The following is a 57,292-nucleotide window of genomic DNA, read 5'->3' on the forward strand; positions in this document are numbered from 1 at the left end:
TTGGCTTTCGAAAAATCCGAATCCCGGGATTTTTGTCCGCCAAATGAGCCTGCCGGGGGTTCACACGAAGTTCGTCGAGAGCCACCGGCAGACGGTGGATGAAATGGTCGTCGCCTTGCAAGGTCAGGAGCGGATGGTAGATTTCACTCCAACCGCGATGTCGGCGACCGACGATGATGCGCTGACGGTGCCTGATCAACTGGCCTCTGATGAGTTGCTCGGGGCCGTTTTACCGCGTACGCCCGCGGCGCGATTCGCCCGCCGCCATGGATTTACCCATCCGCCGGAACTGGTTCGCTTCCGGCTGCTCGATGGGCTCGATGGACTCGATGGACTCGATGGACTCAGTATTGATGACCAGCGCACAGGCCTCGGGCTGTTGGGTGCCGCCAGCGACATCACAGTGACGTCTGAGGTTTTCAGGACGCTGGCTTTGCCGGTCAGGACGGTCATCGTGACGGAGAATCTGGTGAACTTCCTGTCGCTCCCGGATCGGCCCGGCACCATGGCACTCTTCGGCGCGGGCTACGGCGTTTCGGCTGTGCGGGACGCCCGCTGGCTACAGGATCGCGAGGTCCTCTACTGGGGGGATCTTGATACCCATGGTTTCCGCATCCTGGACCTGCTGCGCGCAGTGCACCCTCATGTCTCCAGCGTCCTCATGGATGAGGCAACCCTATTGGCGCATCGATCTGAATGGGTGAGCGAATCTTCCCAGGCACGCTTTGAACCGAGGCGGTTGACCCCTCCCGAGTCAGACCTGTACTGCGCTCTGCGTGACAACACCTATGGCCCTGGTGTGCGTCTGGAACAGGAGGTGATCCGGTGGGACTGGGTGATGGATCGGCTGCCCTAGGTTGACGCCTGGAGTGCCTACCGCGCGGGCGAGGAACGAATAGGTGCTGGACAGCGAACGCTACCCCTCACGGCGTAGCCCATCGCCGTAAACACTTTCGACCAGGTCCACCAGCCCCTCCACACCCCTCGATGCCTGGATCGAAGCACCGATCCGTTGGCTGGCTTCCCGGTACGAGGTGTCGGAGAGGACGGTGCGGACAGCTGCGGCGACGGCCGCGGGCTTGGCGCGATTCGTGCGCAGGTTGATCCCGGTCCCGGACCAGGCAATGCGGGCCGACGCCTCGGTCTTTTCCTCCGTTTCGCCTGCAACCACCAACGGCACGCCGTGGCGCAACGCAAAATGCACCCCGCCGTATCCGCCGTTGGTAACCAGCACGTTGGTTTTCGGCAGCAGTTCGTCGTAGGGAAGGTAGGAGGAGACTCGAACGTTGGCGGGCAGCGGACCGTCGAGCGAGCCCACCGGGCGTCCGCCGGTGCTGACGACGACGAGGGCGTCGTCGTGCGCAAGGCCATCAATGGTCGGGCGGACCAGGTCGTTGAAATCCTTGTTGGCAACGGTGCCCTGGGTGACATGGACCCCCGGACGGCCGGCGTCGAGGTCGTCCCACCATTCGGGGAGCTCCGCCGTGCCCATAGCCCCCACGGGCCTGCCACTCTGGGACACCGGACCCACGAAATGCACGCTGGCCGGCAGGTCAGAGCGCGGGTACTCGAACTCGGGAACGGTGAACTGGACGAGATGGTCGGCGGCGCGGGGCCAGTCCATGAAGAAGGTCGGGTACTTGGCTCCGGTAGTCTCGCGGGCGACGTCGTCGGCATACTTCTGGACCGGGCCGAAGACCACCTTCTCGCTGACGGTCTGCAAAACGCGGTTCCGGAGCCTTCCCACCGGCCCCGGCATCGGCCGGATGCCCAACCCAAACGGTGCAGTGTCCCTGCTGGCCAGGCTGAGCGGAACTATGCCGCAGGTGATGACGGCGGGGCGGTCTGGCTGGTGCCCTGCCAACAGCAGGGACGCCCCCATAAACAGCGGTTCGGCCAGGACCACGTCCGTCGGGCGGTCGGCGATCACTCGCTGGACCGCCTCATATTGCGCGCGTCCGGGGCGCATGAAAATCTCCTGGAGGTCGTACCTGATCCCTTTGGGGCCTTTGAGACCGGCGCGGCCAGGGAAGGATTGGTCGAGGGTGTTCTCATCGAAGTCGGCCTCCGGCGGCAATCCGATGAACGTGGCGCCGGTTCCGGTCACCCGGTCCCCGAAGTGTCGACCGGTCAGGAACCGAACATCGTTTCCGCGGTCAACAAGGCCCGCTGCGACCCCGAGCATCGGTGTGACGTGGCTGATTAAAGGACTGGAACAGACAACTACTGATGCCATGATGTCTTCCGGGAACTGGGTAAGTGCGACCAGTGTCCCACCCAAGCCGTTACTGCACCATCGGATCTTCGCACTATTTTCAGTGCTACCGGCTGATCCGCGGGGAAACCGGTGATCGGATTGCGCTAGTAAGGTGAACCAGGTCACCACAACCCGCGAAAGGCAGCAATGACGCTTGCGACAGTTCTGAAGAACGGCCACGTGTTCGACGGCGAACACTTCCTCCCCGGCCAAACCGACGTCGTCTTCCGCAACGGGATGATCGAGGCAGTGGGCCGCGACGCCGGCCTTGCCGAGGCGTATGCGGCTGCGACGGTGGTGGATTGTGCTGGGAGCACGGTTCTCCCAGGGCTGATCGACCTGCACGTTCACGTGATGACCTCCACTCCCGGCTCCATCCAGGCGATGGTGGAGCCCTACTCACTGCAGTTCTACGAATCCGTACGGAACCTTGAGGCAACCCTGCGCGCCGGTGTCACCACAGTGCGTGACGCCGGCGGCGCTGACCTGGGCGCGAAAGTGGCGGTCGAGACCGGACTCGTCAAAGGTCCACGGCTCCGGATCGCCGTCAGCATCATGTCCCAGACCGGTGGGCACGGCGATCTGTGGCACCCCTCAGGGCTCGACTCCCCCGACTTCGGCCCTCACCCCGGCCGTCCCAGCGGGATCGCCGACGGCGTCGACGAGGTTCGGAAGGTCACCCGCACGCTGCTGCGGGCCGGCGCGGACCAGATCAAGATCTGCTCCACCGGCGGCGTCCTCTCGCCGACCACCGATCCCCGGCATTCCCAGTTCACCCCTGCGGAGATCGCCGTCGTCGTCGAGGAGGCCGACATGCAGGGCAAATACGTCATGGCCCACGCGCAAGGGACCGCCGGGATTATCAACGCGTTGCGGGCGGGAGTGCGGACCATCGAGCACGGCATTTACCTCACCGACGAGGCAATCCAGCTGTTCCTGGACACCAAGTCTTATCTGGTGCCGACCCTCTCAGCTCCACTGGCGGTAATCCGCAAGGGCGAATCCGGAACCAGCGGCCTGTCGCAACAGGTCATCGATAAGGCTCAGCGGGTAGCGGAAGACCACCGCCAGTCAGTCGCTCGCGCCATCGACGCGGGCGTTAAGGTCGGCATGGGGACCGATGCCGGGGTCGGCGCACACGGCGACAATCTGGACGAACTCGCGCTGATGGCCGATGCCGGCATGACCCTCGAGCAGGTCCTGGCGGCTTCCACCTCGGTGCCGGGTGAACTCATCACGCCGGTCGGGTCGGTGGGCCGGTTGGCAGAGAAGCATCTGGCCGACGTCGTCGTACTTACTGGTCTGCTGGATTCGGCGGAGCAGTTGGCTGGTTTGCGATCCATGATCGGGCAGGTCTACCAGGGCGGTGTGCTGCAGTTTCCCACGGCGTAGGTGTTATCTGCCTGCTAGGCGCTGCCAACCTATCCTATTCGGTTCGAATATTTGTTCGAGAGATTTATCCACATAGGCCTATAAATCTCTGGAATGTCGGAGCGGTTTGGGACAATTGAGGTATGGACGGCAGCACGGCTCCAGCGGTGGTTCGGAAGGGATTCCCCCTCCCGGGGACGGCTCATCGCGGAGCATTTATTGCTGGGTCTAGCACTGTTCCGGGGTCCGGCGCTGTCGCGGGGTCCGGCGCTGCCCAGGATGCCGGGACCCAGGCGTTACTCGAGGCCCTTAGAGCGCTGAAGCTGGCTACGACGTCCGCCGGATTGATTGATCAGCTTCGCGGACTGGAGGACGTGAAGTCCGCTATCGCTGGGATGCAAGCCCGGATTGCTGTGGCTGTTGATCTGGTCGAACGCGCTGCCCAGACCGACGCCGGGATACCCGTGTCGGAACAGGGCAAGGCGGAGCAGGGCAAGGCGGAGCAGGGCAAGGCGGAGCAGGGCAAGAGTATTGGCGCGCAGGTCGCTTTGGCCCGGCGGGAGTCCCCGTCCCTCGGCAGCCGGCTGCTCGGATTAGCCCGGGCCCTGGTCACGGAAATGCCGCACACATTGGCCGCCCTACACAACGGGCAGTTGAATGAGTGGCGGGCGACCCTGCTGGTGAAGGAGACCGCGTGTCTGTCCAGCGCCGACCGGACCGCCGTCGATGAGGAACTCCACCCTGAGACGGGGACGTTCACCGGGTGTGGGGACAAGACGATCATCGCGGCCGCCCGGGCTGCGGCGTACCGCCGGGATCCACGTTCGGTGGTGAACCGGGCAGCCCACGCCGCCAATGAGCGGTACGTGAGTCTCCGGCCGGCACCAGACACCATGGCATACCTGACCGCCCTGTTACCAGTGAAGAACGCCGTCGCCGCCTACGCGGCGTTGACCCGGCACGCCGATACGACCCGGGCGGGCGGAGACTCCCGGTCTAAAGGTCAGCTGATGGCGGACACCCTGGTCGAACGGATCACCGGTGTCGCCGGAGGGATAACCCGGGTTGAGGTGCAGGTCATCATGACCGACCGTGCCCTGTTCCAGGGCGATAGTGAACCAGCCAGGATCCCCGGGTACGGCATCGTCCCGTCCTCCTGGGCCAGGGACCTCCTCCACCCTGATCCCACCCAGCCCAATTACGACGTGTGGGTACGGCGCCTCTACACCGCCCCCGCAACCGGGGACCTCGTGGCGATGGATTCCAGAGCCCGGTTCTTCACGCGGGCGCAACGCCGATTCATTAGCGCCCGGGATGACACCTGCCGCACCCCGTATTGTGATGCACCGATCCGGCACTACGACCACATCGTCCCGTGGAATCGGGGCGGGCGTACCTCGATCGCCAACGGGGCGGGGCTCTGCGAATTATGCAACCACACCAAAGAAACCCCCGGCTGGACAGCCCAACCACGCCCCGGACCAGGACCGGGGTCCCGACATACCTTCCGGATGACCACCCCCACCGGCCACACCTACCACTCCACCGCACCACCCTTCCCCGGAACGGAGCCGCGAGCGCGCATCCCGCGTAGTTGAGACGGATGGTCCCGCTCCGCCGCCCACGACCTGGAATCAGACTCCACCTAGGAATTGCATACCCGGCAGTCCGGCGGCCTTGGCGTCAAAGGTCGCGGTGTGGCTGCAACCCCTTAACTCCCCGTTGAATGCAATCAGTACATCGGCAAAATCGTGGCCTTCGCTTGCGCTGCGGGCGGCTCGGCGGACGATATCTGCATGCTCGACGACCACATCTTCCGACGCTGCGAGGTCCAATATCACGCGTGCGATGTCCCTCTGGTCTAACTTATACGCACGCTTGAGTACCCAGAAGGTCTCGACGAGGACCACCATACTGACGTACCCGGGTTGCCTTGCGGTGAATGATCGAATCAGCGCCGACGCAGCAGCCGATTGCGCTGGATCATCCCGGACCAGATAACGAACCAGAACATTAGTGTCCAAACCAATCATGTCGCCCGACGTGGTCGCTGATCGCCGTTCATCTCCGATGCTTCGGCCGCTATGGACCGGTCCATTTCGTCCAAAGAGACCGGATCCCGACCCGCCTCATGAAAGATCCCTTCAAGCGACCGCACGGATGATTCGACGGGTTCAATCATGAGTTTCCCTTCCGCAGTCAGGACGAAATCAACCCTGCTGCCTGGCTCAAGGGCTAACTTTTGCCGAACCTCGAGCGGAATCGTAACTTGTCCCTTGCTGGTGACTTTTGCCAAAACCATGAACCAATCTTACTTCCACAGGTGCTCCTTACTGAAGAGTAGGGAGTGGTCATACCGTCGTGGGTGTTGCCCCAACGCGGGACCGCGCCACCAGCGACCCCGCCACAACCACCAGCACCAGCACGCTTGCGGCCCAAGCCAGCCCGGCATAGCCAATCAACACCAGAGCAACGCCGGACGCCGCTCCCCCGACCGCGCCGGCAAGGTTCATGATGAGGTCCGTCCTGCCCTGAATCTTCGGACGAGCCGCACCGGTCACCAGATCCGCCACCAGGGCCGATCCCGCGACAGTCGACGCGCTCCAGCCCAGCCCGAGGAACACCAGGCCTACGGTCACCATGACCGGATCGTCCTCGCCCAACGCGACGATCGGTAGCGCCACCGCGAACAGGCCCTGCCCAATCAGGATGGTGGTCACCCGCCCTACCTTGTCACTGAGCCATCCGAATACCGGCGACAGCGCGAACATTCCGGCAATATGCAAACTGATGGTCAAACCAATAATGGTCAGCGTGACACCGTGGTTAATGAGGTGCACCGGCGTCATAGACATCACCGACACCATCACCGCGTGGCTGAGGGCGATGGAGCCAATGGCGAACACCAACGGTCCCCGTCCGTGGATGGCGCCAGGAACTGCCTCATTCTCGTTCTGGGTGGCGTCGGATTTGCTCAACAGATACGGGTCGGGCCGCAACGCCGCCAGGTAGACCGCTGCAGCAGCCAACTGGGCGAACACGGCGATCAGAAATGACCCAGTAAGCGGCGGCATCCGCAGCGTTGAGGCAATCACCTCGCCCGGCCCAATCAGATTGGGACCCAGCACCGCACCAATCGTGGTGAACCAGACCACCAGCGAGAGGTCCCGCCCCCGGCGCTGCGGACTTGCCAGGTCGGTGGCAGCGAATCTTGCCTGAAGATTCACCGCGGTGCCCACACCAAGGAAAGCGAACGCAAGCAACAGCAAAGGGAACGATCCCAGCATCGCGGCAACGATAGCCACCACCGACCCCGTCGCGGCAATGAGCGCACCGGTGGTCAGGGCCCGACGTCGGCCCAGCCGTTGAGCGAGCCTGGCCAGCGGAATGGCACTCGCCGCAGCGCCCAGGGTGCTCAACGTGGTCGCCGTACCGGACAGCGCGTCCGACCCGGAGATGGTGGCTGCCATCACCGCCCCAATCGAGACGGTGCACCCGATACCGATTCCACCCAGGATCTGCCCCACAATCAACACCCAGACGGTGCGCCGCTGGACGGCGACGACGTCGACCGCTGGATTGGTCGACGGGCGATTCTGATGCGCACTGCTGGTCATGGGAAGAGCGTAGCCGGGAACTACGGTTGCGCCGAGGAGCGAGTCAGGCGACTTCCGCGCCATCTGAGTCGGCACACCTAACTGTCCGGCGAGGTGGCGCACCGAGGTACCGTACTCAGATCGATTCCCTCATGCAGGCGGGCACCCGGGCACGGGTCGCGGTAAGCACTCCCGGCTAGGCTAAGGACGTGACAGCCGTCCAGGTACAACATTCAACGCCTACGCGACGCCGACCCGGCCGCCTCGCGACCGCAATGGCCGCGCTCACCACTGTGGTCGGAGTACTCCCGGTGTTCCTGATCGGCGGTTTGGCCGTCCAGTTGGAAGCCGACCTACGGATGACGCCGTCCGCGCTGGGCGTGGTCGTAGGTGTGTTCTGGGGCGTCTCGGCACTCCTGTCGGCGTCGGCCGGCGTCGTCGCCACCACCCTCGGGCTGAGGCGAGGCATGCCGCTAGGAGTGTGCTTGGGCCTGATCTCGTTGGTAGGGATCGCCTTCTTCACCCCCGGCTGGCCCTGGCTCATTCTCTGGCTGACGTTCGCCGGAGCAGCCAACGCGCTGTGCCAGCCGCTCTCCAACGGCCTGATCGTTGACCAGGTGGACACCCGGAACCGGGCGTTCGCGTTTGGGCTTAAGCAAGCGGCCATCCCTGCAGCCACGCTGGCCGCCGGACTATCCGTACCCCTGGTTGCCCTCACCATCGGGTGGCAGTGGACCTTCGCCATCGCCGCGGCACTGGCCATCCTGTTCGTCCCGGCACTGGTGTGGTCGCTGCCGCGCCGCGCGCCAAAAGACAAGCGTGCGCCAGAAGGCAAACTGGCAGACCCTAAAGCCGCAAAAACGCCGCTCCCCCGCGAACTACGGCCTTTCCTCCTCATGACCGCCATCGCCAGCGGACTCGGATCGGCGCAGGCCAACGTGGTGGGCTCCTTCACGGTGGCCTCGGCCGTCGGCGCCGGGTACAACGCCGCGACCGCCGGACTGCTGCTGGGCGCCGCAAGCGTCGCGGGAATCCTGGCCCGGCCGCTGGTCGGCATCGCCGCCGACCGCGGCATCGGCGGCTCTATGGCGACCGTCGCAATCATGATGGGCACCGGCTGCGTGGGCCTCATCGGCATGGCCTCCGGGCACCCGGTGGCCTACGGCATCGGGTGCGTTATCGCGTTCGGCCTGGGCTGGGGCTGGAACGGTCTGGCTCACTTCGTAGTCTCGCGCGCCTCCCACCCGCACACCACCCGCGCCACCGGCATCACCCAGATCGGCACCTACCTCGGGGCTACTCTCGGCCCCCTGGTCTTCGGGCTCATCTTCACCCACTTTCCTGACGGCGTCGGCTGGAGTCTTGCCGCAGTGGTCGCCGCGGCCGGGGCGGCGACGGCGCTCGTCGCGTTCCGGCTGGAAAAGCGGCTCCGAAACTAAGCGACGAGTCGCTGCCACCTACACCGACCGGAGATGGCCGCCTTTACCTCCACCAGCACCGACGGTTGCGAGTGCTGCCACATACCCGGGGAGGTGGACCGCCGAACTGAACGCGGCACCGCCCTGAACCCTACTGGCGTCGATGTGACCAGCAAGCACAGCCTGCAGCCGATCCAGGATCTCCTCACGGTGGAGCCCCTGAGCTTGTAGCCGCTGGGCCGCCTCCCACACCTGTGATGGCGTATCGTTCCAGAGCTGTGAGACCACCAGCTCACGCAGGGCGGCAATCCAGACGGGGCTGCCGTCAGGCTCGGCTCCGTCTGGATACTCCGCCTTCCCCACACCATGGAGTTCCTTCAACTCGCCGAGCAACAGCAACCGCAGCTCCCCTGGCCGGTTAGCGTTGAGGTGCGGATAATCCTCGTCGCCAATCCAGGTGCCGTAATAGGGCATCGCCAATTGCCGACGACTCATGGCACCCTGCACCTCCTCGAGGTTCGCCATGTCGAGTCCTTCGAGGAAGGTCGCCCCCGGGGACCGCTCATCCTCGCCCGAGTCCCTCATTTCATCGGCGTCCTCGAGACCTTCCCCTGCGGCCTCCACCACCAGGTCCAGAGCCGCCTCTGTCAGCCCCATCTGTGCGCCGCACCAGTCGACCCACGCGTCGAGGAACCAGGGAAGAGCCTCCAGCTCGACGTCGTCGAGCATCACCTTGCGCGGAAGGAACCACGAGACAAACGTGTGCACCTTCGGCGGGCTCACGCGCACCAGCCTGCCGTCGTCGTAATTACGACCAAAGCTGATCGCCAGCTCGGCGAGGCGGGTGAACTCCTCTCTGAATGTCCGTGACGACGTAGGAGCTATGTCCTGCTGAATGTCCGCCAAGAAGGTGGCAATCAACAGCTCGGACTCGGCGTCGTCGGCCTCGATCTGCGCCAGTTCCTCGGCTTCGCTCAGCACCCTCCGCGCACCAAGGTCGACGACGCCGCTCTCCGGCAGCGCGAGCAGCCGCTTCAGCGCCAACGCCCGATCGAAATCATAGGTGGGACTCACCTCCGGGTCACTGGTGATGTCTGTGGCGTCGATGGCTGCCACGCCCAGGCGGCGGGCTTCGGTCAGCCCAACCGGCACCACCGCCGCCCCAGGCATCCTCGAGGCCGAGCGTTCAAGGACCTTGAGGAGGGTGCGTGCACTGTCGCTGAACCCCACACTGGTGGCGTACCCGCCCAGGTGGTTGGTGTCGATGCTCAGGTACAGGCCATGTTTACGCCGCCCGGTGCGGAAATCGATGACAAGTTCGATGAAATCCCCGAACACGTCAGTCAGCATCCAGGCTTCGGTGGCCTCCAGCTTGCGCAGCGGGGCAAGCCAGGCGGGAGGTTCGATGCCGGCATCAGCCAGACGCCCAGCGGCAGCAGCAGCGTCGGCGTCACCTGGGGCGTCGACAACCTGTGCCATCGCCCAAAGCACCGCGGCGGATGTCCGGTCTCCCTGACGTTCAGCGTGGCGTACCCAGTCGCTGAGCAGCTCACTATTGATGCCGGCGCCAAGATTGGTGGTCTTGTGCATGCCCGCGTAAAGATTTGAGGCCAGCTGCTCCGATTCCAGCGACGACGTCTGGTCCAGGTCAGCGGCAAACATGGGCGCGACATGCCGGTACATCTCGGCGATGGGATCGGCGGGCGGACCAGGTCTGCGGTTTTTGTCCTTGCCCGCGGATTTCGGTTTGCGTGTGCGGCTCTTTGGGCTCATCAATCGATGATGTCATCCTTGCCTCAGAAAAGCCTTAAACCGAGAATTGTTGAACAATCCGGCAAATTCGTGCATCCTTGAGGAACCAAATCAGGAGAGACGAGGATCACAATGGTGTACATCGACCTCAACAGCGACGTCGGCGAATCGTTCGGTAACTGGACCATGGGTGACGACGCCGCCATCTTCCGCTCGGTCTCCAGCGCCAACGTGGCCTGCGGGTTTCACGCCGGGGATCCCTCCACCATCGCGCAGACCTGCCGGGACGCCGTCGCCGCGAACGTGACTATCGGCGCCCACGTGGGATACCGGGACCTGGCCGGGTTCGGCCGCCGCTTCCTCGACTGCTCCCCCTCCGAACTGGCCGACGACGTCCTCTACCAACTCGGCGCCCTCGACGCCGTTTCCCGGGCGGCCGGCGGCACCATCAAGTACGTCAAACCCCACGGCGCCCTCTACAACACCATCGTCACGCACGAGGTCCAGGCCCAGGCCGTCGTCGACGCGGTCAAGGCGTTCGGCTGCGACCTCCCATTGATGCTTCTCCCCGGGTCCGTAGCGCTAGCCAAAGCCGAGAACGCCGGCCTCCGCGGCGTCCCCGAAGCGTTCGCCGACCGCGCCTACAACCCGGACGGTACCCTGGTCTCCCGCCGCGAACCCGGCGCCGTCCTGCACGATGAGGACCAAGTCGCCGCCAATATGGTCCGTCTCGCCACCGAGGGCACGATCATCGCCCGCGACGGGTCAACCATCAAAACGTCCGCCGAAAGCATCTGCCTCCACGGCGATACCACCGGCGCCGTCTCCATGGCCGCCGCCGTCCGCCGCGACCTTGAAGCCGCCGGCGTCGGGATCCGGAGCTTCGTGTGAACCCTCCCGAAATCCGCTGGGCCGGGCCGCGCGCCCTCCTGATTCAACTCGAATCGTTGGACTCGGTTCTCGCGGTGCACGCCCACCTGCAGCAGCAACCGCTCCGCGGGCAGGTTGACGTCCTCGCCGCCGCGCAGACCGTGCTGGCCGTCTTTGATTCCGGCGCCAACGCGCGCGCGGCCTGGACCGCCGTCGCACGCTTGGACACGTCACCGGTCGCCGACACCGCTGCGTCCGGCGATCCCGTGCGGATCGAGGTGGTGTACGACGGGGAGGACCTCGCCGAAGTGGGCCGCCTCACCGGCCTCGACCCCGACGGCGTCATCACGGCGCACACCGGCCAGGTGTGGACCGCGGCGTTTGGCGGGTTCGCGCCTGGGTTCGCCTATCTGGTCGGGGAGAACGAGGCGCTCACCGTCCCCCGCCGTACCTCGCCGCGTACCGCGGTCCCCGCCGGAGCCGTGGCCCTGGCCGGCAACTTCTCGGCCGTCTACCCCCGGCGCTCCCCCGGCGGCTGGCAGCTGATCGGGCGGACCGCATCACGCCTCTGGGATTTGGGGCGGGATCAGCCGGCCCTCCTCCGCCCCGGCACGGCTGTGCGATACGTTGCCGTGCGGGAAACGGTGACGCTGACGGAGCGGGCGGACGCTGCGGCGCCGAACGTCCATCCGGGTCTGGCGACGGTAAATCTCCCCGGCATATCCCTTGAAGTCCTCGCCCCCGGCCTGCAGTCGCTGATCCAGGACCTGGGCCGGCCAGGGCTCGGTGACGTCGGCGTCTCAAAAGCCGGTGCCGCCGATACCGCGAGCGCCCGCCAGGCCAACCGGCTCGTCGGGAATTCCCCGGGCGATGCGGTGATCGAGACCATCCTCGGCGGGCTCACCGTCCGGGCCCACGGCGAACTCACCCTCGCCCTGGCCGGAGCCATCGCCCCCGCCGTGATTATCGGCGTGAACAACGGTGGCGTAGACGAAAACCTTGTGGACGACAGTCTTCGCACGGCGCCGATGTGCTCACCGTTCGCCCTGCACGACGGCGAAACCCTCCGACTCGACCAGCCCGGCGCCGGGCTGCGCACCTATCTGGCGATCCGCGGTGGCATCGACGTGCCCGAGGTGCTGGGCAGCCGGTCAACTGATGTGATGTCTGGAATCGGACCGGATTCCCTCACGGCAGGAGCGATGCTTCCCATCGGTGCGGTCGATCAGGGCCGTACGGTCGGCGCGCCCGAGCCCTCAACGCTTCCCGAGACCATCTACCCGGGGACGGGCTACCCGGTTGTCCTCCGCATCACCAGCGGTCCTCGCCACGACTGGTTCACCGACGACTCCCAGACGTCGCTCACCGCCCAGATCTGGACCGTGACGGCCGAATCGAACCGGATCGGCGTCCGGCTGGCTACCGGCGAGAATCAAGAGGCCGCAGCGCCGCTCGAACGCACCAGCACCGACGAACTCCCCAGCGAAGGAGTCGTCGCCGGATCGCTGCAGGTGCCACCGTCGGGCCTTCCCGTCCTGTTCCTCGCCGACCATCCGGTGACCGGCGGGTATCCGGTGATCGGCGTCGTCGTTCCTGATGACCTGCCTGTTGCCGCCCAACTGCCACCCGGGACGTCGTTGCGCTTCGAAGCAGTGGACCCCGAAACGCTGCAACCTCTCAAACACACCCCGATCACCACCAGAAGCTCGTGAAAGTAGCACCCATGAAGAAGGTCCTGATCGCCAACCGCGGGGAAATTGCCGTTCGGATCGCCCGCGCCTGCTCAGACGCGGAGCTGACCTCGGTTGCCGTGTACTCCGAGCCCGACGCCGATGCCCTCCACGTCCGCCTCAGCGATGAGGCCTACCCGCTAAACGGCTCGGCCAGCGCCGACACGTACCTCAACATCGGAAAAATCCTGGACATCGCGGCGAAGGCCGGCGCCGACGCCGTTCACCCCGGGTACGGCTTCCTCTCTGAAAATGCCGACTTCGCCGACGCCGTGCAGGACGCGGGGCTCACCTGGATCGGCCCGTCGCCGGCAGCGATCCGCAGCCTCGGCAACAAGGTCACCGCCCGCGAAATCGCTGTGAAGGTCGGCGCCCCCCTGGTCCCCGGATCCGACGGGCCGGTAGCCAGCGCCGAGGAAGTCCGCGTGTTCGCCGAACAATACGGCGTCCCCGTTGCCATCAAGGCGGCCTACGGCGGCGGCGGTCGCGGAATGCGGATCGCCCATCGGATGGAGGACATCGACGACGCGTTCGACTCGGCGGTCCGCGAGGCGACCGTCGCGTTCGGGCGTGGCGAGTGCTTCGTGGAACGGTTCCTGGACAGGCCCCGGCACGTCGAGGCGCAGGTCCTCGCCGACACGCACGGGAACGTCGTCGTCGTCGGCACCCGCGACTGCTCCCTGCAGCGCCGCAACCAGAAGCTCGTGGAGGAAGCCCCCGCCCCGTTCCTCACCGATGACCAGCGCAGCCGCATCCACGAGTCGGCCCGCGCCATCTGCCGCGAGGCCGGGTACACCAGCGCGGGCACCGTTGAGTACCTGGTGGCGCCCGATGGCGTGATCTCCTTCCTGGAGGTCAACACCCGACTGCAGGTGGAACACCCTGTGACCGAGGTGACGTCGGGCATCGATCTGGTCCGCGAACAGTTCCGCATTGCCGCGGGCCTGCCCGTGAGCATCACCGAGGATCCAGCGCCGCAGGGCCACGCGATCGAGTTCCGGCTCAACGCCGAGGACGCCGGCCGCGGGTTCCTGCCCTCCCCGGGCCCGATCGACGTGTTCGAGGCCCCCACCGGCGCCGGCGTCCGCGTCGACACCGGGGTGCGCTCCGGCTCCAGTGTCCCCGCCGAGTATGACTCCCTGATGGCCAAGCTCATCGTCCACGGCGAAGACCGGCCGCAGGCACTCCGCCGCGCACGCGCCGCCCTGGACGAGTTGCGGATCGAGGGCCTCCCCACGGTGATCCCCTTCCACCGCGCCGTCGTTCGGGACCCGGACTTCACCGACCCGGAACGGCTCGGCGTCTACACCACCTGGATCGAGAATGCGTTCGCCGGACGGTTGGACGCTGCGCTGTCGAGCGGGACCGCCGGCCCACTCGCCCGGCGGGAAACCCTGACGGTGGAAATCGACGGTAAAGCGGTCCAGCTGGGTTTGCCCGCCGAAATCTTCGCCGCGTTGATGAACGGTGGCGGCAGCGCAGGCAACGGCTCCACGGGCGGCACCGTCGCGGAGTCACTGGACACGACAGCGAACGACGGCGCCGTCACCGCTTCGATGGGCGGCACCCTGGTGAAGTGGCTGGCCGACGACGGCGCGACGATCACCGCGGGCCAGCCCGTCGCCGTGCTGGAGGCCATGAAAATGGAAACCGAGGTGCTCTCCACGGCAGCCGGGACGTTCAGCCGCGGCCGGCAGGAGCCGGGTACCGCCGTCGTCCGTGGTGAGGTATTGGGCGGAGTCCTGGGCGCGGTCGACTAACATCTGTTGATGACAAGGGGGGAACGAAAATGGCACTAGCAGCTGCAACTGAGCTGGATAACGGGACATCGGGATCGGCATCGGGATCGGGATCGGCCGAACACGCGCACACGGCGGCGTGGATCGCCACCGTACTGCGGGGGCGGATTGCCGCCGGCGAAATGACCCCCGGCTCCAAGCTGTCAGAACAGACGCTGTCGACGGCGCTGGGCGTCTCCCGTAACACTCTCCGGGAGGCGTTCTCCACGCTGGCCGGCGAATCGATGGTCACACGGATCCCCAACCGCGGCGTATTTGTGGCGTCCCCGGGGGTCGAGGAGGTGCGCGAAATCTACCGTGTGCGCCGGATGATCGAACCCGCCGCCGCTTTGTGGGGCGAGGTCACCCCCGAGGTGATCGAGAACATGGAGGCCATCGTGCAGCGGGCCCAGGCAGCGCGCGACGCCGGATCGGTCCCCGACATGGCCAACGCCAACCAGGCGCTCCACAGTGCAGTCGTGGGTCTGGCCGGCAGCGAGTCGCTGCGCACCTTGATGGACCGGGTGCTCGCGGAGATGCGGCTGGTGTTTCATGCGATGGCTTCGGCCCCCGACTTCCACAGCCACTATGTGGACCGCAACGTCCAGTTGGTCGAACGGCTCCGGGCCGGGCAGCGCGAAGAAGCCGCAGCCGTGCTACGCGCCTACCTGGACTCCGCCGAGGCCGAGCTGCTGGCGCACCTCGCTGACGAAGCATCCGCCCCTTGATTGAGCCACCCCAACCCCTTGGATTGAGTCAACACAAATAACCGGTTTCCGCCAGGATTTCGGTGATTCGTGTTGACTCAGTGTGCGTGGTGAGAACGGGGGTGGTGAGGCGACGGGGTGTGTAAACCGACATCAGGGCACCAGATAGTCGCTGTCTCTGGCGTCGGTGATGAGCATGTGCCCCGGCGCGTGACCGATCGCCAGCGGTGGCCGTGACCGCATCACCGCCGCCTGTGGAGTGACCCCGCAGGCCCAGAACACCGGCAGATGCCCGTCAGGGATCTGCACCGAGTCGCCGAAGTCCGGCGAACCCAGGTCAACGCCCAACTCCTCCGGATTCCCCACGTGCACGGGCGCGCCGTGCACGGCCGGATAGCGGGAGGTGATGCGGACGGCGTCGGCCACCTGGGCCGCCGGCACCGGCCGCATCGACACCACGAGAGGCCCGGACATGGCGCCAGCAGGGAGGGCCTCCCGGTTCGTCCGGTACATCGGCACATTCACGCCCTGGTCGATGTGCGCGATCCGAACCCCGCCGTCCTGCAGCGCGGTTTCGAAGGTGAAGGAGCAGCCGAACAGGAACGTCACCAGATCATCGCGCCAGTGGGCGGCGATGTCGGTGGGCTCGTCCACCAGCACGCCGTCGTGATAGACGGTGTACTTGGGGACGTCGGTGCGGATGTCGCCGCCGGCCAGCAGCGGCCCGTTGGTTTCGCCCGGCTCCAGCACCCCGAGGATGGGGCACGGTTTGGGGTTGCGCTGGGCGAAGAGGAGCAGGTCGAAAGCCTGCTCCCGCGGGATCGCCAGCACGTTCACCTGTGCGTAGCCGCGAGACCAGCCCGACGTCGGGCTCACCAGTCCGGCGCGGAAGGCGGCCCGCGCGTCGGCGGGCAGCATCGCCGCCGGGTCAGCGGGGCGAGAAGGAGCTAGCCCCACAGCTTTGCCAGCCCGATGATGGAGGTGTAGCCGAGGAACAGAGTGAGGAACCAGGTGATGATGCCAATGATCAGCAACCACTTGGGGTAGACGTAGCCGTGCAGCAGGTCGCGACGGCGCCAGGCCACGAAGAGGAGTACACCGAAGCCGACCGGCAGGATCAGACCGTTGAACGCACCCGCGAAGATCAGCAGTTCCTGTGGCGCCTGGCCGAGGAAGAGGTACGCCACGGCGCAACCGGCGATGAACGCGACCGTAATGAGGTTCCGTTTGCGTTCGGGGGTTTTCGAGGTGGTGATGAACGAGACCGAGGTAAACGCAGCACCGATCACCGAGGTGATCGCGGCAGCCCAGAGGACAATGCCGAAGACCCGCATGCCGATTTCGCCGGCTGCAATCCCGAAGGCTTCGGCGGCCATGTTGTCGCTCGTCAGCACCGCGCCGCCAGCGACGACGCCGAAGATCGCCAGGAACAACAGCACCCGCATGACACCGGTGACCAGGATGCCGATCACTGAGCTGCGGGTGATTTCCCCGACGTTGTCCGGGCCAGTGACACCGGAGTCGAGCATGCGGTGGGCGCCGGCGTAGGTGATGTAGCCACCGACCGTGCCACCAACCAGGGTGGTGATGATGAGGAAGTCGATCTGTTCGGGGAGGATCGCGTTCTTGAGGGCCTCGCCGACTGGAGGCGCGGCGACAATGGCCACGTAGATCATCAGAAGGATCATGATTGCGCCAAGGAACACCACGATCCGGTCCAGCGCCATGCCGGCTCTCTTGCTGACGAAGATCATGATGGCGATGACGGCGGAGATGGCGCCGCCGATCTTGGGGTCGACGCCGAGCATCGCGTTGGAGCCGAGCCCGGTGCCGGCGATGTTGCCGATATTGAAGACCACGCCGCCGATGAAGACCAGTCCGGCCAGGAACCAGCCGACGCCGGGAAGGACCTTATTGCCGAGTTCGTGTGCGCGGAGCCCGGAGACGCCGATAACGCGCCAGACGTTCATCTGCACGGCGATGTCGATCAGGATCGACGCCAGGATCGCGAACGCAAACGCTGCGCCGATCTGGGCGGTGAACACCGTGGTCTGGGTGATGAAGCCCGGCCCAATAGCGCTGGTCGCCATCAGGAACATGGCTCCCAGCAGCGCAGTGCGCCGAGCGGAGGGGCTCAGCTTCGGTTTGTTCTCGGTTTCTGACATGGGTCCGTCCCTAACCTCAAGGTGACTGGAGTCACATTTTGTATTGCAGATGACCCTACAGGTTGTTGAACAATCGGCGCAAGGTATTGTTCAACAATTTATCGCCGCCTATTCGAAGAGGCTCCGCACGTCGCCGGCGGTGAGTGCCGAGGAGAACATCGCGTCGTCGTCCATGACCGCGGTGAAAAGATTGGCTTTCTTCTCTTTGAGGGCCATCACCTTCTCTTCGATGGTGTCCTTGGCCACCAGTCGGTACACCATGACGTTGCGGGTCTGGCCGATCCGGTGTGCCCGGTCCACCGCCTGGTTCTCACTGGCAGGGTTCCACCAGGGATCCAGCAGGAAGCAGTAGTCGGCTTCAGCGAGGTTGAGCCCAAAACCGCCCGCCTTGAAACTGATCAGGAACACCGGAGCCTTGCCGGACTTGAACTTTTCCACCACCTGCGCGCGGCGGCGGGTTTTCCCATCCAGGTAGGCATACTCCATTCCAGCCGCGTCCAGCCGTTCCGCAGCCTTGGCCAAGAAGCCGGTGAACTGGCTGAAAATCAGCGCGCGGTGCCCCTCGGCAACAATGTCCTCGAGCTGTTCAAACAGGGCATCGAGCTTGCTGGACGGCACCGACGCATACTTCTCGTCAACCAGGGATGCGTCAAGGCTGAGCCTGCGCAGCATCGTCAGCGAACGGAAGATCTCGAACCGGTTCTTGTTCATGTCATCCAGCAGGCCCAGCACCTTCTGTCGTTCGCGCTGCAGGTGCCGCTGGTAAATGGTCCGGTGCCGCGGCGACAGCTCAAGCTCCAGCACCTGTTCCTGTTTTGGCGGCAGGTCCTTCGCGACGAGTTCCTTGGTGCGACGGGTGATCAGCGGACGAATCCGCCGCCGTAGCTGCGCCAGCCGCTCGCCGTCGGCCTCCTTCTCGATGGGCCGCTGATAGTACTCGGCGAATTTTTTGGAACTCGGGAAAAGCCCTGGTGCTGTAATCGCAAACAGCGACCACAGCTCCATCAGGTTGTTTTCCATCGGCGTGCCGGTGATCGCGAGTTTGAAGGGTGCGGGGAAACTCCGTGCGTTCTGGCTGCCCCTGGTCAGTGGATTTTTCACAAACTGCGCCTCATCCAAAATGAGGCCAGCCCACGACTGGGCTGCGTACGCTTCATAGTCCAGCCGGAAGAGGGTGTAGGAAACGATGACGACGTCGTTCTCCGCCGCCAATTCAACCGGATCGGCACCGCTGCGGCGCAGGGTGTCCATCACCGCCGTCGTGCGCAGGTGTGGCGCGAAGCGGTGCGCTTCGGCGGCCCAGTTGGGGACCACAGAGGTGGGAGCGACCACCAGGAATGGACGTGTCTCCTGCGCCGACTCGCGGGCGTGGGAGATCAGCGCCAGGGTCTGGAGCGTCTTCCCCAGGCCCATGTCGTCGGCGAGAACGCCGCCGAGCCCGTGCGTCCAGAGGAACGTCAGCCAGCTGAAGCCCTCCTGCTGGTAGGGGCGCAGCGTCGCGTTGATGCCCGCCGGGACGGCCATCGCGGGCACCTCGGAAAGCTCGAGCAGGGCGGACACCGATTCACGCCACGCGTCGGCCTGCGCCGCGACCGTCGCGAGGTCGGTGAACTCCTCCCAGAGACTCGCCTGGAACCGGCTGATCCGAAGCTCATCGGTGTCCTTATCCTGCAGCGACCGCGCCTCCTCAATGAGCCGCCGCAGTTGCTCGAATTCCGGCTGATCCAACGCAAAGTAGCCGCCGCCGGGCAGCAGCAGGTGCCGTTCGTCGAGGGCCAACGCGCGGAACAGCTCACCGAACGGCACCTCAATGCCGCCCAAAGACACGCTGACGCCGAGGCCGAACCAATCCCGGTCCTCCGTTTCGGTGGTACTCACCGATACCTCCGGCTGATCCGTCAGCTCGGTGTAGTCTGGCACGTCCTCGCCCTGCACCACCCGCACTCCCTGAACTGCTTCCAGTTCAGGCACCAGCTCAGCAACGAAGCGGGCCGCTGCCACACCCTGCAACTGGAGTGGCTCGGACCGGCCCGGGTACCCGTCAGCCAGGCGGGGGAAGGCGTCAAACCAGGCGGCACGGAACCCATCCAGGACGCCGGCGACGGCGGTAAGCGTCACCTTCTCGGCGGCCTGGTCCCGGTGGCGGGCGCCGTCGTCGGGCAGGGGGTGCGTCGTCGTCGAACCGGCCTGGGCGTAGTCCCAGGACCAGCCCAGCCGCACCGAGCCGCGGCTCGCTTCGCCGGCGTCGGCCAGGCGCTTCCGGGACCGGGCGCCCGACGACGGCGGCGCCGGAACGTAGGTAAGCGTGAGGACCAGCGTGGGTGGTGAGATCTCGGGAAGGTCCACCGAGCCGTCCCGGGAGATGACCTGCACCTGTTGCTGCAGCCGGGGTAGTACTCGTCCAGGAACGCCTGACGCCCGGTACCGGGGATCTTCAGCGGGGTATCCGCGGTCACTAGAGACCGGAGAGCCTCGGGGATGGGAGCCCGGGTTCTGGCGAGTGAAATGGTACCTGCCGCTGCCGTGGGTGTGGTGTCCCACCAGAAGAGACCGTGCGCGGGTGAACCTATGAGCCCGAGCGCCGCCGGATCCAGGACCTGTCCGCCGACCTCGAGGTGGGGTGACCCGTGCGCCGCCGATTCCAACGAATTCCACGCCGTTCCCGCGGCCCTGCGCGAGCAGCTCCCAAAGCAGCGGCGACCGAAAGTTGTTGACCTTCATGGACGTGCCGTGGCTGTAGCCGTAGCTCTGGCCCCGCCCGCCCACGGCCGCGAAGGTGCACATCCAGTCCCAGTGAGCTGCCTCCAGCCCGCCCGCAGAGTATCCGCCCTGGAACTTCTCCCACCGCAACTGGCCCGCCACCCAGTTACCGGCGGTACTGCGCTGGACCGCTTTCACCGAGAGAACAGCCGCCGTGGCTGACGACGAGTAGTCCCGCTCCTGGAGCACCTCGAAATGCAGCGCAAGGGGAACCGCAGGTGCCGCAACCCGGGCCCCGTAGCCGCTGGCCGAGTAGTGCGTGACTGGAACCGGCTTCGGCGCTGTCACGAGAGCGTCGAGCTGGCGTTGCCACGGCGACGGCTTCTTCTGCTGGAGTGCGTCCGGTGAGCGTCCGGCCTTCACCGTAGGGGTCGCCGTGGTGGCTTTTGTTGGTTTCTTGGGCGCACGCGGCTGAACCAGATTGTGGGTGAGCAGCAGCGCTGCGACGTGCTTGCAGTTGCTGCGCAGAGGGCACGAGCAGAGACCGTACAACAGTCCGGGGGTGGTAGTAGCAGCGGAGAACTTCACAGTCGCCCTCGGAGGCGACGTCGCCGGTGACCAGGACACGCAGCGGTGACCCGCCACGCTTGAACTGCTCCACGATCTGCTGCTGCTCCACGTCCGAGAGGCCGCCGTGGAGCATGCCGATGTTCTCCGGCTTGAGGCCGAGGGCCTTCGGTAGTTCCGCCTCGAGGTACTTGAGGGTGGCGACGCGTTCGGCGAAGACGACGGCGCGCGTGGGCTGGCCCTTCCCGACGCCGGCCCCGTTGAGGTGCTCGACGAGGGCCGCGAACTTGGCGGACTTCTGTGTCCGGGCCGTTTGGGCGAGGGCCAGGAGCCGCTCCAGCGCATCGGCCTCCTTGGCTGCCAGCGGATTCATGGCGGTCGTGGCGCCTTGCTGTCCGTCGGCGCGGCCGAGCTTGCGGAGGCGCTCGGTGATGGTCGAGATGAGCGCGGCGGGGCTGGACAGGAAGGCCTTGGCGAGCGTCCAGCCGAAGAGCTGGTGGCCGGCCGGACTGTTGCCCAGCGGGTGGATCCACGTGTTGGAGAGCTCGTTGGCGACGGCGTCCTCGGCCGGGCTCGCCGCGACCAGCTTGTTCTGCGGCTCCGGCCGCTCCGCCCAGTCCGCGCCGACCTCCGTGGCGACCTCGTCGCTGTAGCGGTGGCGGCGAATGATCAACTGCTGCACGGCGTCCTGGTCGATCGAGCCGTCCGGGCGGACCGCGGTGGGGTCCAGCAGCCGGACGAGTTCGGCGAAGGACTCCTTCTTGCCGTTGTGGGGGGTTGCGCTGGCCAGGATGAGGGCGTCCGTGCGGGGAGCCAGGATGCGGGCCAGCTCGTTGTTGAGCGTGCCGGCGTTGGTGAGGTTGTGGGACTCGTCGATCACGACGGCGTCCCAGCGGCGCTTCTTCAGGTGCTCGCGGTAGCGCGGGGTCTTGAGCGTATCGATGGATATGATGGCGCGCCTGAAGTAGGTGAAGGGATTGCGCGAGGCGGGGATAGTCTGCCGGACGCGCTGGATGCCGACGGAGTCGAGGCGAACGAACGGAAGCGCGAAGCGGCTCCACATCTCGTGCTGCATCTGCTCCAGCACGTGGCGGGGCGTGACGATCAGAATGTTGTCCCCGCGGCCCCGGGCGACCAGCTCGGAGAGGATCATGCCGATCTCCAGCGTCTTGCCCAGGCCGACGGCGTCGGCGATCAGGATGCGCGGGCGGATGTTGGCCGGGTCCAGCGCCTTGGCGACGGCGATGCGCTGGTAGTTCAACTGCTTGGACAGCATGCGTGTGCTCACCGACAGCGCATTGCTGGTGGCGGGCATCGGCGTCTTGCGCAGCGTGGTCTCCAGGAAGAGGCGCGCCCTACGGTAGTTGGGCGAATCGTCGGCGACGACGCGCGCCAGGCGGGGGTCGACGACTTCGATGTCGTCGAGGTCGGAGTAGAACGCCGCTTCGGTGTCGCGGACGAGCTCGCTGAGGCCCTGGACCTTCACGAGCGTGCCGGACGACGTGAAGCTCGTCGACGTGACGAGCCAATCCTCGTCGCGGACACGGATCACCGAGCCCGGCGCGACGTTGATGTCCTTTGCTTTCACCGGCGCTTCAAGCGACACGGTAAACCCCCCTGAGTTTCATCGGCACTGAGACGTAGCCAATGGCAACCATATGCCATAGTACTCACAGTTTAGGGAGGGTTTCCGGGCTGCCGGATTACAACCTGGGCACGGCTGAACTTGTTTGATGCTCAGCATGGACCTCTTCGCGGATGACCAGCAAATCGCTAATTGTAGAAACTCATAGAATACCCAAAGCAGATTCTTTGCTTAGAATCCCCTCCGGAAGAGCCGCTAATGCGACAAATCCTTTACGATCAGTGAGGCATAATTACGAAATGACTGAACCCTCTGAGTATGAGCTTGACGCGTGGCGCAACATTCAACGGTTTCAAGGCCGCCCACTCTCTAAAGCGGTAAGAAGTGCAGGCGAACATGTTTCTACTGGAGTAGCAAGCATCGGCAAGCGCGCAACGCAGTTTCTGGAGAGCCGGCCCGCGGCCCAGTCAGCCGTTTCTCGCGGCCAGTCGGTTGTGTCCAAGGGGACTCAGGCGATTGGAGCCGGTGCTCGGAAGGCGGCGGATGCTCTCCCAAACTGGGGCGACACTGCTTTTGGGTCGATGCGTCAGACGGCAGGAAGAGTTTCACGAGCCGGCCTCTCACCCAAGTGGGTTGTGACCAACCATCAGAAGCGCGGACATGATGTAGCGAAACTTCTCGACCTACGCCATCTCGATCTTGAGCAGATCGACGCGGTTCGTGGACGAGGAACGAGCTGGTACTACCCCCTTGCTGCAGCAATGTCGGGAGCAACTGCTGGGCTCGTCATTTCGGGAGGGGAACTCGTCACGGCCGCCTCCGCAGGCGCAGCTGCAGCGCCGTCGGGAGCAGCAATTGCCGGGGCATTCGTCGGAGATGCTGCCTTTGTTCTGGGACTGGCGTCGCGCTCGGTTGGTCACGTCTCTCTGCTCTACGGGTACGATCCTGAGGACCCCGCGGAGAAGCTTTTCATCATGTCGGTCGTCAATGCAGGTACAGCAGCCTCGGCTAGCGCAAAGACCGCCGCGATGGCTGATATTTCCCGGCTTACCCAATCGCTAGTTCGTGGTAAGAGTTGGGAGATTCTAGACAAGTCAGTCATCTCGCAGGTCTCCAAGCAGTTCGCGAAAGCGTTTGGAACACGCTTAACCAAGCAGGGGCTCGGCAAGGTCGTTCCTGCTGTAGGCGTGCTCGTAGGGTTCACCCTTAATTGGGCAACCCTGGAATCAATTGTCGATGTCGCAGACGTCGAATACCGGCGACGGTTTCTTATTGAAAAGTATCCGCATCTCGCAAACGAAGAAGTACCTGAAATATTCAGTGACGATGTATCAAACGACGCCGATGAAGCCATTAGCGTGCTTGACGAGCTCGCCGAGGCGGGCGGACCCGACCTCCGCTGAATCGGGGGCGCTGGATGCCGGAGCACAAAGTAGTGGGACTGTACTGGTGCAAGTTACAGAGTGACCGAGAAGGCGAGCAAGTTAACTGACCGATGGCTCACCCTGCGCTGCGGAACCGTTGGTACGCAATCTCAAGCAGCTCTCTGCTGGGGAAGTCTGCCCTTCGTGAAGGAACGTTCATCAACCTCGTATTGTGATGTTCTTTTAACCCAAACTGCAGCATAGGACCGTCCATCTCCTCGAGAAGGTCGGCCCGAATTTCTACTACATGGTCTGGACGGATGCCAAGAATGTTCACGTCAAAGGCCGCATGATGAATCTTGCAGAGTGCCAATCCGTTGGCGACGGTAGCGACGCCGTCTTCGTGCGAGTCCGGGACAATGTGAGCAGCATCCAGTAGCTGTCTATGTCCCAGGGAACATACAGCACATTTCGTGGCGTAAGCACGCATTACATCAGCCCGAAATAGTCCTTGATGGAGCCTCCTTTTTACCTGCTGGTTCCGGTAGCGACGCTCAAAATGTAAGGGAAAGTTGATCTCTAACGGTAAGTTGCCCACATTAGCCCGCAACGGATCTAGGTCGACGACAAATTGCTTCAGGTGAGGTTCTTCATCCAGTAGGAAGACCGGGAAAACGGGCAAGTACCAACCGGTGCGAACCGCAAAAAACCAAATCAAAGGAAGTCCGAGCTTTTGAGCTTGCCTCAAGGCCCGGTTGTCAGCGTGGTCAGGGTTATCACCCTGCCATTTGTAGCGAAACAATCCGTCTGACCCAGTGTCATCTTCGTACGGGCGCGACTGACCTGGAGCCCGGAAGGTAGTGCTGAAGGAGAGCGCCGCATCTAGCTGTCGAGGTTTCCAAATTCCTTTGTAGCGGTCGCGCAATTTGAACGATTCACCATCAAGAGTGAAATCCTCGAAGTCGCTCCAGTGAAGTTCGTCCGCTCCGTCGTTGGTCCGCATCGCCAACCATGCCATAGCTTCGCGGCGGAGCCGCGCGTCGAACGACTCATCGCACTGATTCTCATCCATCCCCATATGAACATTCACCTGTTTAGAGTATGTCGGGAATCCCTCGGCATTTGCCTGACCGACCGCTGCCATCGCATTCAATGGAGATTATCCACAGAACCCGTCTCAACGCTGTGACCACCGATGAGATTGGTGCACTGTCCATCCAGACAATCGACACCTGTGCAGGGCTGCACGTCCTCGCCGCTATTGGATAGATCGTGGCGGTGTGCTGATGGTTAAGCAGGCGAAAGGCCTTTTGACCTACTGACCTACTGGCCGCGGCGCTCGCTGAATTTGCGCAACAAGCCGCGGTCCCGCCAGGCTCCGGTCGACCACAGTGCCCAGGCGATCAGGGCCGGCTGAAAGAAGAGCCTCGTGAGACGGGCGGAGTCTGTTTCCAGGCCGAAGGCGTCGACACCGTCGACGTATTGGGCGACGTTGCCTGGGAAGACAGCCACGAAGAAGGCCGCGACGATCCAGCCAACGAGGACTCGCGAGCGCGGTAGGAAGATGAGCGCAGCCCCTAGAACCACCTCGACGATCCCGGACGCGACGACCACGAAGTCGGTATCAAGGGGCATCCATGCGGGGACCTGAGCCGCGAACTCGGCGCGGGCAAAAAACAGGTGAGCCATCCCGGCGAAGAGGAGGAACGCGCCAAGCAAGATTCGGGCGATGGTTCGGAGCAGAGACAAACGGGGAAGATCGGTCACTCAGCGAAGCCTAGCAGCGCGCCCTCAGGAAGCAGCATGGTCAGTATCTTCTGAACTAATCATTCAGGGGACCGCGTCCGGTTTTGTTGACAGCCTGACCCAACGCGCTGGGGTTAATTAGATGGGTGGCGGCAAAGTCTTGAGGAGCTCCTTGAGCTCACCGTGCACCGTGCACCGGCTATGAGCGGAACATGATGATTACCGAACCGGAGAAGCTATCCGGTAATCGGACCGTATTACGGGGATAATTTACGACGGTAGTCCTAGCACTGGCGCCGCCGAGACTCGATAATTTCGAGCGCCCTTTCCCAGCTCGGCCGCGCAGGCTTGTGATTGGCACCAGGAGGCGCCAACGCGTACGCCTTCACGTATTCGACTTTCAAGCGCTGAACATAGTCGTGCGCCTTCCCGCCGAAAGCGACGACTGTGGCGTTCGGGAGCATCTCCAGTTCGGCCCGAAGGTAGCGCTCAGCGCAGATGCGACCACTCACCCTGCCAATCTCGTTATCGATCGAACACAGGCGACCATCAGTGAGCCAGACGCGCCGAAGCTGCTCATCAAAAGTAAGATCGGGGTAGAGCTGCCCCATAAACCAGCGGACATTGCGATGGAACAGATCCGTCCCATTCGCAAAGGATTCATAAGCATGACGCATCCCATTTTCAAGCAACGTGTCCGGACTGTCCTCAGAGTCATAAACCTCGCCGCGATGCGGATGCCCTGGTTCCGCAAAAACCATTACGAGCTCGACGTCCTTGAGCGCACCCGTCGCGCCTAGGAAACCGCGCGGTATGTGCCCCGACTCCGGGTCCCATTGCGCTTCGCGGCAGGTTCCGAAGTTGCTGCAGGGCTGGTACGCCTCCCGCAACAGCGCTGATAATTTGTCGTCCGGACGCATTAGAAAGATCCCCTGTATCGATAACCCACTGTGAACGCTATGCGCGACGTCCGGCGGCTTCGAACCCAGCCCCAGTCGCCTCGCTTACTGAAGTCGCTTGCTTACTGACGGTTCCTACGGTGCTCCGGGGAGCGTCTCGCAGACAATACCGTCCTTATCCCGGTCAAGCTGTGCCACGTCGCCGTAGTACGGGAAGTACTTCTCGTACCAGTTCTGCGCTTCCCGCCAGGTGCTGAAGTCACCGCAGTTCTTGGTATCTCCGGGGTTCGCTGGCTTCGGTGCGGGACTCGGCTTAGGCACCGGCGCGGGAGCTGGTGCAGGCTTTGGGGCTGGTGCCGGCTTTGGTGCCGGAGTCAGCACAACCGGAGCCGGCTGAGTCACCGCTGCTGGTTGACCGGCACATTTGCTCAGCACATTTGCCATCGCATCGCGCTCCGCCTGAGTCACCCACAAGCCGTGGATTGCCTTGGCCGAGATCTGACGTGAAACGTACGTGCACCGATAGGAGTTGTTCGGCGGCAGCCAGGTGGCGGCGTCGCCGTCGCCCTTTTGACCGTTCGTCGGACCATCTGTGGCCTGCAGATTGAGTGGATCGTTGGCGAAAATCAGCCGCTGGTCGGCACTTAGCTGCTGTGCACCCTTCTGCCACGCATCGGAAAGCGCGACAACATGGTCAATCTGCACCTTGGCACTGGTGGTGGTACCGCGAACAAAGTTGATCACCATAGCGGTGTAGGGATCGTTCAGGACACCCGTTGCTACCTGACAAGTTCCATAGGTGTAGGTGATGTTGGTGAGCTGCGCCTTCAACATGTCGTTGCGGGTGTCGCACCCGTTGTTGTCGACGTCAAACCAGGACGGGCCAAAGTTGTCGCGGTCGTACCCGGTTTTCGGAGCCCGGCCCTTGACCGGAATGGTTTGCAGCACCTGAAGGGCAGTGGACCCGTATTCGGCTGGACGGTTCAGCGGAAGCTCGATTTTGGTGCGATACATGAAGGCGGCCATGGCGTCACGCTTCACCGGCTGTAGCGGAAGGAATCGACCGTCCGGCCAGCCGGTGGTGATGCCGGTGTTCGCTAGCCAGCTGATCTCCTTGTAGAACATGTTGGTGGTGGGCACATCACGAAACGCGCTGGTTTTGGAGGCTGTGAACGATGGCTTCACGGAGAAACGGTAGAGGAAAGCCGCCATCGCGTCACGGTTGACCGAGCTGAGTGGCTTGAAGGTCCGGTCCGGGTAGCCGGTGGTGATGCCCTCCGACGCAAGCCAGTGGATCTCTTTGTAGAACTTGGTTCCCACTGGCACATCGGTAAACCACGACTGCTTGGGTGCCGTGTAAGCCGGTTCGCCGGCCAATCGGTAAAGAAAGGCAGCCATCGCGTCACGGGCTACCGACTGCAGGGGACGGAACGTGCCGTCCGGCCATCCCATCGAAATTTCCTGAGTAGCCAGCCAGGTGATCTCGGTGTGGAACTGGCTGGTGGACGGTACATCCCGGAACGTTGTCGCGGCGGTTGCCTGGGTCGGCGCGACGAGGGTGCCGGCGCCGATAACCAGCACCGCCAGCATCATGAGGGCAGCTCTGATTGTTTTCACTTGTTCTCCATGGAGTGCTAACGCGGACGAAGTAGGTACAACGCGACACACAGGTAGAAGAACTTGAACGCCTGGACCCCAGCGCATGATGTCCCCCGGCTCATGCTCGTCAATGAAGCCTACGGTGGACCCTGCGATCTACTTCGAAACTTGGCTCAGCGTTCCATCAGGATTGCCGAAGGAAACACCTTCCACACGATGGCATCGGTAATGCTGAACCAGGAACAGCAGAAATCTCGGGGGAAGCAGTGCCATGGGGGCGATGGATCGTGAGTGGTTTCATCAGGACAACGACGCCACCCCCAAGCGCATCCGCAGGCAACGACGCCGGGCGTCCGGCCGCGGACTGAGGCTTGGCACGTTTGAGGTAATTGCCCTTGTTGTTGGCCTGTACCTGACTCCGACCGTCTTCGACCGGTACATCCTCGCCGTAGCCCTCCCCTATCTTCCGGGGTCCTCTGTTCCGCCCCGCGGTGTTGAAGCCTCGGCGGTTCCACTGGGCACGCCGCCCGCATCCAACGGGTCGACCCAGTTCGCTCTGATGGAATCGCCGGACGGTTCGCAGGATTTCGTAGCGTACGATCCGTGCAGACCACAGCACTACGTAGTGCGCCCAGACTTTGCACCGGCGGGCACCGACGGCCTTATCGAGGAAGCCGTTGCCGAAATATCGGCAGCGACGGGATTGTCGTTTGTCTATCGCGGGACCACCACCGAGGCGCCCAGCGAAGAACGTGAAACGTACCAACCGGATCGGTACGGCAAGCGATGGGCACCCATCCTCGTCACATGGACCAGCCCGGCGGAAATACCTGAACTGGAGGGTGAAACCGCAGGTCTGGGCGGCAGCCCCTTCGCACACACCCCGGGTAAACCTTTTGTCTACGTTGCAGGTCAGGTTCAACTCGACGCGCCCGACCTTACGGGGGTGATCCAGTACCCGGGCGGTCGCGACTATGTGCGCGCGATCATCGTGCACGAGCTGGCGCACGTCGTCGGCCTCGATCACGTCGATGACCCCAGCCAACTCGTGCACGCGGGAAACAACGGGCTGACCACTCTTGGCGACGGCGACAGAGCGGGCCTTGCGCTGCTCGGCGCTGGGCCCTGCGTCCCTCAGCTTTAGGAAGCACAGTTCAGGTGGCTCAGGAAAGCTGACCCAGCCAGGGATCGAGTTGGTGATTCCACCAGCGGGAACCTGCGCCAAGTCGAGATCCGGAGCGTACAATATTACGTACGTAAGGAGAATACTATGAAAACTATGACCTACTCAGAATCACGTGCCAACTACGCCGCGACCCTTGATGCAGTGCTCGACGACCGCGAGGAAGTGGTGATCACCCGCGCGGGCAAGGAGCCAGTAGTCATCGTTTCCCTTGAGGACTATCAGTCGCTGAAGGAAACTGCATACTTGCTACGCAGCCCAGAGAATGCCCGCCGACTCCTTGGCGCCATCGAGAACCTGGAACGGGGAGATGGGGTCGCCCGTGAGCTTGCCGAATGACCTTGCTCTGGGATGAGAGGGCGTGGGAGGACTATGTCTGGTGGCAGACCGAAGACCGCAGGATCCTGAAGCGGATCAAAACTCTCATTAGGGACATCCAGCGGAATGGGAACGAGGGCATGGGTAAGCCCGAGCCACTCAAACATGGATTTCAAGGGTATTGGTTCCGTCGGATCAATGACGAGCACCGCCTGGTCTACAAGGTGGTCGCGGACGACATCCGCATCACGCAATGCCGCTACCACTACAGCAGATAGCCCTCGGCACCGCCTGCCCCTGAAAACAACAATGGCCGGGAGACTCGGATCCACACCCGAGCCGCCCGGCCACCGCCAAAGAGAACTCGCTAAATCAGCCGAAAATGGCGTTGGCGATAAACAGCAGCGGGATCGAACCAGCCCAGACCGCCGTCGTGATGCCTGACCAACCCTTGAGCGCCGCGACGCCATCGAGGCCGGCGAAACGGGTGACTACCCAGAAGTACGAGTCGTTGAAGTAGCTGAACACCATCGAACCGGCCGTGCAGGCCATGGCAGCAACGATCGGATCAATGCCGAGCGAGACCACCAGCGGCGCCGTCACCGACGCGGCGGTGATCATCGCGACAGTGCCCGAACCCTGAGCAATACGAACCAGGGTGGCGATAAGGAACGGCACCAGGAATGCGGGCAGCGGCGTCGCCGCGATCGCCTCAGCAAGAGCGTCGCCTACACCTGAACTACGCAGCACCTGACCGAGGGCGCCACCCGCACCGGTGATGAGGAGAATCAGACCGGCTGAGGCGGCTGCCTCAGCAAACCAGCCCTGCACCTTGGAACGCGGGGTCCAGCGGGGCAGCAGGACGTAGACGGCCAGGATGACACCGATAACCAGTGCAACAACCGGGTTGCCGATAAACGCCAACGGCACAGCCCATGACGACGGCGTATATTCCCCAGTGCCAACAACGCCCTGGTTGTTCTGGTCAATCGCACCGCTGACCGTGTTGAGGATGATAAGAAGCAACGGCACCAGCAAGGGCAGCGACGCAACGAAAGCACCGACCCGGTGGGGCTTGGCACCCGCAGGAGGTGTGCCGAGGGTGGTGTTGTCGACGTCCATCGACGGACCTTCGTTGTCATCGAAAGAGCCAGCGCCGCCGTCGTGATCGGCAACAGCAGTGCCGCCGTGGCCACCCGAGCGCGCGTGAACAGTGCCGTAAACGGTTTCGCGGACGGATTCGTTCATGGTGGGTTCAATTTTCGGACCAATCCACTTGGCATAAACCACAACGATCGGCAGCAGCAGGACGGTGAAGGCCAGACCCATGAGGATCAACGCACCGAGGTCGGCGCCCAGGATGCCCGCGACGGCCAGCGGGCCGGGCGTCGGAGGCACCAGGTGGTGAGTCAGCGTCATGCCACAGCCGAGAGCCAGCGCGAGGGTGATGTACCCGGCGCGCTTGACCCGGGCGATTGAGCGGGCGAGCGGGTTCATGATGACGTAGCCGGAGTCGCAGAACACCGGGATCGACACAAGTGCGCCCACGCTGCCCAGCGCCCAGGGCTCGCGGCCCTTGCCGAAAAGCTTCAGGAAGGCCATGGCCAGCGAGTTCGCGGCACCCGAAACCTCGAGGATCTTGCCGATCCCGACGCCGAGGCCGATCACAATGCCGATCGATGCGAGGGTGTTGCCGAAGCCCGTCGTGATCGACGAGACGATATCCAGCGGCGCCTGTCCAGCAACAATGCCGGTGACAAGCGCAGCAATCAAGAGTGCTACAAACGCATCGAGCCGGGTCTTCAGCACCAAAACAATAATGGTGGCGATACCCAGGACGAGCGCCAAAAGAAGTTGTATATCCACGTACTGCTCCTTGGTAACTGAGCAGGCCTCGTTGCCATCTCAGGTGGTCACACCGGCCTGGTCGATTCTTTTGACGGGCACTGTGCTGCCTGTCACACTAGCACTAGACATAAGACATCTGACAAGTGCCTGTGACGAATTCCCAGTAATGAAAGTGCGGACCAGTGATACTCGAAGAAGAGTTGCTCAGCGGCTACCCAGCTGTCCAGGCCATCCAGCCGGAGGTGATCGCCGCTGCCGTCCAGGCATCCGGTCGGATCCTGGTGGTGCTCGACGACGACCCGACCGGCACGCAGTCCGTGTCCGATCTGCCGGTCCTCACCTCGTGGGAGCCGAGCGATTTCGCGTGGGCCTTCGCCCAGCGCATGGGCGGCGCACCGGCACCGGCGGTCTACGTCCTCACCAACACCCGCAGCCTCGACCCGGAGACCACCGCGTTGCGCAACCGGGAGATCGTCACCAACTCCCTCAACGCCGCCACGGCAGCCGGGGTCACCATCGGGTTCGTCAGCCGCAGCGACTCCACCCTCCGCGGTCATTTCCCGCTCGAGACCGACGTCATTGCCGCCACCCTGCTCTCGCTCGCAGGCACCGAGACCGACGGCGTCGTCATGGTTCCTGCCTTTCCCGACGCCGGCCGTGTCACCATCGGCAGCGTTCACTACCTCCGCGGGAACGACGGCGCCCTCACCCCCGTGGCCGACACCGAGTTCGCCAAGGATGCCACCTTCGGGTTCGCGTCCTCGGACCTGGGCGACTACGTGGCGGAGAAAACCGGCGGATCCGCTGAGTCCGTGATCCGGTTGGACCTCTCGATCATCCGCGGTGGCGCTCAGCGCATTGCCGATGCGCTCGATTTAGCGGCCGACGGCGTTCCTATCGTGGTCGACGCCGTCACCGAGGACGACCTCCGGGCCCTGGCCCTGGGACTTGAGGAAGCCGAAAGTCGCGGCAAGAAGCTGCTTTACCGGGTGGGTCCGCCGTTCGTCCGTGCCCGGATCGGCCAGCGTGAACGTCCGCCGCTGACGGCTGAGGAAGTGTTTGCCGACTTGGACGCCCCGGCGTCCGGTGGCCTGATTGTGGTTGGCTCCCACGTGGGACTGACCACCCGGCAGCTGGACGCCCTGGTGACACGGCGTCCCGAGGCCCGGCTTGTGGAGCTCGACGTCGAAGCCGTCCTCGATCCCGAACGCCGGGATGCTGGAGTGGCCGACGCGGTACGCGCCATCGTCGACGGGATTCCGTCCGGCGAAGTCATCCTGCACACCAGCCGCCGCCTGATCCGGTCCGATGATCCGGAGCAGAGCCTCGACATTGCCCGCACCATTTCTCAGGCAGTGGTCGACGTCGTCCGCTCCACCATTGCCGCAGCTCCCGTCCGGTTTGTGATCGCCAAGGGCGGCATCACCTCCTCCGACGTCGCTGCCCACGGGCTGTCCATCCGTCATGCTCTGGTGCGTGGCCCGATGCTCCCTGGCATCGTCTCCCTGTGGCAACCGGCGGACGGACCAGCGCGGTCCATCCCGTTCGTGGTGTTCGCCGGCAACGTGGGCACCGACGACTCCCTCGCCGACGTGGTGGACATCCTCCGCTCCCCCGTGACGACGGCCGCTGCAACGACGGGTGCCTCCCATGACCGCTAATTTTGATCCCGCAAAGGTAGCTGTCCTGGGGCTTGGCGCCATGGGCCTGCCCATGGCGACCCGGTTGGCCGGCGCGTTCGCCGTGACTGGGTACGACCCGATGCCGGCCTCCCGCTCCCGCGCCGAGGAAACGGGGTTAGCGTGTGCCACAACGGCCGTTGACGCCGTCCGTAGTGCCGGGATCGTGGTGCTCGCCGTCCGCGACGCTGCGCAGGTTGAGAGCGTACTCTTCGGTGATGTCGGCATAGCCCCGGCACTGACGCCGGGCGCCCTCGTCGTCATGACCAGCACGGTGGGGATTGACGCCGTCGCCTCCTGGACCGAGCGGCTCGGCGAGCTGGGCGTGGCGCTGGTCGACGCTCCCCTGTCCGGCGGACCGGTGCGGGCTGGCGAGGGCGACCTGCTGATCGTGGTGGGCGCCGACCCATCTGCCCTGGAGATTGCGCGGCCGGTGCTGGAGCGTTTGGCGTCAACGCTGACCGTGGTCGGCAATAAAGCCGGTGACGGCCAAGCCATGAAGACCGTGAACCAGCTGCTGTGTGGCGTCCATATCGCTGCAGCCGCTGAGGCGCTGGCCCTGGCCGATGCACTCGGACTGGACCAGCAGCAGGCGCTGGCCGCACTGGAGACCGGGGCGGCGTCGTCCTTCATGCTCTCCAACCGCGGGCCGCGCATGATCGAGGGCTATGACGGCGACGCCGAGGTGCTGAGCCGGCTGGACATCTTCGTCAAGGATCTGGGCATTGTCGGCAAGGCTGCCCGGAGCGCAGGACTCGCGGCGCCGGTGGCTGCGGCGGCCGAACAGCTGTTCCTGCTAGGGCAGACCCAGGGGCTGGGCACCTCCGACGATTCAGCAGTGATCAAGGTCGTCGCACCCCGGCGGCGCACTGTTGAAGAGAACTCTGTTGGAGGGGATACCCATGACACGGAAACCCCTCGCTGAATCGGTGTTCGATGACCTCTTGGAACGGATCATCGACGGAACCTACCCACCCGGCGCAACACTCCCTCCGGAAAACGACCTGGCCGCATCCCTCGACGTGAGCCGGTTGACGGTGCGGGAGGCGCTCAAGCAGCTGCAGGCGCAGCACATCGTGCAGATCAAGCGCGGCCTGGGCACCTACGTGAATCCGGCGGCACAGTGGACCGATCTGCAGGCCATCGTCAGGTACGCGTCGACCACCGCCGACTCCCCCGACATCTCACTACGTCTGCTGGAGATCCGGCGGATGGTGGAAACGGGTGCCGCCGAGCTGGCCGCCCTGCACGCCACCGACGAGGACATCACGCGGATGGAGGAAGCCAACGTTGCGCTGCAGGCAGCCCATGAGGCGAAGGACCTCGACGCCGTCACCGCCACGGACATTGCGTTTCATGAGGCGATCTTCCGGGCCTCGGCGAACCCCTTTGTGCCAGTGATCCTCGGACCGCTCAGCCAGCTGCTGTACACGATGCGGCGCGAAACCTCGTCCTTCCACGAGGTGCAACTGCACGCCATCGAGCACCATGAGCTGGTCCTGGAGGCTATCCGCACCCGCAACCCCGAGGTGGCCCGCAAAGCGATGCAGGCCCACATCAACCAGACGTACGACGACTACGAGCACTTCATTCACCCAGAAAAACAACAGCAGGAGATTCAGTGACCTTTCCGATTGAACGTACAGCAGTCCTCACCGGTGCAGCCTCGGCCCGCGGCATTGGCCGCGCCACAGCCGACCGGCTGGCCCGCGACGGCTGGTCCATCGCCATCCTCGACATCGACGGTGTTGCTGCTAAGGAGGCTGCCGACGATATTGCCCAGCGCCACGGCGTGCAGACGGTCGGCGTCGCCGCTGACGTGTCGGACGAAGCCTCGGTTGACGCAGCCATCACCACTGTCGAAACTTCGGTGCCGCCGATCGTCGCCGTCGTGAACCTGGCCGGGATCAGCTCCCCCACCGAGTTCATGCAGGAGACCAAGGCTGCCTGGGACCGGGTGTTCGCCGTCAATATGACCGGCACGTTCCTGGTCACGCAGCGCGCCCTGCACGGGATGATCGAACGGAAGCTCGGCCGCGTGGTCAGCATCTCCTCCATCTCGGCGCAGCGCGGCGGCGGCACCTACTCCAAGGTGGCCTACAGCGCGTCGAAGGCCGGCATCATCGGCTTCACCCGGGCGCTGGCCCGCGAGATGGGGGAGCACAACATCACCGTCAACGCTGTGTCACCCGGCCCGGTGGACACCGACATCATGGGCGGCACCCTCACCGAGGAGCGCAAGCAGGACATGTCCAAGGACATCCTGATGGGACGGGTAGGCACTGTCGACGACATCGCTGCCCTGATCTGCTTCCTCGTGGGCCCCGACGCCGGCTACATCACGGCCGCCACCTACGACATCAACGGTGGCCTGCAGATCTCCTAGCTCCCATCGGCGGGTCGGGTCACCCGTCTGTAGCCGAGCGAGCCTCTGCTGCGGTGTCATCAGGTACATTGTCGGCACCCACATCGTCAGCGGCGTCGTTGTGGTCGTTGTCGTCTTTGTCCTCGCCCCCGGTTGTCGGCCGTGACTGCCGGGTGCCAGCTTCGTCTCGGGTGAGGTCCTCGGCCAATCCCAGTGCGCGGTGGGCATCATCGTCGCTGAGTCCGAAAAGCGTCTTGACGTGCAAGTCGCGCTGAGGGAACGGGATCTCGATGCCATGCGCCTGCAGGGCGGAGTGCAGCGCCCAGTTGTAGGCAGCCGTTACGGCCACCGGCTTCTTGGTTGCCTCGGGGTTAAGCCAGACGACGAGTTCGAAGTTCAGCGAGCTCGTGTCGAACTTGCTGAGCCACACTTGCGGCCGCTGGGGGCCGTCGAGGTGAAGGGTGAAGGGCACTGCCGCGGCGGCTTCCAGGGCCGCTTTCTTCACCACGTTCTTTTCCGTGCCGTAGGCAACCCCAAATGGCACGCGGAGCCGCCGCAGCACGTCACGGTGAGTCCAGTTCACCACCCGGCCGGAGACAAACTCGGAGTTCGGAACCAGGATGTCAATGTTGTCGTTGGTGACGATCGTCGTCGCACGGATCTTGATGTCGCGCACCTCGCCGGTCACGCCGGATTCGAGTTCCACAAAATCGCCGATCTTCAGCGACTTATCGAGCAGCAGCACCACGCCCGAAATGAAGTTGCTGAACAGCGCCTGTAGCCCAAAACCGAGGCCCACCCCCAAGGCGCCAGCCAGCACAGCGAAGTCACTCAGCGGCACCCCGAGCGCCGAAATCGCCAGGAAAAAACCGATCGCCAGAACTGTGTAGGCAACCAGCCGCGACAGCGTATACCAGGTTGAAAGATGGGTGCCCTGCTGGGTTCGAGAGCGGCGCAAAATGACTCTGCGCAGCACGAACGCCGTCACACCAGCCGCAACCAGGATGCCGACAGCGGTCAGCACATCAATCAGGCTAATCGACGTCCCAAAAGCTTCGACCGCGGCACTGGTTTGCTCATCACCCATCCGCTGAGCCAAGCACAGCATGCTTCGATGCCACGAAGGCGCGCCGAGACGACCCTGGAGGGGATCTGAATCAGTGATCGGCTGTCCGCAGCCACACCAGCAGCCCCTCTACTCGGTCTATCGCTGAGGTGCGTACAATAATCCTGCTGTCACCAGCCAGATGAAGGAGTGTCCACCTGATACGCGCCATCAGTTACAACCTGCGCGAACACAAGGCCAGCGATGAGCTTGAGGGTCTTGTTCAACGGTACGCAGTCGATCTGCTGTGCCTTCAGGAGTGCGATGCCTCCGATCTGCCAGCAACTGTGGGCGACCTGCAGTTGGCGATTGCAACGCAGGAAAATCGGCTTGGGCTTGCCCTCTACTATCGGGAAGAGCGCTTCACCGCACTTCATACCAGGGCCATGATGCTGAAAAAGTCGCTTCACGACCGTGTGCTCGCCCCCGCACACGAGCGCCTGATCGGCCTTGAACTGACCGAGAAGCAGACCAGCCACGACCTAGTGGTGGGATCCTTCCACGCCGCTCCGCTAACGGCGTCGAACTCGTTGCGCCGCAAACAGATTCATGCCTCGCATGCCGAGCTTCTCGGAATGGGCTCTGGAGCAGCGACCCTCATGCTGGGTGATTTCAACTACCCGTTCTTCACTCAGCGTCTGACCAGGAATATGAAGGACTCCGGGTACGACCTGTCGCTGAGCGATCTGAGAACCTACACCCGGTACCGAGTCTTCCGGGGGCACTTCGATTTCGCGACCTCCCGCGGGCTGGACATCCAGAGCGTGGAGACCCTACCTCGCGGCGCTTCCGACCACCTCCCCATTCTGGTCCAGGCCGAGTACACCCCGACGAATAGGCAGGATCCGGTAGCACCCTAACCGCCCTTCGCGGCGGTCGACATCCGACCGCGTTCGGCTTCAAACGGGCCGCCTCCGCCACGCCTGGGGTAGCGATCCGACGACGGCGTGCGCCCGAAGGTCCTCCCGGGAAGTTACCTGAAGCTTGGAGTAGATCTGATAAAGGCAACTCTCGACCGTCTTGACCGACATGCTCAGCTTGCGGGAGATCTCGATGTTGGTCGCACCAGGGAGTGCCGCCATGAGCACTTCGCGTTCCTGGCTGGTCAGGTTCGCGAGGGCCACAGCGCCGGGGCCTGGCAGCTGATTACTCATCCCGCCATCGATTGACTGGATCAGCCGTCGTGCCTCCCTGGCCGAGATTTGGTCTCCGGCGTCGTCCAAGTACGTCGCGGCCCACCGGGCGCAGTCCCGGGCCAGGAAGTGGTTACCGGATTTCGTCGCAGCCCTGGCCACATTGAGGAAGTGTTTCCCGTCTTTTTTGGCCATCCCGAGGCCGTAGTCTCCGCACAGGTCAGGATAGTGGCCTTGCATCCTGGCTGCCGTACCGACCAGCAGGGCGATAGCTGACAGACTACCCAGCCGGACCGCTCCGGTGAGATAGATGAGCTGCATGGAGTGTTGATCGTTGCGCCCGCACTCCTCCGCGCGGTCGATCATGGCCCGCGCCGAGCTTTCCGGCGAACCGAGAAGTCCGGTGGTGGCCAACTCCAGGAAGGTGGTCACCTGTTCGCCGAACCAGCATTGCTCATACGTCCCCCGGCGTAGCTCGGCCAGGAACTTCCTCGCCTCATCGGGTTCGTCCTTGACCGCGTAACAGTACGCGCACTCTGCCAATGCCAGCCCCAGAATCCCCGGCGCGGATGCCTCCCGCAGGCGGTTGATTGCCGGGAGCAGCGTGGCCAGGGCGCGATCGAACCGGCCCTGGTGAATATGGAGGAGCCCCTCTGCGATCCCCCGTTCCTCAGCCGAATGGCGACCCGCCCCCATGCCGGGGACGGGCAGTGAGGAAAGAATCGCCGCGCACTTATCCGGCATGGCGGACACCGTGTAGACCAGGAAAAGCCTCGCCCGAACACCCTCGACGATCCGATCCAGTAAGCCCGGCTGCTCCAGACGCAGTTCCAGATCGGCGGCGAACAGTTGGGCGTCGTCATGCCTTCCGGCCATGGCCCACGCTTCGCACAGAAGGCTTCCCGCCTGAAGGCTGAAGTTCAGATCGTCGCCAGCATCGTGTTCATAGGGGTAGGCGAGAAGCTGAATAACCTCCGTGCACCTCCCCAGATCAGCGAGCAGCGTCCCTTCGGTAAGCAGCGGTCCCCCCACCGGGCGAGCGGAGCTCAGCAGCATCGGCTCAACCGATTCGGTAAGCCGAGCTGCCATTCTGGCTGAGTGTTTTGCATCCTGATCGTGACCCCCATTAGCCATTCCGATACCGTGTTTTCACACTGTAGGCAGGTACAGCTGTGAAGGGCATGGGTAGGAAGTACCCGTCTTAGGCAACTACTTACGTAGTTCTTGCGGGGCTCCGACGATCCGCCACCGGTTGCCTGCATTGACCCGGCTGGATACGCAGCCTAGAATTTTATCCAATCAGCAGAAGTGTCATTCCACGATGTGAAAGCTATTCACCGAGTGCACCGCAGCCGATCCGTATAACGAAGGGGTTCTACGCCAATGCCACTGCACACCAACTCCACGTCAGCCGTCCTGGACGGCTGCCGCACCACCTCGGTTTCCGAGGCGGACCGCCTCGATGCCAGTACTGACCGATCGGGTTTCGTGGCCGAGTCCCTGCCGGACGGAGTTGTCTTCGCTGAGACAGCTGACGACGTCGTCACCACCATGCGCCTCGCCGCCGCCCACCGCACCCCGATCGTCACCCGCGGGGCAGGCACCGGGCTAGCTGCCGGTTCGTCGGCCCGCGCTGGCGAGATTGTCCTCGACGTGTCCCGGATGAACAAGATTCTGCGCATCGACCCGGTGGAGCAACTCGCCGTCGTCGAGCCGGGTGTGCTGAACGCCGAACTGAACGCGGCCGCCGGGGAGTACGGCCTGTTCTACGCGCCGGACCCTGCGAGCACTGCGATCTGCTCCATCGGTGGCAACGTGGCCACCAACGCCGGGGGCATGCGGTGCGCGAAGTACGGCGTCACCCGCGAGGCGGTGCTGTCTCTGAACGTGATTCTCGCCGATGGCCGCGAGCTCCGGACAGGCCGCGAAACCATGAAGGGCGTTTCCGGGTACGACCTCAATGCGTTGATCGTGGGGTCCGAGGGAACACTCGGCGTCGTCACCGAGGCGACCTTGCGGCTCCGCCCGCTGCCGGTGGCGACCGCGACCGTCGCCGCATTCTTCCCGGACTTCGCCACCGCAGCCCAGGCGGCTTCGGCCGTGATCGCGTCCCGGATCCAGCCCTCGATGCTGGAACTGATCGACGGTCAGACGCTTGAGGCCATCGACATGGCGATGGGCACCACCTACCGGTCGCAGGGCGGAGCCTTCCTATTGGGTCAGACCGACGGGTACGGCGCTCACCTGGAACAGGACGTGCTGATCGAGGCAATCAGGCCGTTCGCCACATCCATCGAAAAGGCAACCGACGACGAACACGCCGCCCAGCTGATCACTGCCCGCCGCGAAGCCATTCCCTGCCTGGAGAAGCTGGGTCGGGTCTCGATCGGCGACATTGGCGTCCCACGTGGCCGGCTCGCCGAGGTGGCTGTTGGGCTTAAGGACATCTCCGAACGCACCGGGGTACGGATCTACTCCGTGGTTCACGCCTCCGATGGGAATCTGCACCCGATGCTCGTCCTCAACCCCGAGGACTCGGTCACTGAGGGTCCAGCCAAGGTGGCGCTTGGGGAAATGTTCTACCTGGCGAAGAGCCTCGGTGGGACCCTTACCGGCGAGCACGGCATCGGACTCCTCAAACGCGATTGGCTGCTGCCCGAACTCGGCGAAGTGTCCCTGGATGTGATGCGGTCCATCAAGGACGCCCTCGACCCCCACGGGCTCCTCAACCCGGGCAAGGCCATTTAGCCCGTCCCGGCCCCGGGCCGCCTCCAGGCGCCAGAAAAGTGGCCGGGCCGCAGGGAAGACACCACAAAAGTGCCGTAGCTGCAGGGAAGTGGTTGCCCCACCACGATCCTGCACCTACGGCACTTTTCCACGCGAACCGACAGCCCGATGCCTAGGAAGGTGGTGCCGCGGTACTTCCCCCGGGAGGTTCAACGGTCAGCCCGGACCGTTTGAGCAGCGCGTAGGTCTTCGGGTGCTGAGGCCTGAAGAAAACCTCATCAGGCGTGCCCTTCTCGACGATAATGCCCTGATCCATCACCACGATGATGTCGGCGATATCGCGCGCGAACTGCATCTCATGCGTGACGATCACCATCGTGGTGCCCTGGGACGCAATACGCTTGATCACCGTCAACACCTCCTCCACGAGCTCCGGGTCCAGGGCCGACGTCGGCTCGTCGAACAGCATGACGCTTGGATCCATGGCGAGGGCCCGGGCGATCGCGACGCGCTGCTTCTGACCGCCGGACAGTCTCGAGGGATAGTTGTCCTTGCGATCCAGCAATCCCACTCTCTTCAGGTTTTCAAGGGCGTGTTCTTGCGCCTCGTTTTTGGACATCTTCTTGACGTCCTGCAGGGGCGCCATGACATTACCCAGGGCAGTCTTGTTCAGGAAAAGGTTGAACTGCTGGAAGACCATACCGAGGTCAGTTCGTTTCTTCGCCGTGATGGAAGCCTTTTCATCGATCAGTTTCCCGCCACGCTCCTCGTATCCCACGAGGTGTCCATTGACCAGGATCCGACCGCCGTCGATCGTTTCCAGTTTGTTCATGCAGCGTAGAAGGGTGCTTTTGCCGGATCCACTGGAGCCGAGGATGACGACAGTCTCACCCTTATGGACGTCCAGGTCGACGCCCTTCAGGACCTCAATCTTGTTGACTTCCCGCCGCTGCCCCCGGAGGCGCTGCAGTAGACCGGGACTTTTTGTCACGGTGAACGTCTTGTGGACGTCCCGGACACTTACGATCACTTCGTCAGACATGAACCCTCGCCCTCTTCTCCAGTGCACTCACAATTCGCGATAGCGGAAGGCTAATCAACAGGTAGAGCAGCGCGGCCGCCGTGTAGATCTGGGTCGTCTCGAAGGTCTGGGCGTTGATGATGTTGGCCGTCTTCAGGATCTCGGTCACGGCGATGACCGAGGTCAGGGCCGTGTCCTTCACCATTGCAATGAAGTAATTGCCGATCGGTCCCAGCGACACGATGAAGGACTGCGGGAGCACGACTTTCCATAACGCTTTACCTGGCGTATAGCCCAGCGACAGCGCTGCCTCGGTTTGGCCTGCCTCGACGGAGAGGATCGCGGAGCGGAACACCTCCGACAGGTAGGCCGCATAGTTCAGGCCCAGGCCGAGGATTCCCGCAGGGATGGGATCGATATTCACGCCAATTGCCGGCAGAACAAAGAAGATGTACACCAGCTGCACGAGCAGCGGCGTCCCCCTCATGATCTCCACGTAGACAATGGCGATTCCCCGAAGGAGCCTCGACTTTGAAATCCTGGCGAGAGCCAGCAGCAGCCCGAGGACGAGGGCCAGCACCATCGCCCCCAGGGCAAGCTGGATGACGATCGGCGATGCCGCAAGAAGCCGTGGGAAATAGCTGAGCGTGCCTTGGATAAAATCGATGGCCGGGTCTCCCTTTCAACCTTGGTGGAGCAATACGGAATGGTCAGTCGACGGCGTTGCTTTCGGTCAGCCCGTATTTGGTCAGGATTTCCATGTACTCGGGAGTGGCCTTCAACTCAGCGAGACCGGAGTTCAGTTCCTCAAGCAGTTCTGGGTTGTCCTTCGGCACAGCCGCTCCTATCAGACCCGGGAAGAAGGGTTCATACGGGTCCACGATCTTGATGGCATCGTTGGGATTTTGCACCAGGCTGTAGGCGACAACTGCGGCGTCGGTGAAGACGACGTCGACCTGCTTGTTCTCGACTGCCGTCAGCAGCGCTGCCTGCGAGTCAAAGTATTTGATTTCCTCTGGCTCGAGCGACTCCGCCAGCTCAATGAAGGTGGTGCCGGTCTGGACGCCAATCACCGTTCCCTTGGCATCGTCACGGTTGGTCATGGTCGAGTCCCCGGGCACCACCATGCCTTCACCCTGCTGGTACCAGGTGTCAGTGAAGTTCACCTCTTCTTTGCGGACATCCGTGATGTACATGGCGTCGACGACGGCGTCGGCCTTGCCTGCCTGAATGGCCGGAATCAGGGTGGCGAATTCGGAAACGAAGACCTCAACCTCCCAGCCCTTCGTCTCGGCGATCCAGTTGATCATTTCCCCGTCGATGCCCTGAAGGGCTCCGGCTTCGTCGGTAAAGGAGAAGGGCGCATCATTCGAGGTGGCGATGGTGATCTTCTCGATGGCTTCACCTTCCCCGCCTCCAGACTCGCTTTCGGTGGATGCTCCTCCCCCGCACGCGGCCAAGGTGAGGGCGATTCCGAGGGCCCCCGCTACGAACGATGCTCTGGCGCGATTGCTGTTCATGCTTGCTCCTTGATTGATGATGCTTCGGTCTCAAATCGGGTGATGCGGAGGTCAGCGGTACGTTGGTGCGCTGCCATCTCCTCATAGGCGGAAATCTCGGATACGAGGGGTGCCAACTCCATGGTCGCGGCACGCTCGATACGCTGGAATGTCAGGGGCTTCAGGAATCGTGAAACAGACAGGCCAGCCGAGGAGCGCGCACCGCCACCGGTGGGCAGCACATGGTTCGTTCCGGTGATGCCCTTGTCAGAATAGGCCACTGTGGACCATTCCCCCAGAAAGAGCGATCCGTAATTTGTCAGGTTCTTTTGGAAGTAATCGTCGTCGGCGGTGATAACTTCCAAATGCTCGGGCGCAAGGACATCCATCAACTCGACGGCGGTGGCGTTGTCCTCGGTGACATAGACAGTGCCGTAGTCCCGCCAGGCAGCCCCCGCGATATCCCGGGTGCTCAGATCAATCAGCTGGCGGTCCACCTCGGCGATGACAGCGACGGCGAGCTCCCGCGACGTCGTCACGAGTGCAGCAGGCGATTGCGGGCCATGCTCGGCCTGCCCTAGAAGGTCGGCGGCGACGAGAACCGGGTCGGCGGTGTGATCGGCGATGATGGCGACCTCAGATGGGCCCGCCAGCAGATCCATGCCCACCCGCCCGAAAAGCTGCCGCTTCGCTTCGGTGACGTAGGCGTTGCCCGCACCGACGAGCATATCCACCGGCTGTTCTCCCAGCAGTCCGAAAGCCATACCGGCCAGTGCCTGAACACCGCCGACGACGAACGCTCTGTCGACGCCCGACAGATAGGCAGAGTAAAACACTGCCGGGTTGCCAGCCGTCGGCGAGGTTGGTGGCGAACAAGCGATTACGGTGGGCACGCCCGCCGTTTTCGCTACCCCGACAGTCATAAATGCACTCGCAAGGATGGGAAACCGGCCGGCGGGCAGGTACGCCCCAACCCGTTTTACCGGGATATATCGCTGACCTACGACCACTCCAGGCATCATTTCCGCCTCGAAGTCCTGTAGGTGCTCGAGCTGAAGCCCGGCGAACTTTTTGGTGCGTTCCGCTCCTGCCTCAAGGGCTGCGCGGAGTTCCGGTTGTAGCGCGTCGCCTGTCCGGTGGAGGGCGTCCGCGTCCATCTCGATGTCGCCGCCCGCCCAATGGTCCAGGACCTTGGAATATTCGGCGACGGCGTCGCGCCCGCCTTTTTCGATGGTGGACAGCATCTCTGACACCGTCTCAACGACCTTCGGGAGTCGCTGTGCCGGCACTCCACCGATGGCGGCGCCCTTGAGACATTCGTATGATCCCGTTATGAAAGAGGCGTAGTGCGCGTTGAGTTCCATTGGGTGAGCTTAGGACACGGCCGAGCATAGGGGAAGCCTCCCTTTACCGATATTAGGTATAGGTTTCTCCTATGACTTTGAATCAGCTTCGCGCCTTTCTTGCGGCCTATAGCTGCCGCTCCATCAGTGCTGCAGCCAAAGAATTGGGCATCAGCCAGGCTTCGGCCTCAGAGCTGATCTCTCGTCTGGAGCAGGAACTTGGGGTGTCGCTTTTCCTTCGCACCCCCAAAGGTCTGTCGCCGGAGTCAGCAGCGGAGGAACTGCGCCCCCATGCCCTTGAGTGCGTCAACTCCGCGCGGCACGGAGCCGAAGCCGTCCGGGCGCTGCAGACGCTGACCGGCGGCGTATCAACTTTTGGCGTTCTTCGGTACGCCGCCAACTACGATCTCGCGGACCTCGTGGTGCAGTTCAACCAGAAGTACCCCGGGGTAAGGGTGCGCATGATCGGACTGAATTCGCACGTCGTAGCCGCATCGGTGGCGAGCGGAGAAATCGAGTGTGGCCTAGTGGTCCTGCCCGTGGACAGCGACAACCTAAAGATCCGGCAACTCGCTCGCGACGAGGTGTACTACATCTCATCAACGAGACCCGCCGATGCAGGACCGGTGACCATTCAGGAACTGGCCGCCGCAAAACTTGTCCTCTATGACGCTCATGCCCAGTGGAAGGACCCGACGCGCCGACAGCTGCGGGATCGCGCCAACCTGGCCGGGCTTTCCATCGAGGCGCAGATGGAAGTCGAACACGCAGAGACCGCGTACAGCCTCGTGGCGGCTGGAGCGGGAGACTCTTTCATGGCCCGCGGCATCCTCGAGTCCTTGCGGCGCGAAGATAAGGTGCGGAGCTTCCCGTTCGCCGAGCCACTTTACGACACGATCGCGCTTGTGCAACGAAAGAACGGCTACCTCTCACCCGCCACCCGTCGGTTCTCCGCCTTCGCCGAGCACGCTGTCGCCGCCCAAAGCGGGCTGACCAGCCTGGTCTAGCGGTCCTTCCGCTTTCCGCGCCACCCCGGCCCCCGACACCCGGAACCCGGCACCTCAACCTCAGGAAAGTGGCCGAGTCGCAACCCGACCCCAGAAAAGTGGCCGAGCCGCAGCCCGACCCCAGAAAAGTGGCCGAGCCGCAGGATAGTGGTTGCCCAACAGCGATTCTGCGGCTCCAGCACTATTCCACGGTTCAGGGGCGGCGTCCGGGTCTTGAAACACCGCCCCTGGTACTGCGGGTGCGTCTAGACGCGGTCCCGAGTGTCGACGTCGTCAATGTCATCGTCCCTGCTGCGGACGTCGTCCCGACCGTCTCGAGAACCGTCACCACGGATATCATTGCGACCGCCGCCCCGGACGTCGCTGCGGAGATCGCCTCGGGCGTCGCTTCTGGTGTCATCCCGACCGTCCCGGGAACCGCCGCCAACTCGCGACAAGGCATCCTTACCCTGGAAGCGCATCATCCATCGGGCCAGGAAGACCAGCCCGATCAGCAGCGCCGCCAGCACAAAGGTGCCGAGGTTCAGGCCGAAGCCGAAGATGAACAGTGACGCAACAGCACCGGCTGCCAGGCAGTAATACAGGGTCACAAGGATGGTCTTACGCAGCAGGTCACCCTCGCGCCCCAACAGGCCAACCGTTGCGGAGGCCGCCACGATGTTGTGGATCGCAATCGGGTTGCCGCCTGCACCACCTACCGCTTGAGCGGCAACTACCTGCTCCGGTGGAACCCCGATGGCCACACCGGTGGAGAACTGGAACTGGGCGAAGGTCAGGTTCGACACGGTGTTGGACCCGGCAACAAACGCTCCCAGCGCACCGATGAACGGCGCGACGACTGGCCAGGCGGTTCCAGAAATTGCAGCAGCACCCTCGGCAAGAGTTACCGGCATGCTCGACAGCCCCGACGCATTGAGATCCGGGCCCGACTGGATCAGCACCCTCACCAGCGGAACCGCGAACAGAAGCGCCACAGCAGTTCCGGCGAGCTGCTTGCCCGACACCTTGATTGTCTCGGCAATCTGCTTCCCGCTCATCCGGTGCAGAAGGTATCCGAAGACCGCGGCGATGATCATCAGGAACGCCGGTGAGTAGAACGGCTGCACGTTGGTGGTGATCCCGGTTCCGAGAATGTTCTCGAACGGAATCTTGATGTCGGTGAGGAAGGTCTTCACCGGCGCGATAACGCGCGTCGATACCAACAGCAAACCCATCAGCACATACGGCGCCCAGGCACTGACGATGCTCAGGTGTGCGGGAGAATCACTGGCTTTGGAGGGTTCAATGCTGCCCATCCAGCGATCGGACCACGAGGACCGCGGCCCGAAGTCGAACGTGTCCTTCGGCATAAGGAAGCCCCTGCTGGAAGTAAACATCACCAGCACCAGCCCGAACAGCCCGCCAAAGAGAGATGGGAACTCGGGGCCGAGGAAGCGAGCCACCAGAACGTAAGGCACGGTCATTGCGAGCGAGGAGTAGATGGCGAACGGCCACACCGCGAGACCGTCGCGGAACCGCCGCTCAGGCCCGAAAAAGCCGGTGAGCATGCAGACCAAGATCAGGGGAATCAGGATGCCCACGATGGCGTGGATGACGGCCACCTGGAAACCGATGTTCGAAACAAACTCCGGCATGGTCAGCCCGAGCACGGCAATGCGCTCCTCTACGGCCGGGTCTCCGCCCAGTCCGTTCGTGACGCCCACGAGGATGGGGGTGCCGACCGCGCCAAAGCTCACCGGCGTGCTCTGGATGATCAATCCCACCATGACGGCGGCCATCGCCGGGAAGCCCATGGCCAAGAGCAACGGTGCGACGACGGCGGCCGGGGTACCAAAACCGGATGCCCCTTCGATGAAGCTACCGAACAGCCAGCCGATAATGATGGCCTGGACCCTACGGTCCGACGAAATATTGTCGAACCCGGCCCGGATAGTGGCCATACCACCACCGATAGTCAGCGTCGAGAGCAGCAGCAGCGCGCCAAAGACGATGTAGAGCAGGGTCGCGGCCACGATTAGCCCTTCGAGCGACGCCGCGATAATTCCGGTAAAGTCCATTTTCCAGACGAGCAACGCCACTAGCACAGCCAGAACGTACCCAACCGGCATTGCATATTTCGCGGGCCATCTGAACCCGGCCAATAGCACCCCCACCACAAGGATCGGCGCCAACGCCAGCAGGCTCAGCACGGCTAGATTATCCATAATTCAGTCCCCTTTGACTGTGTTCATCGCGATCTTACAGCTAGCTAAAATCCACATTGTGGAATAATTTTTCCCCTAATGGATATGACATTAGGTGTGACCACGGTCTCAGTCAATGGTTTGCCCGCGTTTCGGGCTGACGTGGAGCTCTGGTGCGACCAGCGGTAGTTGACTAGCGGTCGGCGTCGTCCCACCCTTCCCTTAGGTGCATCCGTTCGCCTTGCCGACCGAACAGGCTAAGGAACTCGACCGGGTGATTATCCGGTGGCCCAAACCAGTGCGGCACCCGGGTATCGAATTCCGCGGCCTCCTGGCAGAATGATCGCGACCGGCGACGGCGGCGCTACCAACGTTCCGGGCGTCTGGGCCATCGGCAACGCGGCGCACATGCACCTCCAGGTGCTCGCCTCCGCAGCGGACGAATCCTGGACGGGAGCGATGATTAACATGAACCTTATGGAGGAGGAACTGCAGCACGACCTTGCGGCGTATCGCGCCATCGGCACTGACCCCTCCCAGCCTGACTCGACCACCACCCTTTCCGAATCCACTTTGTCCGACTCAGCCATACCCGACTTCGCGAAGGTAACCACACCATGACATCCCCCGACCACCAGCACGCCCACGACGCGCATTCGGACGAAACTGTCGAGTTCGATCAGACCTATTGGGACGGCATCTACAACGAACGGCCGATGATCTGGAGCGGCAAACCCAACCCGCAGCTCGTGACCGAGGCCGCTGACCTGACACCGGGTGCAGCGCTCGACGTCGGCAGCGGCGAGGGGGCTGACGCCAACTGGCTGGCACGCCACGGCTGGACCGTCACCGCCGTCGACATCTCCCAGGTGGCGCTCGCCCGCGGTGCGGCGAACGCCGCATCCGATGCGGAGTCCGCCGCACGCATCACCTGGACCCGCCAGGACCTGCTGCAATGGGCACCGCCAGAGTCCTCGTTCGATCTCATCTCGGCCCAATTCATGCAGCTCCCGAAGGAGGAGCGCGAACCGCTGTTCACTCGGCTGGCGGCAGCCGTGGCTCCCGGCGGCATTCTGCTGGTTGTGGGTCACCATCCGACCGACATGGAATCGGGTGCGCACCGGCCGCCGCGCCCCGGCCTCTTCTACACCGCCGAAGAAGTCGCACTGCTGCTGGACCCGGAGCGGTGGGAGATCATGATCGAGTCCCGCGAAAGGATCCAGAATCACGACGGCGCCAGTTTCACCATCCACGACACCGTGCTGCGGGCGCGCCGAACGGCGTCGAGTAGCTAAACCGTGAGGTCGGTGGCCTGACACATCGGGCCCGGCCCGCGTCGTCGAGCAGGGCGCTTGTCAGAGCAGCGCTCTCTACCAGCCAGACAATCCGGTGTGGGTCTGGGTGCCAGTGTCGCGACCGTCTGTCTCGGTGCGGAACGGGTGCTGGTCCAGTACAGGAAGGTGCGTGTCGAGCCCGACCGGTTGCTGCGCTGGCCTGCCCAAAAGATATCCCTGCCCTGCGAGCACTGGCTCCCCGCCTACCATGACGTTCCCGGGTTGCAACAGGGCGGTCAACATCCGGTCTTCTTCGATACCCTCAGCCACCACCCACCCGCCTGTTCGTCGGACGAAGGTCATCGCTGCGGCGACGATAGCCGCTGATGAGGGGTCCGTGCCAAGCCGTGAGACCACCTCCCCGTCGATTTTGATGATGTCGAACCGGACCAGGGTGAGGGCACGCAGGCCAGCGTTGCTGCGGCCCATGTCGTCCAGGGCCAGCCGGAAGCCGGCCCCATGCGCCCTGGCGAGGGTGCGGATTGGTTCTGGGTGGTCCAACCCGGCCTGTTCTGTCACCTCCAGGACGACGTCCGCCGGTTCCAGGCCAACCGCGGTCAGCGATGAAATGAGGGCTTCAATATCAAGGTGTGCGAGGGCATCAGGATGGACATTCAGGAACAGTAAGCCTTCCCACCGCCGTTTCCGCACCCACGTGAGCACCGTGTCCCGGGCCCGGGCGTCCAGCGCAGCAGCTAGGCCGAGCCGTTCGGCGAGCTCGAAGGCCTCATGGGGGCCAGAAATCGGAGAGCCTGCCGGTAACCGCAACAGCGCCTCATGGGCCAGCACCACGCCTCGGCGCAGATCCCAGATCGGTTGGAAGGCCACCGAGATCGGTGTGTCACCGGCGACCAGCGCCGTCAAGGCATCAATCTTCTCGCCACTGACGGTGTGGCCGGTTGCCATGGCCGTGAAGGTCACGCTCTGACGGCGTCCCCGACGTTTCGCCTCATAAAGAGCGGCGTCGGCGCGCTCCCACAGTTCCTGTAGCGCCGCCGGATCAGCCACGGTGCTCGAGGCAATGCCGGCGCTGAAGGTCACACCGACGAACCTTCCGACCAGGGCGCTCCGAACCCGTTCGAGCGCCTCAACCGTTTGATCCTCGTCGCTGCCGGGCAAAATGATCGCGAACTCGTCTCCGCCGAGCCGGAACGCGGTGTCCGATGCGCGCAATTCCGTGAAGGAATCCGCGAGGCCACCCAGAACGCGGTCGCCATGGCTGTGTCCCAGCCGGTCATTGACCTGTTTGAAACCATCCAGATCAACCAGGGCTAGCGTCACCGTTGCTTCTTTACGGTGGGTCAGGGCCGCCTCAAGCGTCGGCTTGAACGGGCGCCGGCCCGGCAAGTTCGTCAACGCGTCCACGTCTGCTTCCCGCTGCGCACGCAATTGGCGGCGGTGCAGGGTGCGCCCGCCAAAAAAATACGACAACGGAATCGCGATCAGCACCGCCATCAGCAGTCCCAGCACCTTACGCAATCGCAAGTCATTGACCAGACCAGTGACGATGTCCGCGCGCTGGTCGATTTCCAGAATGAATGCCCCCTCCGGTGAGGACACCGGCAGGATAAATTCGTACCTTCCGTCCGACTCTTCGCCCTCATCTGCTTCCATCTCAACGGTTGCCTGGCCCGTGGACAGCACTTCGGCCAGACGACCCGGATCAACATGGTGCGAATCGTCAACACCGGCCCTGCCATCGGCTGTGCTTGCGATTAACCGGTTTTGCGCGTCAAACAATCCCACATAGACCGTGCCGTAACTGAGTCCGAGGTGACGTATCTCGTCAGCGATCGCTTCGCTCCGGATGGTCGGGTCTGACTCCGCTGCCAAGACCTCCTCAACCCCTGAGGCTAGCGCTCCATAGCTCAGCAGGGAGTCCTGCAGCGCACGGTCTACAATCTGCTGGTGCCCAAGGCCATAATCCGCCAACCCTGCCAGCAGCATGGCCGACGAAAGCGCTAGTACCCACCGGGCCATGAAAGGTAACCGTGAATGTCTGACGGTCCAGGCACCTCCCGCATGCTCGGCACCCTGAGCAGCCTGCACGTCGCTGCGCCGCGTCCGATTGAACAACCGGTGATAATCCATACCCCACCCACCCTGGTAACGCAGCCCCCCGGCCGCCCCGCCAGATTTCAGATGGCGGATACCCCTCAAGATAGCCTAGTTACCACCAGAAAAAGGCACATGCGTGTCGTATTTCAGTTCTGGGAAGAAACCGGCCCCTTCGTGCCTTATAGAAGGGGAACTGCACGCAGCATCCCTATTGAAGGAATCCCATGACGCATCAACACACACCTGTCGCGGCCACCACCGCGCAGACCATCTTCCGGGTTGCCCTTGGCGGCGTCCTGGTGGCCCACGGTTCGCAGAAACTCTTCGGCTGGTTTGGCGGCGGAGGCATCGACGGCACCAGCAAGGGCATGGACGCGATGGGTTTCCGCCCGGCCAAAACCAGTGCCGTCCTCGCCGGGCTGGGTGAGGCTGGCGCCGGGTTGGCCCTCGCCGTCGGCCTCGGCACCCCGGTCGCTGGTGCTGCCGCGGCCACCACCATGGGCGTCGCAGCCAGCGTTCATGCCCCTAACGGTTTCTTTGCAACCGATGGTGGGTTCGAGTACCCGGCGGTGTTGGGCGTTGCCGCAGCATCCTTCGCGATTGCCGGAGCAGGCGCGGTGTCACTGGATTCGATCACCGGACACGTTCTGGATCGGCCATGGATGCGCGCGACGGCGCTGGCCGCCATTCCCGTTGCGATCGGTATCCAGCTGTACCGTCGTCACCAGACCCTGGCGGCAGACGCCAAGCCTGCATCAGCAACCACGCCGGTAGCCGAAGGCTCCACCGACCCCGCCTAACCAGCAGCGTCGCCCCCCTCAGTGGCCGTGCGCCGGGACACCGGTGTGCGGCCACTGGCTATAGCTGACGATGGCACGTCCTGCCGGGTCCTTCCCACGGCCAGTGACACAATGAGTGCCATGACGGCAATCGTCCTCGGCTGGGATCCGGATCGGCGCGACGGGTGGCAGTTCCCCTACACCTCGATCCTCGACACCCTGCGCATCACCGGGTTCGCCACCGTCGCGTGGCCTGTCTCCTCCGCAGCGATCCCATGCGCCGAGGCGTGGATCGTCCTGCAGGGCACCACCGAACGCGGTCTCCTCGGTCATGGGATAGTCACCATGTCAGCCGACGACGGCGCCTCCCTGACCGTCGACGTCGACCTGCTTCTCCCCCGTGGTGAACACATCCCCGAACCAATGCTGCTCAGCCGGGTGCCGAGTCTCGCGTGGGACACCCTGCTAACTACCGGAATCCGACTCGACGCGACCGATGAACAGCTGTTGCGCGCCGTATGGGCCGACCACGTGCCGTCGTCGGACACCGATCCCGTAAACCCCACCCCCGGCACCCTGCCCACAAGCGCACTGACGCGGACCTCGGTGAACCGCTACGAGCGCGACCCGGAGGCGCGCAGGCTCTGCGTTGCCCACCACGGGACCGGCTGTTCCGCGTGCGGATTCAACTTCGAGGCGACCTACGGCGAGTTCGGGCGCGGCTTCATCCAGGTACACCATATTGTGCCGGAAGCCCAGCTCACCGCCGACTATGTGCTGGATCCGGTCACCGATCTGGTTCCGTTGTGCCCCAACTGCCACACGATGGCGCACCGTCGGACGCCTCACCCGTTTTCGCCGGCCGAGCTTCGACGGCTGATCCGCGAATCGGTGCATCTGGAGGGGTCCATTGTCAGCCCGGCGGAGTTGCGGGCGCAGGCGGACGCCCGCCGGATTCTGGGACCCAGCTGACGCTTGTTACCCGCTTTCGGGGCTGACCCCGACCCTCGGGAAGGATCGAGGCTTTATTCTTTCCGACCTGCCGAGGCGAGAACAGAGGCCAGCAGCCCCGGGAAAACCGCATCCAGATCTTCCTTACGCAGGCTATTCATTCGAGCAGTGCCCTCGTACCGCTGCCGCACGATGCCGGCTTCACGGAGCACCCGGAAGTGGTGTGTGCTGGTCGACTTAGTAACCGGAAGGTGAAAAGCGCTGCACGACAACTCAGCTCCGGATTCCGCCAGCGTAGCCACAATATTCAGCCGAAGCGGATCCGAGAGCGCCTGCAACACCTCTGTGAGCCGGAGCTCCTCAACCAGCGGGTGCCCCACCTGCCGCGGGAGGGGTTCTGCACTCATGGCTGGGCTCCTTCGAATGGACATCTAGTACGACAAAAGTTGTACTAAGGCTTCCATCGTTGTACGTTTATTATCGTACCAACCAATCGACCGATAGGCATCGCTATGGCTGACACCACACTTTTTGACACCGCATCCGTCGGGGGTCTACAGCTCTCCAACCGCACCGTCATGGCGCCGATGACCCGCTCCCGGGCCGACGACGACGGCGTCCCCACCGATATGATGGCCACCTACTACGCTCAGCGGGCGTCAGCCGGTCTCATCGTTTCCGAGGGCACGCAGCCCAACGCCCAGGGCCAGGGTTATCCCTTCACCCCCGGTCTGCACACCACTGAGCAGGTTGCCGGCTGGCGCTCCGTCACTGACGCCGTGCATGCCGAAGGCGGCAAGATCTTCGCCCAGATCATGCACACCGGCCGCATCGGCCACCCCAGCCTGCAGCCCAACGGCCAGACCCCGCTGGCACCATCTGCCGTACTCCCCGCCGGTCAGGTCTTCACCGCCGACGGCATGCAGGACTTCGTTGTCCCCCAAGCCATGACGCTGCAGGAGATTACCGACACCATTGCCGATTACGCCACGGCTGCCCGCCTCGCCGTCGACGCCGGGTTCGACGGCGTCGAAATCCACGGCGCGAATGGTTACCTTCCCCACCAGTTCCTCGCGAGCAGCACCAACCAGCGCACCGACGAATACGGCGGCTCACCGGTGGCACGCACCCGTTTCCTCGTCGAAGTGATGGAGGCAGTCGTTGAGGCCATCGGCGCCGAGCGGGTCGGCTTCCGACTTTCCCCCGGCAACGACTTTAACGACATTTCCGAGGATGACGTCCTCGAAACGTACACCTCACTCCTCGAGCAGCTGGTACCGCTCGGCCCCGCATACCTTCACATCATCGAAGCCCGCGAGGACGAGGTCAACGAGCGCATTCTGGCGCTGTGGAAGGGAACGCTCATCGTCAATCCGTCCCCTCTGGTCCAGAACCAGGACGCCGCCGACAAGGAACGCGCCGACCAGTGGCTGGCACGGGGCGCAGACCTCATTGCATTCGGCCGCATGTTTATCGCCAATCCCGACTTCGTGGAGCGGCTCGCCACCGATGCCCCGCTCAACGAGGCCGATGGCAGCACCTTCTACGGTGGCACCGAGGTGGGCTACATCGACTACCCCACCCTCGTCACCACCTCCTAGCCGCACCCGCCACGCCTGCCTCCCGTCGCACCTGCGCGGCGCTAGGCAGGCGTGGGCGGGATCCAAGCCGTCACAATGCGCCATCACAGTTGCCCGGGACGCGACTGCGTACCGGGCGTGGAATCATGGATCCCGTGAATCTCCATACTGATCAGGCAACCGCCGACGACGCCGAGCGGCTCGCCGGGCTGGCCGCCGTCACGTTCCCGCTCGCCTGCCCTGCCTCCTCGCGGCCCGAGGACATTGAGCACCACATCGCGACCGAACTCTCGCCGACCCGGTTCCTCGAGCACCTCGCAGATCCGGGTAAAACCTTGCTGTGCCTGCGCGACGGCGACCGCCTTGCCGCGTACAGCATGCTCATCGAGGGCGACCCCGCCGACGCTGGGGTGCGGTCATCCCTCTCGATGTTTCCTACCATCGAGCTCAGCAAGTTCTATGTCCACCCTGACCATCACGGGCGTGGACAGGCCGCCACACTGATGCAGGCGACGCTTGAAGTGGCGGCCGAAAAGGGCGCAGCAGCGGTGTGGCTAGGTACCAATGACGAGAACCATCGCGCCGTTCGGTTCTACGAAAAGCACGGCTTCACCAGGGTGGGCGTGAAAACCTTCCGCCTGGGCGCCGGCGTCGAGAACGACTTCATCCTCGAACTGGAACTCTCTGAGCGGAGCTAGCTTTCGGGTTCGGTCCTGAACCCGATCAGCTTGTGGCTGCCGTCGCAGTAAGGCTTGATCACCGAAGCCCCGCACCGGCAGAGGGCAACGGTTTTGCGGCTACGGCGCAACTGATTACCGTCCGGGTCGACAATGTCGAAATCTCCGCGGACCAGCAAGGGCCCATCGGGGAAGGCGACAATGGTCTGGCGCGGTCCGGTCGACACCGCAGCGTCGGCAGTAGGCATATCGGCGGGGGCTACGCCGGCGGCGCTATCCCCTGGAGCGCCCACGTCGTCGCCTGGATCGGCGCTCATGCTGTGACCGGAGCCAATGAGCGAAGCGATGACGTGCCGGCATTCCAGGCATCAAGGATCTGCTCGGTCATCCAGGTGTCAACTATCATCGCTGCCGCGGCACCAAAGAACACGTCCTCAAGCAGCTCCGGTTCCGCCTCAATCAACCCGCCCGCGAGGTCCCTGCCAGCGATCTGCTCGTGGACGGCGTCGGCCTCCACATGTTCGTCGAAGTAGGCGGCGGTCGCATCACTGAATCCGAGGCGCCTGAAACCCCGCGCGTACATCCGGTTCGCCTGCGAGGAGGTCATTTCGTAAGACGCCAGGTGACCGACAATCGCGCCGCGGAGGCGACGGTTGAGGCCGAACATCGACATCAGGTTCGACGACGCCAACGTAATCGCTGGAACTGAATCAATGTAGTTACCGTAGCGGTCGTCGAGCCCCGCTTCCCGCATCGACTGGGCGTAGAGGGCCGAGTGCATCCGGGTGGGCGACCCACCGCCATACTCGTCAGCCTGGATCTCGACCAGGGCTGCCTTGGCCCGACCGGTGAGGCGCGGAATGGCCCACGTGTGCGGGTCGGCTTCCTTGAGCGTGTAGATGGACTTCTGGATCAGAAACTCGCCGACCTGATCCCCGGTCGCTTGCTTGGCCACATACCGGGACATGCTCGGACCGCCGTCCGCACCCGTCAGCTCAAACAGGCCCGCGGCGACGCCGGCGCTGGTGGTCTCCGGCAGCTCCGGAAGGGTCACGGCGGAACGCAACTGCGCTTCGTAGGCACGCTCAAGCTGCCGCCGGACGGCAATCAGGTCAGGGTCCCACTCCCATTCGCCGCCCGTGCCGTCGATGCCGCTGTAATGCAGCTCAAACAGGCAGAACAGGGTCAGCTGGAGATCTTCGTCAAAGGCCAGATCGAGGGTCACCGCGATGGCGTCCTGCACGGCCGCGGCAAGATCGTCAGCGGGGTTGACGGAATCGGAGGTGCTACGTTCCGGGTCATTCAGCATGTCCAGGAGCAGCGTGCTCACTGGGCCGCGAGGCTGAGGTTGTTTCATGACGGGACCCCTATCATTGGGCAGCCAAACACTGGACAGAACTAGTCCTCAGCATACTTGCTATTTGACCGGTTCGCTTCGCCGGGTCGGTCAGACCTCCGCCGACCCCAGCACCGCGTCGTGGCGGAGCACCGCGTGCACGCCCCAGGTTTCGTTGGCAATCTGCGTGATCCGCAGGTCTACCACGGTGCTCGCCAGGGCGAGCGCGTGGGTGCGCCCCATGCCGTAAAGGTCCTGCATCCAGGTGAGCATCGCCTTGAGCGCTTCAGCCGTCGCGAGGTTGAGGTCGGCGTTGAAGCCGAAGGTGATTCTCGCCGTCGGCGTGATCGCGTGGATGGTCTGCAGCGGGGCATCCACAACGACGTCGAGCACCAGCTCGGAGGTCATCCCACACTCGATCGCGGTGCCGCCCACTTCGCCGTCGCCCTGCACCGCATGCCCGTCGCCGACGCTGAGCAGTGCATTGGGCACGGTCACCGGCAGGAACAGGGTGGACCCAACGGTCAGTTCCTTGCAATCGATGTTGCCGCCGCCGTCGGCGCGCGGCGGGGTGGTGGCGAAGTCGCCGGGGCGGTCCGGCGGTACGCCGACGACGCCGAGGAACGGGTTGAGCGCCACGCTCTGTCCCAGCTGGTTGGTCGCCGTTCCCTGCTCCACGTCGATGTCCCACAACAACCATTGCGGGACCCCGCCGTCGACGTCGAGCAGCCGGGTGAACGCGTCATCCTTGCGGCCCGCGTTGGTGAAGCCCCACGGATCGGGTGTGACAGAGACGAAGGTGACAGCCAGCATGTCACCCGGTTTCGCGCCCGCCACAGCGATAGGACCGGTCAGGCAGTGGCCCTTCCGTTCGGTGAAAAGTTGCGGCTTGTCTTCGCCGGGGACGGTCTGGCGTTCCAGATGGCCCCACGCGTCGAGCGAGCGGATCCGCACTGAGTCACCGGGGTTGACCGTGAGTACAGGTGAGGAATCACGGGAGAACACCTGGGTGGCCGTGGCCTGGCTGGGCTCAAGGAAGGGAATGGTCATGGGGTCAGCCTA

50 protein-coding genes and 1 pseudogene (1 of these 51 running past the window's edge) are annotated in these 57,292 nt (G+C 63.8%); 25 read left to right on the plus strand and 26 right to left on the minus strand.

The features are described 5' to 3' along the window. Window positions 1-856 carry the 3' portion of a Wadjet anti-phage system protein JetD domain-containing protein gene (locus ACX80A_RS06590; RefSeq protein WP_459258893.1) on the plus strand. It extends 461 nt beyond the left edge of the window, so 856 of the gene's 1,317 nt are visible here — the last part of the coding sequence; the start codon falls outside the window, past its left edge; it ends in the stop codon at window positions 854-856. A gap of 60 nt (window positions 857-916) precedes the next feature. On the opposite strand, the gene ACX80A_RS06595 is transcribed toward ACX80A_RS06590, so the two are convergent. Next, window positions 917-2,236: a glycosyltransferase gene (locus ACX80A_RS06595; protein ID WP_459258894.1), complete on the minus strand. Its 1,320-nt coding sequence runs from the start codon at window positions 2,234-2,236 to the stop codon at window positions 917-919. 168 nt (window positions 2,237-2,404) lie between these two features. Between ACX80A_RS06595 and ACX80A_RS06600 the strand changes: the two genes are divergently transcribed. Then, window positions 2,405-3,649, plus strand: coding sequence for a metal-dependent hydrolase family protein (locus ACX80A_RS06600; protein ID WP_459258895.1), 1,245 nt, complete (start codon window positions 2,405-2,407; stop codon window positions 3,647-3,649). 122 nt (window positions 3,650-3,771) lie between these two features. Then, complete coding sequence (locus ACX80A_RS06605) at window positions 3,772-5,226, plus strand: HNH endonuclease (protein WP_459258896.1); 1,455 nt, start codon at window positions 3,772-3,774, stop codon at window positions 5,224-5,226. Window positions 5,227-5,262: 36 nt separating this feature from the next. On the opposite strand, the gene ACX80A_RS06610 is transcribed toward ACX80A_RS06605, so the two are convergent. From ACX80A_RS06610 to ACX80A_RS06620, 3 genes are read right to left on the minus strand one after another with little or no spacing between them, the layout of a single operon-like run. Then, the gene (locus ACX80A_RS06610; RefSeq protein WP_459258897.1) at window positions 5,263-5,661 is read right to left on the minus strand and encodes a PIN domain-containing protein; all 399 of its coding nucleotides are present in this window, start codon (window positions 5,659-5,661) and stop codon (window positions 5,263-5,265) included. After that, entirely contained in the window at window positions 5,658-5,930 is a 273-nt protein-coding gene (locus ACX80A_RS06615; protein WP_459258898.1) for an AbrB/MazE/SpoVT family DNA-binding domain-containing protein, read from the minus strand. Before ACX80A_RS06615 ends, ACX80A_RS06610 begins: the two co-directional genes overlap by 4 nt. A gap of 49 nt (window positions 5,931-5,979) precedes the next feature. Beyond that, window positions 5,980-7,245, minus strand: a complete 1,266-nt coding sequence (locus ACX80A_RS06620; RefSeq protein WP_459258899.1) for an MFS transporter — start codon at window positions 7,243-7,245, stop codon at window positions 5,980-5,982. 188 nt (window positions 7,246-7,433) lie between these two features. On the opposite strand from ACX80A_RS06620, the gene ACX80A_RS06625 reads away from it, so the two are divergent. Beyond that, window positions 7,434-8,663: an MFS transporter gene (locus tag ACX80A_RS06625; RefSeq protein ID WP_459258900.1), complete on the plus strand. Its 1,230-nt coding sequence runs from the start codon at window positions 7,434-7,436 to the stop codon at window positions 8,661-8,663. A gap of 18 nt (window positions 8,664-8,681) precedes the next feature. On the opposite strand, the gene ACX80A_RS06630 is transcribed toward ACX80A_RS06625, so the two are convergent. Further along, complete coding sequence (locus tag ACX80A_RS06630) at window positions 8,682-10,415, minus strand: hypothetical protein (RefSeq protein WP_459258901.1); 1,734 nt, start codon at window positions 10,413-10,415, stop codon at window positions 8,682-8,684. A gap of 111 nt (window positions 10,416-10,526) precedes the next feature. Here ACX80A_RS06630 and ACX80A_RS06635 point away from each other — a divergent pair, with 111 nt between their 5' ends. From ACX80A_RS06635 to ACX80A_RS06650, 4 genes are read left to right on the plus strand one after another with little or no spacing between them, the layout of a single operon-like run. Further along, window positions 10,527-11,285, plus strand: a complete 759-nt coding sequence (locus ACX80A_RS06635) for a LamB/YcsF family protein (RefSeq protein WP_459258902.1) — start codon at window positions 10,527-10,529, stop codon at window positions 11,283-11,285. Next, window positions 11,282-12,976: a 5-oxoprolinase subunit B/C family protein gene (locus ACX80A_RS06640; protein WP_459258903.1), complete on the plus strand. Its 1,695-nt coding sequence runs from the start codon at window positions 11,282-11,284 to the stop codon at window positions 12,974-12,976. The genes ACX80A_RS06635 and ACX80A_RS06640 overlap by 4 nt, the downstream gene beginning before the upstream one ends. Window positions 12,977-12,987: 11 nt before the next feature. Further along, window positions 12,988-14,754 (plus strand): acetyl/propionyl/methylcrotonyl-CoA carboxylase subunit alpha, encoded by a 1,767-nt coding sequence (locus ACX80A_RS06645; RefSeq protein ID WP_459258904.1) that lies wholly within the window; start codon window positions 12,988-12,990, stop codon window positions 14,752-14,754. A gap of 29 nt (window positions 14,755-14,783) precedes the next feature. Next, complete coding sequence (locus tag ACX80A_RS06650) at window positions 14,784-15,500, plus strand: GntR family transcriptional regulator (RefSeq protein WP_459258905.1); 717 nt, start codon at window positions 14,784-14,786, stop codon at window positions 15,498-15,500. 132 nt (window positions 15,501-15,632) lie between these two features. Here the strand turns inward: ACX80A_RS06650 and ACX80A_RS06655 are convergent, their stop codons facing one another. From ACX80A_RS06655 to ACX80A_RS06670, 4 genes and pseudogenes are all read right to left on the minus strand, one after another. Beyond that, entirely contained in the window at window positions 15,633-16,397 is a 765-nt protein-coding gene (locus ACX80A_RS06655; protein WP_459259041.1) for a putative hydro-lyase, read from the minus strand. A gap of 29 nt (window positions 16,398-16,426) precedes the next feature. Further along, window positions 16,427-17,644 (minus strand): NRAMP family divalent metal transporter, encoded by a 1,218-nt coding sequence (locus ACX80A_RS06660; protein ID WP_459258906.1) that lies wholly within the window; start codon window positions 17,642-17,644, stop codon window positions 16,427-16,429. 108 nt (window positions 17,645-17,752) lie between these two features. After that, the gene (locus tag ACX80A_RS06665; RefSeq protein ID WP_459258907.1) at window positions 17,753-20,767 is read right to left on the minus strand and encodes an SNF2-related protein; all 3,015 of its coding nucleotides are present in this window, start codon (window positions 20,765-20,767) and stop codon (window positions 17,753-17,755) included. A 229-nt stretch (window positions 20,768-20,996) separates the two neighbouring features. Beyond that, window positions 20,997-22,226 (minus strand): annotated as a pseudogene (locus tag ACX80A_RS06670) (SNF2-related protein); the annotation flags it as partial. Window positions 22,227-22,795: 569 nt separating this feature from the next. On the opposite strand from ACX80A_RS06670, the gene ACX80A_RS06675 reads away from it, so the two are divergent. Beyond that, complete coding sequence (locus tag ACX80A_RS06675) at window positions 22,796-23,899, plus strand: EcsC family protein (RefSeq protein WP_459258908.1); 1,104 nt, start codon at window positions 22,796-22,798, stop codon at window positions 23,897-23,899. A 97-nt stretch (window positions 23,900-23,996) separates the two neighbouring features. Here ACX80A_RS06675 and ACX80A_RS06680 read toward each other — a convergent pair whose 3' ends face one another. From ACX80A_RS06680 to ACX80A_RS06695, 4 genes are all read right to left on the minus strand, one after another. After that, window positions 23,997-25,004: an HNH endonuclease gene (locus ACX80A_RS06680; RefSeq protein ID WP_459258909.1), complete on the minus strand. Its 1,008-nt coding sequence runs from the start codon at window positions 25,002-25,004 to the stop codon at window positions 23,997-23,999. A 179-nt stretch (window positions 25,005-25,183) separates the two neighbouring features. Further along, complete coding sequence (locus tag ACX80A_RS06685; protein ID WP_459258910.1) at window positions 25,184-25,627, minus strand: DoxX family protein; 444 nt, start codon at window positions 25,625-25,627, stop codon at window positions 25,184-25,186. Window positions 25,628-25,890: 263 nt separating this feature from the next. Further along, window positions 25,891-26,526, minus strand: a complete 636-nt coding sequence (locus ACX80A_RS06690; RefSeq protein ID WP_459258911.1) for a hypothetical protein — start codon at window positions 26,524-26,526, stop codon at window positions 25,891-25,893. Window positions 26,527-26,640: 114 nt separating this feature from the next. Further along, on the minus strand, window positions 26,641-28,122 hold the full coding sequence (locus tag ACX80A_RS06695; protein ID WP_459258912.1) for an S-layer homology domain-containing protein: 1,482 nt from the start codon (window positions 28,120-28,122) through the stop codon (window positions 26,641-26,643). A gap of 262 nt (window positions 28,123-28,384) precedes the next feature. Between ACX80A_RS06695 and ACX80A_RS06700 the strand changes: the two genes are divergently transcribed. The 3 genes from ACX80A_RS06700 (at window position 28,385) to ACX80A_RS06710 (ending at window position 29,883) form a co-directional block, all read left to right on the plus strand. After that, window positions 28,385-29,248 carry a peptidase gene (locus ACX80A_RS06700; protein ID WP_459258913.1) on the plus strand — a complete coding sequence of 288 codons (864 nt, stop codon included), beginning with the start codon at window positions 28,385-28,387 and terminating at the stop codon, window positions 29,246-29,248. 126 nt (window positions 29,249-29,374) lie between these two features. Continuing rightward, window positions 29,375-29,626: a type II toxin-antitoxin system Phd/YefM family antitoxin gene (locus ACX80A_RS06705; RefSeq protein ID WP_024476658.1), complete on the plus strand. Its 252-nt coding sequence runs from the start codon at window positions 29,375-29,377 to the stop codon at window positions 29,624-29,626. Continuing rightward, complete coding sequence (locus ACX80A_RS06710) at window positions 29,623-29,883, plus strand: Txe/YoeB family addiction module toxin (protein WP_459258914.1); 261 nt, start codon at window positions 29,623-29,625, stop codon at window positions 29,881-29,883. Before ACX80A_RS06705 ends, ACX80A_RS06710 begins: the two co-directional genes overlap by 4 nt. A gap of 94 nt (window positions 29,884-29,977) precedes the next feature. On the opposite strand, the gene ACX80A_RS06715 is transcribed toward ACX80A_RS06710, so the two are convergent. Next, entirely contained in the window at window positions 29,978-31,471 is a 1,494-nt protein-coding gene (locus tag ACX80A_RS06715; RefSeq protein WP_459258915.1) for a GntP family permease, read from the minus strand. A gap of 164 nt (window positions 31,472-31,635) precedes the next feature. Between ACX80A_RS06715 and ACX80A_RS06720 the strand changes: the two genes are divergently transcribed. Genes ACX80A_RS06720 through ACX80A_RS06735 form a run of 4 tightly spaced genes read left to right on the plus strand, consistent with a single transcriptional unit; the run spans window position 31,636 to window position 35,518 of the window. Continuing rightward, entirely contained in the window at window positions 31,636-33,114 is a 1,479-nt protein-coding gene (locus ACX80A_RS06720; protein WP_459258916.1) for a four-carbon acid sugar kinase family protein, read from the plus strand. Beyond that, on the plus strand, window positions 33,104-34,057 hold the full coding sequence (locus ACX80A_RS06725) for an NAD(P)-dependent oxidoreductase (protein ID WP_459258917.1): 954 nt from the start codon (window positions 33,104-33,106) through the stop codon (window positions 34,055-34,057). The genes ACX80A_RS06720 and ACX80A_RS06725 overlap by 11 nt, the downstream gene beginning before the upstream one ends. After that, window positions 34,035-34,757, plus strand: a complete 723-nt coding sequence (locus ACX80A_RS06730) for a FadR/GntR family transcriptional regulator (RefSeq protein ID WP_459258918.1) — start codon at window positions 34,035-34,037, stop codon at window positions 34,755-34,757. The genes ACX80A_RS06725 and ACX80A_RS06730 overlap by 23 nt, the downstream gene beginning before the upstream one ends. Next, the gene (locus tag ACX80A_RS06735; protein WP_459258919.1) at window positions 34,754-35,518 is read left to right on the plus strand and encodes an SDR family NAD(P)-dependent oxidoreductase; all 765 of its coding nucleotides are present in this window, start codon (window positions 34,754-34,756) and stop codon (window positions 35,516-35,518) included. The genes ACX80A_RS06730 and ACX80A_RS06735 overlap by 4 nt, the downstream gene beginning before the upstream one ends. A gap of 19 nt (window positions 35,519-35,537) precedes the next feature. Here ACX80A_RS06735 and ACX80A_RS06740 read toward each other — a convergent pair whose 3' ends face one another. Then, window positions 35,538-36,584, minus strand: coding sequence for a mechanosensitive ion channel family protein (locus ACX80A_RS06740; RefSeq protein WP_459258920.1), 1,047 nt, complete (start codon window positions 36,582-36,584; stop codon window positions 35,538-35,540). Between the two features lie 179 nt (window positions 36,585-36,763). On the opposite strand from ACX80A_RS06740, the gene ACX80A_RS06745 reads away from it, so the two are divergent. Further along, window positions 36,764-37,462 (plus strand): endonuclease/exonuclease/phosphatase family protein, encoded by a 699-nt coding sequence (locus ACX80A_RS06745; protein WP_459259042.1) that lies wholly within the window; start codon window positions 36,764-36,766, stop codon window positions 37,460-37,462. 39 nt (window positions 37,463-37,501) lie between these two features. Here ACX80A_RS06745 and ACX80A_RS06750 read toward each other — a convergent pair whose 3' ends face one another. Beyond that, window positions 37,502-38,824: a helix-turn-helix transcriptional regulator gene (locus tag ACX80A_RS06750; RefSeq protein WP_459258921.1), complete on the minus strand. Its 1,323-nt coding sequence runs from the start codon at window positions 38,822-38,824 to the stop codon at window positions 37,502-37,504. A 294-nt stretch (window positions 38,825-39,118) separates the two neighbouring features. Between ACX80A_RS06750 and ACX80A_RS06755 the strand changes: the two genes are divergently transcribed. Then, complete coding sequence (locus ACX80A_RS06755) at window positions 39,119-40,483, plus strand: FAD-binding oxidoreductase (RefSeq protein WP_459258922.1); 1,365 nt, start codon at window positions 39,119-39,121, stop codon at window positions 40,481-40,483. A 151-nt stretch (window positions 40,484-40,634) separates the two neighbouring features. On the opposite strand, the gene ACX80A_RS06760 is transcribed toward ACX80A_RS06755, so the two are convergent. Genes ACX80A_RS06760 through hisD form a run of 4 tightly spaced genes read right to left on the minus strand, consistent with a single transcriptional unit; the run spans window position 40,635 to window position 44,346 of the window. Further along, a complete protein-coding gene (locus ACX80A_RS06760) occupies window positions 40,635-41,504 on the minus strand; it encodes an amino acid ABC transporter ATP-binding protein (protein WP_459258923.1) in 870 nt (289 codons plus the stop codon). Next, a complete protein-coding gene (locus tag ACX80A_RS06765; RefSeq protein ID WP_459259043.1) occupies window positions 41,497-42,150 on the minus strand; it encodes an amino acid ABC transporter permease in 654 nt (217 codons plus the stop codon). Before ACX80A_RS06765 ends, ACX80A_RS06760 begins: the two co-directional genes overlap by 8 nt. Window positions 42,151-42,193: 43 nt before the next feature. Further along, window positions 42,194-43,003: an ABC transporter substrate-binding protein gene (locus ACX80A_RS06770; protein WP_459258924.1), complete on the minus strand. Its 810-nt coding sequence runs from the start codon at window positions 43,001-43,003 to the stop codon at window positions 42,194-42,196. Then, window positions 43,000-44,346 carry a histidinol dehydrogenase gene (hisD, locus tag ACX80A_RS06775; RefSeq protein WP_459258925.1) on the minus strand — a complete coding sequence of 449 codons (1,347 nt, stop codon included), beginning with the start codon at window positions 44,344-44,346 and terminating at the stop codon, window positions 43,000-43,002. Before hisD ends, ACX80A_RS06770 begins: the two co-directional genes overlap by 4 nt. 71 nt (window positions 44,347-44,417) lie before the next feature. Here hisD and ACX80A_RS06780 point away from each other — a divergent pair, with 71 nt between their 5' ends. Then, a complete protein-coding gene (locus tag ACX80A_RS06780; protein ID WP_459258926.1) occupies window positions 44,418-45,332 on the plus strand; it encodes a LysR family transcriptional regulator in 915 nt (304 codons plus the stop codon). A 245-nt stretch (window positions 45,333-45,577) separates the two neighbouring features. Here ACX80A_RS06780 and ACX80A_RS06785 read toward each other — a convergent pair whose 3' ends face one another. Next, window positions 45,578-47,536 carry an L-lactate permease gene (locus ACX80A_RS06785; protein WP_459258927.1) on the minus strand — a complete coding sequence of 653 codons (1,959 nt, stop codon included), beginning with the start codon at window positions 47,534-47,536 and terminating at the stop codon, window positions 45,578-45,580. A 318-nt stretch (window positions 47,537-47,854) separates the two neighbouring features. On the opposite strand from ACX80A_RS06785, the gene ACX80A_RS06790 reads away from it, so the two are divergent. After that, on the plus strand, window positions 47,855-48,136 hold the full coding sequence (locus tag ACX80A_RS06790) for a hypothetical protein (protein WP_459258928.1): 282 nt from the start codon (window positions 47,855-47,857) through the stop codon (window positions 48,134-48,136). Further along, window positions 48,133-48,810, plus strand: coding sequence for an SAM-dependent methyltransferase (locus ACX80A_RS06795; RefSeq protein WP_459258929.1), 678 nt, complete (start codon window positions 48,133-48,135; stop codon window positions 48,808-48,810). Before ACX80A_RS06790 ends, ACX80A_RS06795 begins: the two co-directional genes overlap by 4 nt. A gap of 75 nt (window positions 48,811-48,885) precedes the next feature. On the opposite strand, the gene ACX80A_RS06800 is transcribed toward ACX80A_RS06795, so the two are convergent. Then, complete coding sequence (locus ACX80A_RS06800; RefSeq protein ID WP_459258930.1) at window positions 48,886-50,940, minus strand: EAL domain-containing protein; 2,055 nt, start codon at window positions 50,938-50,940, stop codon at window positions 48,886-48,888. A 191-nt stretch (window positions 50,941-51,131) separates the two neighbouring features. On the opposite strand from ACX80A_RS06800, the gene ACX80A_RS06805 reads away from it, so the two are divergent. Next, a complete protein-coding gene (locus ACX80A_RS06805; protein ID WP_459258931.1) occupies window positions 51,132-51,707 on the plus strand; it encodes a DoxX family protein in 576 nt (191 codons plus the stop codon). A gap of 120 nt (window positions 51,708-51,827) precedes the next feature. After that, on the plus strand, window positions 51,828-52,658 hold the full coding sequence (locus tag ACX80A_RS06810) for an HNH endonuclease (RefSeq protein WP_459258932.1): 831 nt from the start codon (window positions 51,828-51,830) through the stop codon (window positions 52,656-52,658). 53 nt (window positions 52,659-52,711) lie between these two features. Here ACX80A_RS06810 and ACX80A_RS06815 read toward each other — a convergent pair whose 3' ends face one another. Next, the gene (locus ACX80A_RS06815; protein ID WP_459258933.1) at window positions 52,712-53,044 is read right to left on the minus strand and encodes an ArsR/SmtB family transcription factor; all 333 of its coding nucleotides are present in this window, start codon (window positions 53,042-53,044) and stop codon (window positions 52,712-52,714) included. A gap of 105 nt (window positions 53,045-53,149) precedes the next feature. On the opposite strand from ACX80A_RS06815, the gene ACX80A_RS06820 reads away from it, so the two are divergent. Together ACX80A_RS06820 and ACX80A_RS06825 are read left to right on the plus strand one after the other, a co-directional pair. Then, on the plus strand, window positions 53,150-54,238 hold the full coding sequence (locus ACX80A_RS06820) for an alkene reductase (protein WP_459258934.1): 1,089 nt from the start codon (window positions 53,150-53,152) through the stop codon (window positions 54,236-54,238). Window positions 54,239-54,363: 125 nt separating this feature from the next. Beyond that, window positions 54,364-54,915 carry a GNAT family N-acetyltransferase gene (locus ACX80A_RS06825; RefSeq protein ID WP_459258935.1) on the plus strand — a complete coding sequence of 184 codons (552 nt, stop codon included), beginning with the start codon at window positions 54,364-54,366 and terminating at the stop codon, window positions 54,913-54,915. Here ACX80A_RS06825 and ACX80A_RS06830 read toward each other — a convergent pair. From ACX80A_RS06830 to ACX80A_RS06840, 3 genes are all read right to left on the minus strand, one after another. After that, window positions 54,912-55,211, minus strand: coding sequence for a CDGSH iron-sulfur domain-containing protein (locus tag ACX80A_RS06830; RefSeq protein WP_459258936.1), 300 nt, complete (start codon window positions 55,209-55,211; stop codon window positions 54,912-54,914). The two genes, ACX80A_RS06825 and ACX80A_RS06830, sit on opposite strands and share 4 nt — an antisense overlap. Next, entirely contained in the window at window positions 55,208-56,251 is a 1,044-nt protein-coding gene (locus ACX80A_RS06835; RefSeq protein ID WP_459258937.1) for an iron-containing redox enzyme family protein, read from the minus strand. Before ACX80A_RS06835 ends, ACX80A_RS06830 begins: the two co-directional genes overlap by 4 nt. 90 nt (window positions 56,252-56,341) lie before the next feature. Beyond that, complete coding sequence (locus tag ACX80A_RS06840; protein ID WP_459258938.1) at window positions 56,342-57,280, minus strand: acetamidase/formamidase family protein; 939 nt, start codon at window positions 57,278-57,280, stop codon at window positions 56,342-56,344. Window positions 57,281-57,292: the final 12 nt, after the last annotated feature.

This window comes from Arthrobacter sp. TMN-50, from assembly GCF_054511125.1.

Coding starts and splice junctions, on each gene's coding strand:
- ACX80A_RS06655 (WP_459259041.1), bottom strand. CDS start 16,397: ATGCTGCCCGCCGACGCGCGGGCCGCCTTCCGCGCCGGACTGGTGAGC.
- ACX80A_RS06630 (WP_459258901.1), bottom strand. CDS start 10,415: ATGAGCCCAAAGAGCCGCACACGCAAACCGAAATCCGCGGGCAAGGAC.
- ACX80A_RS06800 (WP_459258930.1), bottom strand. CDS start 50,940: ATGGATTATCACCGGTTGTTCAATCGGACGCGGCGCAGCGACGTGCAG.
- ACX80A_RS06790 (WP_459258928.1), top strand. CDS start 47,855: ATGATCGCGACCGGCGACGGCGGCGCTACCAACGTTCCGGGCGTCTGG.
- ACX80A_RS06810 (WP_459258932.1), top strand. CDS start 51,828: ATGACGGCAATCGTCCTCGGCTGGGATCCGGATCGGCGCGACGGGTGG.
- ACX80A_RS06730 (WP_459258918.1), top strand. CDS start 34,035: ATGACACGGAAACCCCTCGCTGAATCGGTGTTCGATGACCTCTTGGAA.
- ACX80A_RS06690 (WP_459258911.1), bottom strand. CDS start 26,526: ATGCGTCCGGACGACAAATTATCAGCGCTGTTGCGGGAGGCGTACCAG.
- ACX80A_RS06750 (WP_459258921.1), bottom strand. CDS start 38,824: ATGGCAGCTCGGCTTACCGAATCGGTTGAGCCGATGCTGCTGAGCTCC.
- ACX80A_RS06770 (WP_459258924.1), bottom strand. CDS start 43,003: ATGAACAGCAATCGCGCCAGAGCATCGTTCGTAGCGGGGGCCCTCGGA.
- ACX80A_RS06700 (WP_459258913.1), top strand. CDS start 28,385: ATGGATCGTGAGTGGTTTCATCAGGACAACGACGCCACCCCCAAGCGC.
- ACX80A_RS06815 (WP_459258933.1), bottom strand. CDS start 53,044: ATGAGTGCAGAACCCCTCCCGCGGCAGGTGGGGCACCCGCTGGTTGAG.
- ACX80A_RS06675 (WP_459258908.1), top strand. CDS start 22,796: ATGACTGAACCCTCTGAGTATGAGCTTGACGCGTGGCGCAACATTCAA.
- ACX80A_RS06660 (WP_459258906.1), bottom strand. CDS start 17,644: ATGTCAGAAACCGAGAACAAACCGAAGCTGAGCCCCTCCGCTCGGCGC.
- ACX80A_RS06680 (WP_459258909.1), bottom strand. CDS start 25,004: ATGGCAGCGGTCGGTCAGGCAAATGCCGAGGGATTCCCGACATACTCT.
- ACX80A_RS06825 (WP_459258935.1), top strand. CDS start 54,364: ATGGATCCCGTGAATCTCCATACTGATCAGGCAACCGCCGACGACGCC.
- ACX80A_RS06785 (WP_459258927.1), bottom strand. CDS start 47,536: ATGGATAATCTAGCCGTGCTGAGCCTGCTGGCGTTGGCGCCGATCCTT.
- ACX80A_RS06650 (WP_459258905.1), top strand. CDS start 14,784: ATGGCACTAGCAGCTGCAACTGAGCTGGATAACGGGACATCGGGATCG.
- ACX80A_RS06645 (WP_459258904.1), top strand. CDS start 12,988: ATGAAGAAGGTCCTGATCGCCAACCGCGGGGAAATTGCCGTTCGGATC.
- ACX80A_RS06610 (WP_459258897.1), bottom strand. CDS start 5,661: ATGATTGGTTTGGACACTAATGTTCTGGTTCGTTATCTGGTCCGGGAT.
- ACX80A_RS06760 (WP_459258923.1), bottom strand. CDS start 41,504: ATGTCTGACGAAGTGATCGTAAGTGTCCGGGACGTCCACAAGACGTTC.
- ACX80A_RS06835 (WP_459258937.1), bottom strand. CDS start 56,251: ATGAAACAACCTCAGCCTCGCGGCCCAGTGAGCACGCTGCTCCTGGAC.
- ACX80A_RS06615 (WP_459258898.1), bottom strand. CDS start 5,930: ATGGTTTTGGCAAAAGTCACCAGCAAGGGACAAGTTACGATTCCGCTC.
- ACX80A_RS06620 (WP_459258899.1), bottom strand. CDS start 7,245: ATGACCAGCAGTGCGCATCAGAATCGCCCGTCGACCAATCCAGCGGTC.
- ACX80A_RS06605 (WP_459258896.1), top strand. CDS start 3,772: ATGGACGGCAGCACGGCTCCAGCGGTGGTTCGGAAGGGATTCCCCCTC.
- ACX80A_RS06795 (WP_459258929.1), top strand. CDS start 48,133: ATGACATCCCCCGACCACCAGCACGCCCACGACGCGCATTCGGACGAA.
- ACX80A_RS06635 (WP_459258902.1), top strand. CDS start 10,527: ATGGTGTACATCGACCTCAACAGCGACGTCGGCGAATCGTTCGGTAAC.
- hisD (WP_459258925.1), bottom strand. CDS start 44,346: ATGGAACTCAACGCGCACTACGCCTCTTTCATAACGGGATCATACGAA.
- ACX80A_RS06805 (WP_459258931.1), top strand. CDS start 51,132: ATGACGCATCAACACACACCTGTCGCGGCCACCACCGCGCAGACCATC.
- ACX80A_RS06740 (WP_459258920.1), bottom strand. CDS start 36,584: ATGGGTGATGAGCAAACCAGTGCCGCGGTCGAAGCTTTTGGGACGTCG.
- ACX80A_RS06830 (WP_459258936.1), bottom strand. CDS start 55,211: ATGAGCGCCGATCCAGGCGACGACGTGGGCGCTCCAGGGGATAGCGCC.
- ACX80A_RS06725 (WP_459258917.1), top strand. CDS start 33,104: ATGACCGCTAATTTTGATCCCGCAAAGGTAGCTGTCCTGGGGCTTGGC.
- ACX80A_RS06710 (WP_459258914.1), top strand. CDS start 29,623: ATGACCTTGCTCTGGGATGAGAGGGCGTGGGAGGACTATGTCTGGTGG.
- ACX80A_RS06755 (WP_459258922.1), top strand. CDS start 39,119: ATGCCACTGCACACCAACTCCACGTCAGCCGTCCTGGACGGCTGCCGC.
- ACX80A_RS06820 (WP_459258934.1), top strand. CDS start 53,150: ATGGCTGACACCACACTTTTTGACACCGCATCCGTCGGGGGTCTACAG.
- ACX80A_RS06600 (WP_459258895.1), top strand. CDS start 2,405: ATGACGCTTGCGACAGTTCTGAAGAACGGCCACGTGTTCGACGGCGAA.
- ACX80A_RS06705 (WP_024476658.1), top strand. CDS start 29,375: ATGAAAACTATGACCTACTCAGAATCACGTGCCAACTACGCCGCGACC.
- ACX80A_RS06840 (WP_459258938.1), bottom strand. CDS start 57,280: ATGACCATTCCCTTCCTTGAGCCCAGCCAGGCCACGGCCACCCAGGTG.
- ACX80A_RS06780 (WP_459258926.1), top strand. CDS start 44,418: ATGACTTTGAATCAGCTTCGCGCCTTTCTTGCGGCCTATAGCTGCCGC.
- ACX80A_RS06595 (WP_459258894.1), bottom strand. CDS start 2,236: ATGGCATCAGTAGTTGTCTGTTCCAGTCCTTTAATCAGCCACGTCACA.